Genomic DNA, 50,136 nt, shown 5'->3' with positions numbered 1-50,136 from the left:
AAAAAGGAAGGAAAGTATTAATATCGCGCATAAGAACGCCGGTTTGTTAGATGTGTTTGCTCGCACGAACATCATCAATCAAATCGGCGTTCTTGTTTCTGTGTTTCCCAGGATTCCGTGATGAACCAAAAAAAAGGGGAGCACATGCCCCCCCGAGGTTTAAAGCGTTGTATCGCGGCTGTTAACTCAGCCTTCGATCTCGATCAGGATCTCGCCCGGGTTCACCCGGTCGCCCTTGGCCACGTGGATGGCGGTGACTTTGCCGGCGATGGCCGCCTGGACTTCGGTCTCCATCTTCATCGCTTCGGTGATCAGCACAGCCTGGCCAGCCTTGACGGTGTCGCCCTCCTTGACCAGCACATCGACGATGTTGCCTGGCATGGTGGTGCTGACGTGGCCCGGGGCCGACGCCTGCTTGCGCTTGCTGCTGCCACCACTGACGAACTCGTTGAGCGGTTCGAACACCACTTCTTCCGGCATGCCGTCGATGGACAGGTAGAAGTGACGCTTGCCTTCGGCCTTGACGCCGACACCGGTGATGTCGACGCGGTAGGTTTCGCCGTGGACGTCGATGACGAACTCGGTCGGCACGCCCTCACCGCCGGCCGAGGCGACGCCACCGGCTTCAGGAATCGGCAGCAGCACTTCAGGGGTCAGGGTGCCCGCCGCACGCTCTTCGAGGAACTTGCGCCCGATGTCCGGGAACATGGCGTAGGTCAACACGTCTTCTTCAGATTTGGCCAGGGCACCGATGTCGGCGCGCAGCTTGGCCATTTCCGGCTTGAGCAGGTCCGCCGGACGAACGTCGATCACTTCTTCGCTGCCGATGGCCTGGCGACGCAGTTGCTCGTTCACCGGGGCCGGCGCCTTGCCGTAGCCGCCTTGCAGGTACAGCTTCACTTCGTTGGTGATGGTCTTGTAGCGCTCGCCGGCCAGCACGTTGAAGAACGCCTGGGTGCCGACGATCTGCGAAGTCGGGGTCACCAGCGGCGGGAAGCCGAGGTCTTCACGAACCCGCGGGATCTCTGCCAGCACTTCGCCCATGCGGTTCAGGGCGCCCTGCTCTTTCAACTGGTTGGCCAGGTTGGAAATCATCCCGCCCGGAACCTGGTTGACTTGCACGCGGGTGTCGACGGCGGTGAATTCGCTTTCGAACTGGTGGTATTTCTTGCGTACGGCGTAGAAGTACAGGCCGATCTCTTGCAGCAGTTCCAGGTTCAGGCCGGTGTCGAACTCGGTGCCCTTGAGCGCAGCCACCATCGACTCGGTGCCTGGGTGGCTGGTGCCCGAAGCGAAGCTGGAGATCGCGGTGTCGATGTGGTCGGCGCCGTTTTCGATGGCCTTGAGCTGGCACATGGTCGCCAGACCGGCGGTGTCATGGGAGTGAATGAACACGGGCAGCGACTGTTCGGCTTTCAACGCCCGAACCAGTTCGCCGGTGGCGTACGGGGTCAGCAGGCCAGCCATGTCCTTGATTGCTACCGAGTCGCAACCCATGGCTTCCATTTGCTTGGCTTGCGCCACGAACGCGTCAATGGTGTGCACCGGGCTGGTGGTGTAGGCGATGGTGCCTTGGGCGTGCTTGCCGGCGGCTTTCACCGCTTCGATGGCCACGCGCAGGTTACGCACGTCGTTCATGGCGTCGAAGATGCGGAACACGTCGATGCCGTTGACCGCTGCCTTGGCGACGAAGGCCTTGACCACGTCGTCGCTGTAGTGACGGTAGCCCAGCAGGTTCTGGCCACGCAGGAGCATTTGCAGGCGCGTGTTAGGCAACGCTGCGCGCAGCTGGCGCAGACGCTCCCACGGATCTTCCTTGAGGAAACGTACGCAGGCGTCGAACGTCGCGCCGCCCCAGCATTCCAGCGACCAGTAGCCAACCTTGTCGAGCTTGTCGCAGATAGGCAGCATGTCTTCGGTGCGCATGCGGGTCGCGAGCAGCGATTGGTGGGCGTCGCGCAGGATGGTATCGGTTACATGAATCTTCTTGGACATTGTTCTATTCCTCACAGGCCTGCGTGGGCGGCGATGGCGGCGGCGATGGCCAGGGCCAGCTCTTCGGGTTTGCGCTTGATCGAGTAGTTGGTCAGTTCAGGATGGCTTTCGACGAAGCTGGTGTTGAACTGGCCGCTACGGAATTCCGGGTTACGCAGGATTTCCTGGTAGTACGCTGCGGTGGTCTTGACCCCTTGCACACGCATGTCGTCCAGCGCGCGCAGGCCACGGTCCATCGCTTCTTCCCAGGTCAACGCCCAGACCACCAGTTTCAGGCACATGGAGTCGTAGAACGGTGGAATGGTGTACCCGGTGTAGATCGCCGTGTCGGTCCGTACGCCCGGACCGCCGGGTGCGTAGTAACGGGTGATCTTGCCGAAGCTGGGCAGGAAGTTGTTTTTCGGGTCTTCGGCGTTGATCCGGAACTGCAGCGCGAAACCGCGGTGCTGGATGTCTTCCTGTTTCACCGAGAGCGGCAGGCCGGAGGCAATGCGGATCTGCTCGCGAACGATGTCGATACCGGTGATTTCTTCGGTGATGGTGTGTTCCACCTGCACCCGGGTGTTCATTTCCATGAAGTACACCTCGCCCTCGGCGAGCAGGAACTCCACGGTACCGGCGTTCTCGTAACCCACGGCCTTGGCTGCACGCACCGACAGGTCGCCGATGTAGGCACGCTGTTCCGGGGTCAGTTGCGGGCTCGGGGCGATTTCGATGAGCTTCTGGTTGCGGCGCTGGATCGAGCAATCACGCTCGAACAGGTGCACCACGTTGCCAAAGCTGTCGCCGAGGATCTGCGCTTCGATGTGCTTGGGGTTGACGATGCACTTTTCCAGGAACACTTCCGCGGAACCGAACGCCTTGGTGGCTTCGGAAATGACGCGCGGGAACGCCTGTTCGAGCTCTTCACGGCTGTTGCAGCGACGGATACCGCGACCGCCACCACCGGAAGTGGCCTTGAGCATCACCGGGTAACCGATGCGGTCGCCTTCGGTCAGGGCTTCTTCAATGCCCGCGACGTTGCCTTCGGTACCCGGCGTGACTGGTACACCTGCCTTGATCATGCTGCGGCGGGCTTCGGTCTTGTCACCCATGCGGCGAATGACTTCAGCCGATGGACCGATGAATTTGATCCCTCGTTCGGCGCAGATGTCTGCCAGCTCGGCGTTTTCCGAAAGGAAACCGTAGCCGGGGTGCAAGGCATCGCAACCGGTTTCCACGGCCAGGTTCACCAGCTTGCGCGGGTTCAGGTAACCGGCCAGTGGCTCGGCACCAATACTGTGGGCCTCATCCGCACGTTTGACATGCAGGGCATGACGATCGGCGTCGGAATAGATCGCGACCGAGCGAATGCCCATTTCGGCACAAGCGCGTACGATTCGTACGGCAATCTCACCACGGTTGGCGATCAGGATCTTTTTTATCACTTGGAGTTTCCCTTGATCCGGTGTGACCCACGACCTGCTAGACCAGGTCGACGAGTGACCAAATGTTTCAAATTGGTCGCAACGCCACACTAGCGCTCACAAGGGATTAACAAAAATGAATAATTATTGGGTCGTGCATAAGTAAAGACTTATAGTTGACACATCAGCCCGTGGCCAGAGTGTCCAGATTATGCGTAAGTCCTTGATGCGTATGACATTGCGTCAATTGCAAATCTTCAACGAGGTCTGTGACCTGAGGTCCTACAGCCGCGCAGCCGACGAAATGTCCCTCACGCAACCGGCCGTCAGCCTGCAGATTCGTCAACTTGAGGAGCTGGTGGGCCAGCCACTGTTCGATTATGTCGGCAAAAAACTCTACATGACCGAAGCGGCGGAAGCCTTGCAGCGCGCGAGCCGGGACATCTTCGGGCGCCTGGAAAACCTCGACATGCAACTGTCGGACATGCAGGGCTCGCTGCAAGGGCAACTGAAACTGGCGGTGGAGTCCAGCGCCAAGTATTTCGTACCGCACCTGTTTGCCGCCTTCAAGCGCCAGCACCCGGAGGTTAACCTGCAACTGACGGTGGTCAATCGCGCCCAGGTCATTCGCCGACTGTCGGACAACCGTGACGACCTGGTGATCATGTCCATGGTGCCGCAGGACATGGGGCTGGAGTTCCTGCCGTTCCTGAACAATCCGATCGTTGCGGTCGCACCGCCGGACCATCCGCTGTGCCACTTGGGGCCGTTACGCCTGCAGGACCTTGAGCCTTATACCTTGCTGATGCGCGAGGTGGGATCGGGGACGCGAATGGCTTGCGAGGAATACTTCAAGGAAAAGCGCGTGCACTTCAACCAGACCCAGGAGGTCTCTTCGGCCGAAGCCCAACGTGAATGCGTGCTGGCGGGTCTGGGCGTGGCACTGTTGACGCGCCACGCCCTGAACCTTGAATTGGCCACGGGCGGCTTGATCGAGTTGCCGATCGAGGAACTGCCGCTCTACCGCAGCTGGTGCCTGGTACAGGCCAAGGCCAAACGCCTGTCACCGGTGGCTCACGCATTCCTTGCGTTCATTCGCAGCGAAAGAATCCAGATCAGCGCGCTGGTTGAGCGCTTCGACGGGAAGTTGTCGGCGCCGCCTGCCAGTAATTGAGTTCCAAGCCTCCAGTAAAATCGGCGATCTCTGCCTGAAGTTGACGCTGCTCGCAGCGATCTTCGATCGCGCGGCGAAATGCCATGCGGCGCTGGTCTTCCTGTTGACGACGGGTTTTGACGGCGCTGTTGCGTTCTTCGTAGATCTGGGCCATTTCGAGTCTCCCAAGTCGAGTACGGGAGTTTCAAGATAGGCGCGGGGGATGACGGTTTGGCGGCGGGTCGGTTACAGACAGATGAACCCTGTAGGAGCTGGCTTGTCGGGACGCCGCATCGCAGCGAAGAGGCCCGAAAGACAAACACACACCTCAAGAACGCCTTCGCCGGCAAGCCAAGCCCCTACAAGTCAGTCGTCCAGCGCTTTCACTGACTTGGGCGACAAACGCAAGCTGCGCAGGCTGCGCTTGACGCTCTTGAGGTGGTTGACCAGGCTTGGCCCGCGGGCCATCGCCACGCCCATGGCCAACACATCGATCACCACCAGGTGAGCGATACGCGAGGTCAGTGGCGTGTAGATTTCGGTGTCTTCGTGAACATCGATGGCCAGGTTGACAGTCGACAACTCGGCCAGAGGCGTCTGGCTCGGGCACAAGGTAATCAACGAGGCGCCGCTCTCACGCACCAGATTGGCGGTGATCAGCAAATCCTTGGAGCGGCCGGACTGCGAAATGCAGATCGCAACGTCACTTGGCTTGAGAGTGACCGCCGACATCGCCTGCATGTGCGGATCGGAATACGCCGCCGCGGTGAGCAGCAAACGGAAAAACTTGTGCTGCGCATCCGCCGCCACTGCTCCGGAGGCGCCAAAACCATAGAACTCGACGCGCTGGGCCTGGGACATGAGCGTCACTGCCCGCTGCAATTCCAGCGGATCGAGCTTTTCGCGAACCTCCATCAGCGTGTGCAGGGTGGTGTCGAAAATCTTCAGGCTATAGTCGGCGACCGAGTCGTCCTCATGGATCGCAAATTGCCCGAAGCTCGCCCCTGCCGCCAGGCTCTGGGCCAGCTTGAGTTTCAAGTCCTGGAAACCCGAGCAACCGATGGCGCGGCAAAAGCGCACGATGGTCGGTTCACTGATACCCACGCTGTGGGCCAGGTCGGCCATGGAACTGTGCATCACGGCCGCAGGATCAAGCAGAACGTGATCGGCGACCTTGAGTTCCGACTTGCGTAACAGGTGGCGAGACTGGGCGATGTGTTGCAGCAGATTCAAAGGGCTGGACTCTTTTTTATTTGGCAGGCGCCGGGGATGTAGCACGCTTGTAGTTATACTACATGAATCGTCTTTTTGCCTGCTGAATAAGTAACTGAATTGTCTTTGCCACACCCTGTTTTAGCGGCATGAGCCTTATGTAGCAGTAAATCCGGCCTTTGCCGCCAAGGATTTTTTGCGAAAAAAAAGCCCGCAGTGTGAGCGGGCGAAAGACCAAAGAAGCTATATGCGCAGTCGCTTCATTGATGAGGAAGCCGCTTGGGGGATCAGCTTCCTCGGTACGTTGAATAGCTGTAGGGCGAAATGAGCAGCGGCACATGGTAGTGATCCTGCTCGGCAGAGATGCCAAAACGCAGCACCACCACATCCAGGAAAGCAGGCGTAGGCAACTGGACGCCACGGGCGCGGTAGTAGTCGCCTGCATGGAATTGCACCTGATAGACCCCGGTGCGGTAGTCATCGCCCTGCAGCAGCGGTGCATCGACACGGCCATCGCTGTTGGTTATCGCGCTGGCGACCAATTCCAGCTGCGAGCCTTCAACGCGGTACAACTCGACCTTGATCGAGCTGCCCGGGCACCCGTGTGCAGCGTCCAAAACGTGTGTAGTCAAACGTCCCATTGATTCTGCGCGTCTGCCTGCATGGAAGCAGCCAGACCTCGCGCCTCCCGAAGTCAGTTGAAAAGGAGACCGCACCGATTCGGAGCACGAAAAGCTGCGGCGAGCGATTGATTAAGACATTTTTCAAAAAAATTGTACACAATAAAAACGACATTTCGTCGCACACTACCGCCCTGCCCGGTTTTCCCGTCGATTTTCCAGCGTTCCTTACGCTGGCGCTGCCTTCGAGCCATTAGCTGACCAATCAGGCAAATTTCTTGCACAGGACTTGTGACAGCCTGGAAACCCCACGACAGATGACCGCTGATGAAAAATGCAAAAAATCAGGCTTACAAAATGATTATAAAGTTGTATACAATCATCCCATCGCTGTGACGCCACCCTGCCATTGCACCCTCAGGCGCGCCACACCACCTGTCAACACGAACAAGAAGGAAGACTGCAGTGAGCGCTGACTACCCTCGCGACCTGATCGGTTACGGCAGTAACCCTCCACACCCACACTGGCCGGGCAATGCCCGCATCGCCCTGTCGTTCGTACTCAACTACGAAGAAGGCGGCGAGCGCAACATCCTGCACGGCGATAAAGAGTCTGAAGCCTTCCTCTCGGAAATGGTCTCGGCGCAGCCGCTGCAAGGCGCGCGCAACATGAGCATGGAATCGCTTTACGAGTATGGCAGCCGCACCGGCGTCTGGCGGATCCTGAAATTGTTCAAGGAGTTCGACATTCCGCTGACCGTCTTCGCCGTGGCCATGGCCGCCCAGCGTCACCCGGATGTGATCCACGCCATGGTCGATGCCGGCCACGAGATCTGCAGCCACGGCTACCGCTGGATCGACTACCAGTACATGGACGAAGCCCAGGAACGCGAGCACATGCTCGAAGCGATCCGCATCCTCACCGAAATCACCGGCGAACGCCCACTGGGCTGGTACACCGGCCGCACCGGACCGAATACCCGCAAGCTGGTGATGGAGGAAGGCGGCTTTCTCTATGACAGCGACACGTACGACGACGACCTGCCGTACTGGGAACCGAACAACCCGACCGGCAAGCCGCACCTGGTGATCCCGTACACCCTGGACACCAACGACATGCGCTTCACCCAGGTCCAGGGTTTCAACAAGGGCGACGATTTCTTCGAATATCTCAAGGATGCATTCGACGTGCTCTACGCCGAAGGTGCCGAAGCTCCAAAAATGCTGTCGATCGGCCTGCACTGCCGCCTGATCGGCCGTCCGGCGCGTCTGGCTTCGCTCAAGCGCTTTATCGAATACGCTAAAAGTCATGAACAGGTGTGGTTCAGCCGTCGCGTCGACATCGCGCGCCACTGGCAGGAAACCCACCCGTACCAAGGGGCCGCGAAATGAGCGCCTTTCAAACATTGAAACCCTCGACCCTGAGCCGCGACACCTTCGTCAAAGCCTTCGCCGACATCTACGAACATTCGCCATGGGTGGCCGAAAAGGCCTTCGACCTGGGCCAGGACGCTTCGATCGACCAGATCGAAACCCTGCACCAGCGCATGAGCGACATCCTGTTGAGCGCCGATCACGCCAGCCAGCTGGCTTTGATCAACGCTCACCCGGACCTGGCCGGCAAAGCCGCCGTCCAGGGGCAACTCACCGAAGCCAGCACCAATGAACAGGCTGGCGCCGGTATCCACCAATGCACGGCCGAAGAGTTCCAGCGCTTCACCGAGCTGAACGACGCCTACAAGGCCAAGTTCAAGTTTCCCTTCATCATGGCGGTAAAAGGCAGCAACCGGCATCAGATCCTCGCGGCGTTCGAAACGCGCATCCACAACCCGCAAGACACCGAGTTCAAGTGCGCGCTGGCGGAGATCAACAAGATCGCCCTGTTCCGTTTACTGACCCTATAGCGATCTTGGCCCGAGCGTGACTGAACGCACAAATCGCCCAGGGCCCTGAGAGCATCCCAAGCCACTTATTTAAAGGCAGACAAGAAGAATGAAAGCTTACGCCGTACCTTTCGAGAAGTTCGTCAACCTGGCCGACGCCCGCCTGGGCACCAAAATCATCTCGGTCACCGATGACTGGTTCGCAGACGCCAACCGTCTGTTCCAACCGACCCCGGCCGTGTGGAAGGAGGGCGTGTTCGATGACAACGGCAAGTGGATGGACGGCTGGGAGTCACGCCGCAAGCGCTTTGAAGGCTACGACAGCGCGGTGATCCGCCTGGGCGTGCCTGGTTCGATCAAGGGCGTGGACATCGACACTTCATTCTTCACCGGCAACTTCCCGCCGTCGGCCTCTTTGGAAGCCTGCTTCCTGGCCTCGGGCGAACCAGACGCAAACACCCAGTGGACCGAAGTGCTGTCCGCCGTCGAGCTGCAAGGCAACAGCCACCACTACCACGAAATCAGCAACGACCAGGCCTTCAGCCACCTGCGCTTCAACATCTACCCGGACGGTGGTGTAGCCCGTCTGCGCGTATACGGAATTCCGTTCCGCGACTGGTCGGCTGTCGGTGACAACGAGCAAGTCGACCTGGCTGCTGCCCTCAACGGTGGCCGTGCCCTCGCCTGCTCCGATGAACACTTCGGCCGCATGAGCAACATCCTCAACCCGGGCCGCGGCATCAACATGGGCGACGGCTGGGAAACCGCACGTCGTCGCACGCCAGGCAATGACTGGGTGATCGTCGCCCTGGGCCACCCGGGCGAGATCGAGAAAATCATCGTCGATACCCTGCACTTCAAGGGCAACTACCCGGACAGCTGCTCGATCCAGGGCGCATTCGTGAAGGGCGGTACCGACAGCCAAATCGAAACCCAGTCGCTGTTCTGGCGCGAACTGCTGCCAAGCCAGAAGCTGGAAATGCACGCCGAACACACCTTCGCCGAGCAGATCAAGGCCCTGGGCCCGATCACCCACATCCGCCTGAACGTGTTCCCGGACGGTGGTGTGAGCCGCCTGCGCGTTTTGGGCAAAGTCGCTAAATAAGCGCTGACCCAATCGCCAGCAGGCTGGCTCCCACATTTGCAATGCGTTCCCCTGTGGGAGCCAGCCTGCTGGCGATAGCATTAGAACCAACAACACAGAATTCGGATAAGAACAGCATGCGCACACTGACGATTGAACCGCTGACCAAAGAAGCCTTCGCCCCTTTCGGTGACGTGATCGAAACCGACGGCAGCGATCACTTCATGATCAACAACGGTTCGACCATGCGCTTCCATAAACTGGCGACGGTCGAAACCGCAACGCCTGAGGACAACGCGATCATCAGCATCTTCCGCGCCGACGCGCAGGACATGCCGCTGACCGTGAGCATGCTGGAGCGTCATCCGCTGGGCAGCCAGGCTTTCATTCCGCTGCTCGGCAACCCCTTTCTGATCGTGGTCGCGCCACTTGGCGATGAACCTGTATCAGGCTTGGTCCGCGCCTTCGTCACCAACGGCAGGCAGGGCATCAATTACCATCGCGGCGTCTGGCACCACCCGGTGCTGACGATCGAAAAGCGGGATGACTTCCTGGTGGTTGATCGCAGTGGCACAGGCAATAACTGCGATGAGCATTTTTTCAAAGAGGATGAGCGTTTGATCCTCGCCCCCCACCAATAAGAGAAGGTCCGATCACTCGACAACAAGAGTGACGGGCGAGAGGTAAAGACTGTGGAAGCACATCTGTTGGAATGGCTGAACCTGAGCGTGCGCTGGGTTCACATGATTACTGGCGTGGCCTGGATCGGCGCATCGTTCTACTTCGTCTGGCTGGAAAACAACCTCAATCGGGTCAACCCGAAAAGCGGTCTGGCCGGTGATTTGTGGGCGATCCACGGCGGCGGTATCTACCACCTGGAAAAATACAAACTGGCTCCACCGACCATGCCGGACAACCTGCACTGGTTCAAATGGGAAGCCTACTTCACCTGGATGTCGGGTATCGCGCTGCTGTGCGTGGTGTTCTACTCCAATCCGACGCTCTACCTGCTGGCTCCGGGCAGCACCCTGAGCGGCCCTGAAGGCGTGGCCATCGGTATCGGCTCGCTGTTCATCGGCTGGTTCATCTACTCCTTCCTCTGCGACTCGGCCCTGGGCAAACGCCCTGCACTGCTGGGTTTCATCCTGTTCGTGCTGATCATCGGTGCCGCCTACGGCTTCAGCAAAGTGTTCAGCGGTCGTGGCGCGTACCTGCACGTCGGCGCGATCATCGGCACCATCATGGTCGGCAACGTGTTCCGCATCATCATGCCGGCGCAACGTGCACTGGTCGCGGCCATCGCCGAGAACCGCACGCCGGATCCGGCACTGCCGGCCAAAGGCCTGCTGCGTTCGCGTCACAACAACTACTTCACCTTGCCGGTGCTGTTCATCATGATCAGCAACCACTTCCCGAGCACCTACGGCAGCCAGTACAACTGGTTGATCCTGGCCGGGATCGCGGTATTTGCGGTGCTGGTGCGTCACTACTTCAACACCCGTCACGACAGCCACAAGTTTGCCTGGACCCTGCCAGTGGCAGCCGTCGGCATGATTTGCCTGGCTTATGTAACCGGTCCGAAGCCGATGTCCAGCGCCCCTGAAGTGGCCAAGGCCCCTGCTGCAATCGAGTACCAGCCATTGCCGGAAACGGCAGTGGGCGGCGGCTTGAAACCGGCGGAAGCCAAACCTGCGCAAGCGCCTGCTGCTGCACCCGCGCAAGCGTCCAACGCAGGCCCGGGCTTCGACAAGGTGCACAGCGTGATTCAGGAACGTTGCGCGGTTTGCCATTCGGCCAAACCAACCAGCCCACTGTTCAGTGCCGCCCCGGCCGGTGTGATGTTCGACACCCCCGAGCAGATCCGCCAGAACGCGGCGCGCATCCAGGCTCAAGCCGTCGCCAGCCAGATCATGCCACTGGGCAACATCACCCAGATGACCCAGCAGGAACGTGACCTGATCGGCGCCTGGATTGTGCAGGGTGCCCCGACCAATTAAACGTTGAAAAGCTTCGCGGGCAAGCCGGCTCCTACAGGAGCTGGCTTGCCCGCGATTGGCCGCGACGCGGTCTACCTGATGCACAAAATCACAAGAATAAAAATGATCCGAGGTGTTGCATGTCCGAGCTCTCCCAAGCGCGCATCCCCGACGCACCCGCCATTCAGCGTTTGCCCCTCTTGCAACTGATCCTGGTCGGTTTGCAACATGTTCTGCTGATGTACGGTGGCGCCATCGCGGTGCCGCTGATCATCGGACAGGCCGCTGGCCTGAGTCGTGAAGAAATCGCCTTCCTGATCAACGCCGACCTGCTGGTCGCCGGCATCGCCACCATCGTCCAGTCTCTCGGTATCGGTCCCATGGGCATTCGCATGCCGGTGATGATGGGTGCCAGTTTTGCCGCCGTCGGCAGCATGGTCGCCATGGCCGGCATGCCGGGCATCGGCCTGCAGGGGATCTTCGGCGCCACCATCGCTGCCGGGTTCTTCGGCATGCTCATCGCGCCGTTCATGTCCAAGGTCGTGCGCTTCTTCCCCCCTCTGGTGACCGGCACGGTCATCACCTCGATCGGTCTGTCGCTGTTCCCCGTGGCCGTGAACTGGGCCGGCGGCGGTGCCAGCGCCGCTCAATTCGGCTCACCGATCTACCTGATCATCGCCGCGCTGGTGCTGGGCACCATCCTGCTGGTGCACCGTTTCATGCGCGGTTTCTGGGTCAATATTTCCGTGTTGATCGGCATGTGCCTGGGCTACGTGCTCTGTGGCGTGCTCGGCATGGTCGACCTGAGCGGCATGGCCCAGGCACCATGGCTGCAATTCGTCACCCCGCTGCACTTCGGCATGCCGAAATTCGAGCTCGCGCCGATCCTGTCGATGTGCCTGGTGGTGGTGATCATTTTCGTCGAATCCACCGGGATGTTCCTCGCCCTGGGCAAGATCACCGGCCAGGAAGTCTGCCCACGCATGCTGCGCCGCGGCTTGCTGTGTGACGCCGGCGCCTCGTTTTTCGCCGGTTTCTTCAACACCTTCACCCACTCCTCCTTCGCGCAGAACATCGGCCTGGTGCAGATGACCGGCGTACGTTGCCGTTCGGTGACCATTGTCGCCGGCGGTTTGCTGATCGTCCTGAGCCTGCTGCCCAAGGCTGCGTTCCTGGTGGCCTCGATTCCACCGGCGGTGCTGGGCGGCGCGGCGATCGCGATGTTCGGCATGGTCGCTGCCACCGGGATCAAGATCCTGCAGGAAGCCGACATCGGTGACCGGCGCAATCAGTTGCTGGTGGCGGTGAGCATCGGCATGGGCCTGATCCCGGTGGTGCGTCCGGAGTTTTTTGCCCACTTGCCGCTGTGGATGAGCCCGATCACCCACAGCGGTATCGCCATGGCCACGCTCAGTGCCCTGACGCTGAACCTGCTGTTCAACATCCTTGGCGGCGCCGAACGCGCGGCCATCAACGACTGCCACGCCCACACCCATTAATCAAGAAACGCATACCCACCCTGTAGGAGCGAGCTTGCTCGCGATGGTCGCTAACGATAACGCGTGATTGCTGAAACAACGCGGCGCTCTCAAGTCCTTCGCGAGCAAGCTCGCTCCTACAGGGGGTAGGGGTTTCCTGCGCCTTGAAAATAAAAACAAGAGGGAGCAACAGATGATTCGTACCCAGACAAACCTGTTGTTGGCGGGCGGTCTTTTGGCCGCCACTCAAGCCATGGCCGGCGATTTGCTGCTGTGGCAAACCAACAGCCTGAGCTATCTGTACGGCAAGGATTTCGCGGTCAACCCGTCGATCCAGCAGACGGTGACCTTCGAGCACGCCGACCGCTGGAAGTACGGCGACAACTTCATGTTCATCGACAGCACCTACTACAACGGTGAGAAAGACCGCAACAAAGGCGTTCACGCTTATTACGGCGAGTTCAGTCCGCGCCTTTCCCTGGGCAAGATCCTTGACCGCCGTTTCGAATTCGGCCCGATCAAGGACGTGCTGCTGGCCCTGACCTACGAGAACGGCGAAGACGACAGCGAGGCCTACCTGATCGGCCCTGGCTTCGACCTCGCGATACCAGGCTTCAACTATTTCACCTTGAACTTCTATAACCGCCAGACCGAAGGCTCGCGCCCCGGCGACAATGTCTGGCAGGTCAGCCCGGCCTGGTCCTACACCCTTCCACTAGGCAACTCGAGCGTACTGATCGACGGCTACCTGGACTGGGTGGTGGACAACGACCAGAACTCCCATGGCACTTATCACGCCAACGTGCACTTCAACCCGCAGATCAAATACGACTTGGGCAAAACCCTTGGCTGGCGTGAAAAACAGGTGTACGTCGGCGTCGAGTACAGCTACTGGAAAGACAAGTACGGCATCGAAAACAACGGCAACCTCGACACCAATGAAAACACCACCAGCCTGCTGGTGAAGGTGCATTTCTAAGATGACCCGCAACCGTGCCCCACACCTGTCGTCGGTGCGCTGTTGCGGGGCACTTGAGACCTGGCCGAGGAGTCAGTATTCTCCGCGGCCGCCTGAATCCGCTTTAAAAAAAAGCCCGGATTTAATTCCTGACCAGAAAGCCAACTTATCCCGGCTCTGGTCGGTACCAAGGCATCCCCAAACCCCTCTCAATCGACTGTTTTTGAGCAGCCGAGCGGGAGTTTTTTTGTTTTCTGAAAGCCTTGGCGCAGCTCTTGCTAACAGCACTAAAGCTGACCGATTGGATGATATTTTGCAGCTACGGAAAAAGGCGCCACACCAGAGCGTCGACCTTAAAAAAATAACGTGAAACCACTACTTTTTGGGAGCAACCGAATGAAACGTACGTGCACTAGCCTGATGCTGGCGGGATCGTTGCTGGCGGGGGGCCAGGCCATGGCCGGCGACTTGCTGCAATGGCAGAACAACAGCCTGACCTACCTGTATGGCAAGGACTTCCAGGTCAACCCGCGCATCCAGCAGACCGTGACCTTCGAACACGCCGACGGCTGGAAGTACGGCGACAACTTCTTCTTCATCGACAAGATTTTCTACAACGGCAAGGAGGACTCTTTCGCGGGTGAGAACACCCACTACGGCGAATTCAGCCCGCGCCTGTCGTTCAACAAGATCTTCGACCAGAAGCTGGAGTTCGGCCCGATCAAGGACGTGCTTTTGGCCATGACCTATGAGTTCGGCGAAGACGACACCGAGTCGTACCTGATCGGTCCGGGTTTCGACCTGGCCATCCCCGGCTTCGACTACTTCCAGTTGAACTTCTACAACCGTCACACCGAAGGTGACCGCCCGGGTGACGATGTCTGGCAGATCACTCCGGCCTGGTCCTACACCATCCCTGTGGGTGACTCGGATGTGCTGATCGACGGTTTCATGGACTGGGTTGTCGACAACGACGTGAACGACAAAGGCGAATACCACGCCAACCTGCACTTCAATCCGCAGATCAAATACGACTTGGGCAAGGCGCTGAACCTGGGCGCCAAGCAGCTGTACGTGGGTGTCGAATATGACTACTGGAAAAACAAGTACGGTATCGAAGACAGCCAGGGCTTCAAGACGGATCAGAGCGTGACCAGCTTCCTGGTCAAGGTTCACTTCTGATTTAAAATCAAAAGATCGCAGGCTTCGCCAGCTCCTACATTGGAACGTTCCCTGTAGGAACTGCCGCAGGCTGCGATCTTTGTTTTATGCCAACCCCAGAAACCGGCTCAACTCATCGCGCTTGGCCAACGCATCCCGCCGCCCCAGATCAATCAACTCGCTGCAATACCCCGCCTCGAACAACAGATAACTCAACACCCCTGCCCCACTGGTCTTGGTCGCCCCCGGCCCACGCAAGAACAGGCGCAGTGCCGCCGGCAATTCCTGGCGATGGCGTGCGGCAATCTCGTCGATCGGTTGACTCGGTGAAATCACCAACACCTCCACCGGCGCCACGCCAAGCACGCGGGTCGGTGTGCCCTCGGGCATCAGGTGGCTGAACTGATTCAAACGCCGCAGCAATTCGATGTCACTTTCCAGGCTGTCGATGAACGTACTGTTGAGCATGTGCCCGCCAATCTGCGCCAGCGTCGGTTGTTGCCCGGAATAGGCGCGCTGCAGCGGTTGCTCGGGATCGATGCCGCGCGGGTTGCCGCTGACCCCCACCACCAGCACTCGACTGGCGCCCAGGTGCAACGCCGGGCTGATGGGTGCCGATTGGCGCACCGCGCCGTCACCAAAATATTCCTCGCCGATTTTCACTGGGGCGAACAGCAGCGGAATGGCCGAACTGGCGAGCAAATGGTCAATGGATAATTGGGTGGGAATGCCGATCCGGCGATGGCGCAACCAGGCGTCGATAGTGCCGCCGCCCTGATAGAAGGTGACGGCCTGGCCAGACTCATAGCCGAAGGCCGTGACGGCGACCGCGTGCAACTGCCTTTGGGCGATGGCTTCGGCTATACCGTTCATCGGCAATTTGTCGTCGAGCAATTCGCGCAACGGCGAGCTGTCGAGCAGCGCCACAGGCACCTGCGCGCCGAGGCCCAGCAAGCTGTGACTGACGAAGCGGGTGGCTTGGCTGATCACGCCCGGCCAGTCGCTGCGCAACACCAAGTGACTGCGAAAACCTTGCCAGAACGCGGTCAGCCGCTCGATGGCCGCGCGAAAGTCCAGCGCCCCGCTGGCCAGGCTGACCGCATTGATAGCCCCGGCGGACGTGCCGACAATCACCGGAAACGGATTATCCGCGCCCAATGGCAGCAACTCGGCAATCGCCGCCAGCACGCCCACCTGATACGCCGCCCGAGCCCCGCCGCCGGAAAGAATCAACCCTGTGACCGGTTCAGCAGGACTCATCGCAACGCTCCATGGTGCATGTCGGGATCGGCCGTTCAGCCGCGTTTTGCGTACAGCTTCGGCTCACCTGGCGGACGGCTCTTGAAGCGGCGATGGGCCCAGAGGTATTGCTCTGGACAGTCACGCAACACGCCTTCGATCCACTGGTTGATGCGCAGGCAGTCGGCTTCCTCGGTTTCACCGGGGAAGCCTTCGAGCGGCGCGTGGATCACCAGGCGATAACCACTGCCATCCGCCAGGCGTTCCTGGGTGAACGGCACCACCAGCGCCTTGCCCAGCCGCGCGAATTTGCTCGTGGCGGTGACTGTGGCGGCCTGGATGCCGAACAACGGCACGAAAATGCTTTGCTTGGCGCCATAATCCTGGTCCGGTGCGTACCAGATCGCCCGGCCGGCCCGCAGCAACTTGAGCATGCCGCGCACGTCCTCGCGCTCCACCGCCAACGAATCCAGGTTGTGCCGCTCGCGACCGCGACGTTGCACGTAGTCGAATAACGGGTTCTTGTGTTCGCGGTACATGCCGTCGATGGTGTGCTGCTGGCCGAGCAGCGCGGCACCGATTTCCAGCGTGGTGAAGTGCACGGCCATCAGGATCACGCCCTTGCCGTCGCGCTGGGCATTCTTCAGGTGCTCCAGGCCCTCGACATGGGCCAGTTTCGCCAGCCGCTCGCGCGACCACCACCAGCTCATCGCCATCTCGAAAAAGGCTATACCGGTGGAAGCGAAGTTTTCCTTGAGCAGACGCTTGCGCTCGGCCGCGGATTTTTCCGGGAAGCACAGCTCGAGATTGCGCTTGGCAATGCGCCGCCGGTCGGCCGCTGCTCGATACATGAGGGCACCCAGGACTCGACCGATCCACAGCAATGCAGGGTACGGCAGCTGGACAATCAGCCATAACAGCCCCAGACCGCACCAGAGCGGCCAGAAACGCGGCATCAGAAAGGTTGTTCGAAAACGCGGGCGATCCATTAAAGGTTCCGAAAAGACGATGGCCGCGCATTCTACATCGTTCGACCCGGCTTGCGGCTCGCGGGCGATCTCGTTATAAGTCTGGGCACTTTTAGTGACAAGTCGTTGTATGCCGAACATGAGCCAAACCGAACCGCTAGACCAAGATCCCGTGTTCCAGCTGAAGGGCAGCATGCTCGCCATAACGGTGCTGGAACTGGCCCGTAATGACCTTGAAGGCCTCGATCGGCAACTGGCCGCGAAGGTCGCACAGGCGCCGAATTTCTTCAGCAACGCGCCGTTGGTACTGGCCCTGGACAAACTCCCGACCAATGGTGGCGCCGTCGATCTGCCCGGCCTGATGCGCGTTTGCCGCCAGCATGGCCTGCGTACCCTGGCTATCCGCGCCAGCCGCATCGAAGACATCGCGGCCGCCATCGCAGTCGACCTGCCGGTGCTGCCACCGTCCGGTGCCCGTGAACGGGCGCTGGACCTGAACGAAGGCGTCGTGGCGAAAAAGCCGGAAAAGCCGGAAAAACCAGCGGAACCGAGCATCAAGCCGACGAAAATCATCACTTCACCAGTACGTGGTGGCCAGCAGATTTATGCCCAGGGCAGCGACCTGGTGGTGATCTCCTCAGTCAGTCCGGGGGCGGAACTTCTCGCCGATGGGAACATCCATGTATACGGCCCGATGCGTGGTCGCGTGCTGGCCGGCGTCAAGGGTGACACCAAGGCACGGATTTTCTGCCAGCAAATGAGCGCTGAACTGATCTCCATCGCCGGCCACTACAAGGTTTCCGAAGATCTGCGCCGCGACCCGTTGTGGGGTTCGGGCGTGCAGGTCAGCCTGTCAGGCGACGTGTTGAACATCATTCGGCTTTAACGGATACTGCCGCATTTTCCAAGCATCTCTAAAACGTAGCGAAAACGGCTCAAACGAAGTAGGAAAACGGCTACAAACAGTGTTTACCGGGTGTAAATGCCATTTGCGGCCCATTCCAGCCAAGGCTGTCCAACTGCTGTAGTTTTCAAGAGATGTTTTTCAGGGGCTAAAAAGTCCTTTTTCCTTAGGGGTGAAACACCTTGGCCAAGATTCTCGTGGTTACATCCGGCAAGGGTGGTGTGGGTAAGACCACCACCAGCGCCGCTATCGGTACCGGCCTCGCTTTGCGCGGTCACAAAACAGTCATCGTCGACTTCGACGTCGGTTTGCGTAACCTCGACCTGATCATGGGTTGCGAGCGCCGCGTGGTGTATGACTTCGTCAACGTGGTCAATGGCGAAGCCAACCTGCAACAGGCCCTGATCAAAGACAAGCGCCTGGAAAACCTCTACGTGCTGGCGGCCAGCCAGACCCGCGACAAAGACGCGCTGACCGTCGAAGGCGTGGAAAAAGTCCTGATGCAACTCAAGGAAGACTTCGAGTTCGTGGTCTGCGACTCCCCGGCCGGTATCGAAAAAGGCGCCCACCTGGCCATGTACTTCGCTGACGAAGCGATCGTCGTGACCAACCCGGAAGTATCTTCGGTGCGTGACTCCGACCGCATGCTCGGCCTGCTGGCCAGCAAGTCGCGCCGCGCCGAACGCGGCGAAGACCCGATCAAGGAACACCTGCTGATTACCCGTTACCATCCAGAGCGCGTGAGCAAGGGTGAAATGCTCGGCGTCGAAGACGTCAAGGAGATCCTCTCGGTGGCCCTGCTCGGCGTGATCCCTGAATCCCAGGCGGTGCTCAAGGCATCCAACCAGGGCGTTCCGGTGATTCTCGACGACCAGAGCGATGCCGGCCAGGCCTACAGCGACACCGTAGATCGCCTGTTGGGCAAAACCGTGGAACATCGTTTCCTCGATGTACAGAAGAAGGGATTCTTCGAGCGCCTGTTTGGAGGCAATTAAGCAATGAACCTTTTTGACTTCTTTCGTGCCAACAAAAAGCAAAGCACCGCGTCGGTAGCGAAAGAGCGTCTACAGATCATCGTGGCGCACGAACGCGGCCAACGCAGTACCCCGGACTACCTGCCAGCCTTGCAGAAGGAACTGGTCGAGGTGATTCGCAAGTACGTCAATATCGGGTCCGATGACGTGCATGTCGCACTGGAAAGCCAGGGCAGCTGCTCGATTCTGGAACTCAATATCACCCTGCCAGATCGCTGAGTCGATCCGGCTGGAGCCACGGCGGCTCAGGCCCTTCAGCCCCCCGTGCAGGAGCGAGCTTGCTCGCGATGGAGTGTCAGTCACATCGTTGTCGACTGGCACACCATCGCGAGCAAGCTCGCTCCTACACAAGGGGAGAATGGAGGCCTGAGCCGCCGTTGGCGTTTGTTACGAGGCTGTTTGATGCCGTTGTCCAATATCCACATCATCCATGAGGATGCCGCTGTCCTGGTGGTCAATAAACCCACCCTGTTGCTCTCCGTGCCCGGTCGGGCCGACGACAACAAGGACTGCCTGATTACCCGGCTGCAGGAAAACGGCTACCCGGAAGCGCGAATCGTCCACCGCCTGGACTGGGAAACATCCGGCATCATCCTGCTGGCGCGTGATCCCGACACGCACCGTGAACTGTCCCGACAATTTCACGACCGCGAAACCGAAAAGGCCTACACCGCATTGTGCTGGGGTCAGCCGGAGCTCGACAGTGGCAGCATCGACCTGCCGCTGCGCTACGACCCGCCGACCAAGCCACGGCAAGTGGTGGACCATGAATTCGGCAAACACGCCCTGACCTTCTGGCGCGTGCTGGAGCGCTGTGGCGACTGGTGCCGCGTCGAACTCACGCCGATCACCGGACGTTCCCACCAATTGCGCGTGCACATGCTGTCGATCGGTCACCCGCTGCTGGGTGACGGCCTCTACGCCCACGAGCAAGCCCTGGCCGCCTGGCCACGACTCTGCCTGCACGCGAGCATGCTCAGCTTCACTCACCCACAAAGCGGTGAGCGACTGCGCTTTGAGTGCCCTGCGCCTTTTTGAGTCAATGAACTCGTGAAACTCATTGAAAAAGCCCTTACTTCGAAGGGCTTTTTTCATTTTTCGTTACAGATACCGAGAAATGAAAATCTGGTGAAATCATTGTCATAAATTTGTAATAAATCGTAAAATGATGGCACTTAGACAGCAGGCAGGAAGCCCCCGTGCTTAGCAGTAAAAAGCTTCAATGCGACTACCCCATCACTTTTGTATCCGGCAACACCACCTTGCACCTGAGCCAGCCGCCGAGCATCGAAGCGCAACAGGCGCTTGAGCAACTCATAAAAAAACGAAAAAACAATAAACTCACCCGTGCCAGTGCGCCGTTGGCCTCTGGTCCCACGCCTTTGTTTGCCAAGGTCCAGCCATTGGATACATTCAAGGCAAAAGTACGCGTCACCCTGGGTAAACCGCAGCGCAATGGTCGATTCGACTGGCCACTGGAGGAGTTGGTGAACACCCGGGAAGCCCAACGCCGCGGCGTTTCAATGCCCGCGCTGGAGGGTTATGGCTATACACGGGATCGTCTGGGCCTGACCCGCGAATACTTCATCCTCACGCACCTGCTCGATAAGCACATCGACGGCTTGCAGTGGCTTAGACGCAACCCGGACCAGGTCGAAACCTTCATTTTGAACGCGTTCGAACTGCTCGGCTCGCTGTCGCAAAAGAACATCACGCATATGGATTTCTGGGCCGGCAATATCATGGTCCCCGAAACGTCGCAAAAACCGCTGAAAGCCATAGACTTCGAAAACTGTTTTGCCGACCACTCCCCTCACTTCAGTGCGACACTCGGCTTTCAGCTGGGGTTCTTCTATCACCGCGAGATCTACAAGCTGATTACCGAAGCTGACTATGACAACTTGGTGGATGAATACATCCAGGCGCTCCCCGGCCTTTCGCGAGAACAGTTCAATGAGGCTTATCACCCGAGCAAACATGAGCATGTCGGGCGTAAACAGCGACGTGAAGTCTTCCTCAGCGGCAGACTGATCACCGGCTGACAGCCGCACCAAGGCCATACGCCGCGCAAATACTTCCAGTCAACAGTGCACCTGCATTGCCCCAGGCCAATACGGTAAACTTGCGTTTCTGTTGCCTGGAGCTACTTATGCGCGAAGCGCTGTCACCCCTAGAGAAAACACCGCACCAGTTGCTCTACCTCATCTATGGCAACCAGGATGTTTACCGGCGCGAAGCCAAGTTCAGCATGCTTACCGCCCTGGCACAGCTCAAACGGGGTGAGTCGCTGTGCATCAGGGTCATGACCGATCGCCCCCAGGACTATGCTGGCTGGCCGGTCGACACCATCGCCCTGGACGAGCAGACCATGGCCCAATGGCAGGGCGAAAACGGCTATCACCACCGGCGCAAGGCCTGTGCCATCGCCCAGGGGTTGAAGCTTGCGCACAAGACCCTGTTCGTCGACACCGATACGCTGTTCCTGGAGTCGCCCCATCGCGTCTTCGAACGGATCGGGCCGGGGCGCTATGTCATGGACCGTTTCGAATACGACTGGAGCTACGTCTGCGACCGCCCGGACTACGTCAAGCTCGGCCGTTGCCTGCAAGCCCATGGCATCTCGTCCCACAACAGTTTCAAGCTGTATAACAGCGGGCTGTGCGGTGTTACCGACGGCGATATGCCCCTGCTCGAAGCATCGATCCGCCTGATCGATGAATGGACCCGGGGCTCGTTCGATATCCATACCATCGAGCAGATCGCCCTGTCGTTCGCGATGCGCAACCAGCCCGTCCAGGAAGCGAAGAAATTCATTTATCACTACTTCGCTGAAAAACGCTTCTTCCACGCCATGCAGAAGCATTTTTTCACTCGCCATGGCGAGCAGTTCCGCCCGGAACTACCGGCCCTGTGCACAGAAGTCCCGCGCTGCAAACCCGTGCCGTCGCCCTGGCAGCGCCTGCGCATCAAGTGGAAACTGCGCAACAAGCACAAGAGCATGAAAAAGGTCGGTCGTGACCTGCTGTATGGCAGCGCGGCGCCTGATCATCCGTATTACGAAGTGTGCCGCCACGAGTGGTGGGAGTCCGCTTCCCGGGAAATCCTGCGCTGGGAAGAAGACAAACAGAAAAAATTCTTCGGCACGGAAAAGGGTCGCTGGCCAAAACACCTGCCCCGCCCGGCAAAGTCCTCGGACGAGCAAACCATCATTGCCTACCTGCGCGAGCGGATGACTCATTGACCGCCAGGCAGGCCCGTCGCTGAAAGCTCTTGCCCAATGCGCCGGGCCAATACGTTAAACTGGCGCCATTGCTGTCTGGAGCTACTTATGCGCGAAGAGTTGAACCAAGGCCTGATCGACTTCCTGAAGGCCTCCCCTACCCCGTTCCATGCCACCGCCAGCCTTGTTCAACGACTGGAAGCGGCGGGTTTCCAACGCCTGGACGAACGCGAGCCATGGAACACTGAAGCCAATGGTCGCTACTACGTCACCCGCAATGACTCGTCGATCGTCGCGATCAAGATGGGCCGGCACTCGCCGCTGCACGGCGGCATTCGCCTGGTCGGCGCCCATACCGACAGCCCGTGCCTGCGGGTCAAGCCCCAGCCGGAACTGCAACGCCAGGGTTTCTGGCAATTGGGCGTCGAAGTCTACGGCGGCGCCCTGCTGGCGCCCTGGTTCGACCGCGACCTGTCCCTGGCCGGCCGCGTGACCTTCCGCCGTGACGGCAAGGTCGAGAGCCAGTTGATCGACTTCAAGGCGCCGATCGCAATCATCCCCAACCTGGCCATTCACCTCAATCGTGAAGCCAACATGGGCTGGGCGATCAACGCCCAGACCGAGCTGCCACCGGTACTGGCGCAATTCGCCGGTGACGAGCGCGTGGATTTTCGCGCCGTGCTCACCGACCAGCTGGCCCGTGAACACGGCCTGAACGCCGATGTCGTGCTGGATTACGAACTGAGCTTCTACGACACCCAAAGCGCGGCCGTCATCGGCCTGCATGGTGATTTCATCGCCGGCGCGCGCCTGGACAACCTGCTGTCCTGTTATGCCGGCCTGCAAGCGCTATTGACCACCGACACCGACGAAACCTGCGTCCTGGTCTGCAATGACCATGAGGAAGTCGGTTCGTGCTCGGCCTGTGGCGCCGACGGTCCGATGCTGGAGCAGACGTTGCGCCGCCTGCTACCCGAAGGTGACGAGTTCGTGCGCACCATCCAGAAATCCCTGCTGGTCTCGGCCGACAACGCCCACGGCGTGCACCCCAACTACGCCGACAAGCACGATGCCAATCACGGCCCGAAACTCAACGCCGGCCCCGTGATCAAGGTCAACAGCAACCAGCGCTACGCCACCAACAGTGAAACCGCCGGGTTCTTCCGTCATCTATGCATGGCCGAAGAAGTGCCCGTACAGAGCTTCGTGGTGCGCAGCGACATGGGTTGCGGCTCGACCATCGGCCCGATCACCGCCAGCCACCTGGGTGTACGCACCGTGGACATCGGCCTGCCGACCTTCGCCATGCATTCGATCCGCGAACTGTGCGGCAGTCATGACCTGGCGCATCTGGTCAAGGTGCTCAGCGCGTTCTACGCCTGCCGCGAGCTACCATAGCCCCACCTGTAGGAGCTGCCGCAGGCTGCGATCTTTTGACTTTAAAGATCAAAAGATCGTCCGAACGCGGCCCGAGCCTGCGGCAGCTCCTACACAGGTCGCGGGAAAGCCACCTAGACTTTAATCATCCCTTTTGACAAGGCAGTCGCCATGATCACGATGTCCTCCTTCCACGGCATGCTCATCCCTATTCTCATCGGGATGCTCATGCTGGCAGTCGGTTTCAATTTTCGCGACAAGAATGCAGGCGTGCTCGCCATGTGGCTGGGCATGCTGCTGATCCTGGCCACGGTGATCTTCAAGATCCTCGCCAAACTCAACGAATAAATCCCCACCCCGGCTCGCATTGGTTTAGAGGGGCTCGTACACTCGGTCGATCTGCCCATTTCGAGGTTGACCGCCTAGTGTTCGCTCGTCTCTTCGCCCTGCCGTGCCTTTTCCTTATCTGCCTGATGACGCTGATGCCGTCAGCGCCCGCCCAGGCCGTCGGGCTGCCGAGCCTGCTTGGCAGCCAGGCAAAAACCCAGCCCGAGGCACAGGAACCCCTCGGGCAATCCCTGGATGAAGTCATCAAGTCGCTGGAGAACGATCAGCAGCGCAGCAAGCTGCTGGCGGATCTGAAGAAGCTGCGCGACGCCACCAAAAAAGCCCAACCGGTCGCCGAGGAAGGTGTGCTAGGCCTGATTGGCGGCACCCTGGCCAGTTTCGAAAAGCAATTTTCCGGTGCCGACAGCCCGATCACTCGCTGGTCCAGCGAGTTCGACCTGGCCAAGGATGAATTGACCGCGCTGGTGCTGCCGGCCAGTGAGTGGCTGCCGATCATCTTCGCGTTTGCCATGATCCTGATGGTCTGGAGCCTGCTGGCGGCGGCGCTGATCTGGGTCAGTCATCGGGTGCGCATGCGCTTCGGCCTGACCGAAGAACTGCCGCAACACCCCAGGGCCCTGGACATGCTGCGTTTCGCCCTGCGCAAGCTGGGGCCGTGGCTGATTGCCCTGGTCATCACCGTCTACATGAGCTACGCCCTGCCGTCGTCACTGGGTAAAAGCCTGGCCATGGTGCTGGCGTATGCGCTGGTGGTCGGCACCTGTTTCTCCGCGATCTGCGTGATTGCCTTTTCCCTGCTCGACGGACCACACCGCCACCGCGCCCTGTACATCCTGCGGCACCAGGCCTTCCGGCCGTTGTGGCTGATCGGTAGCTTTGCCGCCTTCGGTGAAGCCCTGAACGACCCGCGCCTGATTGAAAGCCTTGGCGTGCACCTGGCGCACACTGCGGCGACAGTGGCCAATGTGTTGGCAGCGTTATCCACGGGATTGTTCATCCTGCGTTTCCGCCGCCCGATTGCCCACTTGATCCGCAACCAGCCGCTGTCCCGGCGGCTGACCCGCCGCGCACTCAGCGACACCATCGATATTCTCGGCACCTTCTGGTATGTACCGGCGCTGGTTCTGGTGGGGATTTCCCTGTTCGCCACCTTCGTCTCGGCGGGCGACACCAGCACCGCGCTGCGCCAATCGCTGATCTGCACCGTGCTGCTGGTGTTGTGCATGGTCATCAATGGCCTGGTGCGCCGTCACGCCCTCAAGCCGCAACGCGGGGCGAAGCGTCACGCACTGTATTCCGAACGCCTGAAAAACTTCTTCTATACACTGGCCCATCTGCTGGTCTGGCTGGCATTCATCGAGCTGGGCCTGCGGGTCTGGGGCATGTCGCTGATCAGCTTCACCGAAGGCGAAGGCCATGAGGTCAGCGTCAAACTGTTCAGCCTGGTCGGCACGCTGATCTTTGCCTGGCTGATCTGGATCCTCAGCGACACCGCCGTGCATCACGCCCTCACCCGCTCGCGCAAAGGCCTGGCCAACGCCCGTGCACAGACAATGATGCCGCTGATCCGCAACGTACTGTTCGTGGCGATTTTCATCGTTGCGTTGATCGTCGCCCTGGCGAACATGGGCATGAACGTCACGCCACTGCTGGCCGGTGCCGGCGTGATCGGCCTGGCCATCGGTTTTGGCGCGCAATCGCTGGTGGCCGACCTGATCACCGGGCTGTTCATCATCATCGAAGACTCCCTGGCCATCGACGACTACGTGGACGTCGGCGGCCACCTGGGCACCGTCGAGGGCCTGACCATTCGTACCGTGCGCCTGCGGGACATCGACGGCATCGTCCATACCATTCCGTTCAGCGAAATCAAGAGCATCAAGAATTACTCGCGGGAATTTGGCTACGCGATCTTCCGGGTCGCGGTGCCGGCCAACATGGACATCGACAACGCGATCAAGCTGATGCGCGACGTCGGCCAGAAAATGCGCACCGACCCGCTGCAACGGCGCAACATCTGGTCGCCCCTGGAGTTTCAGGGCGTGGAAAGTTTCGAGTCCGGCAATGCGATTCTGCGGGCCCGGTTCAAGACCGCCCCGATCAAGCAGTGGGAAGTTTCACGGGCGTTCAACCTGTCGCTCAAACGGCATCTGGATGAAGCCGGGCTGGATCTGGCGACACCACGCATGAGCATCCAGGTGGTGACGGCGGGCGGCGGCGAAGAAAAGGGCTAAACCGTTAAATGCAGGACAAAAAAATCCCCGAACCAGTCGGGGATTTTTTATCTTCGATCAATCAGCCCGGGGGCGGATCAATCTTCGCGGTAGCGACGCAGCTTCAACTGCTTGCCGGCAACGCGAGTGTCCTTCAGCTTGGTCAGCAACTTCTCCAGACCATCTTCCGGCAGCTCGACGAGGCTGAAGCTGTCACGCACCTGAATGCGACCGATGGCTTCACGCGCCAGGCCACCTTCATTGAGGATGGCGCCCAGCAGGTTCTTGGCAGCGATGCCATCACGCGCACCCAGCGCGGTACGGCAACGAGCACGGCCTTCACCCAGTGGCATCGGAGCGCGACGCTCGCGGTCACCACGCTCAGGACGATCACCGGAACGCTCTGGACGATCGCCACGCGGTGCGTTGTTCGGCACCAGTGGACGCTCTTTCTCGATAGCGGCCAGGTTCAGCGCTTGACCGTTGGTAGCCTTGCGCAGCAGGGCTGCGGCCAGGGCACGCGGGCTGCAACCGATGTCGGCGGTCAGGCGATCGAGCAGATCACCGTGGGTCGATTCGGCTTCAGCCACCAGCGGCGACAGGCTGTTGGTCAGCTTCTTGATGCGCGCATCCAGAACGGCTTGAGCGTCCGGCAGGCGAACTTCGGCAACCTTCTGACCGGTTACACGCTCGATCACTTGCAGCATGCGGCGCTCACGTGGAGTCACCAGCAGCAGCGCACGACCTTCGCGACCGGCACGGCCGGTACGGCCGATACGGTGAACGTAGGATTCCGGATCGTACGGCATGTCAACGTTGAACACGTGAGTGATGCGCGGAACGTCCAGGCCACGAGCAGCAACGTCGGTCGCCACAACGATGTCCAGACGGCCATCCTTGAGGGAATCGATCACGCGTTCACGCTGGTTCTGGGCGATGTCACCGTTCAGCGCAGCGGCTTTGTAGCCTTTGGCTTCCAGGGCACTGGCCAGGTCCAGGGTCGCTTGCTTGGTGCGCACGAACATGATCAGGGCGTCGAAGTCTTCCACTTCCAGCAAGCTGAGAACGGCAGAAGTCTTCTGGTCAGCGTGAACCAGCAGGTGAGCCTGCTCGATCGCGGTAACGGTCTGAGTCTTGGTCTGGATCTTCACGTGTTGCGGATCGCGCAGATGACGTTCGGCAATGGCACGGATCGACTGCGGCAGGGTAGCCGAGAACAATACGGTCTGACGGGTTGCAGGCAGGGCCTTGAAGATGACTTCGAGGTCGTCCATGAAGCCCAGTTTGAGCATTTCGTCAGCTTCGTCGAGAACCAGGTGGTTCACGGTCGCCAGTACTTTTTCGTCGCGACGCAGGTGGTCGCACAGACGGCCCGGAGTAGCGACAACGATCTGTGCGCCATTACGGATTGCTTTCAGTTGCGGGCCCATAGGCGCGCCGCCGTAAACGGCCACAACGGTAACGCCGGGCATTTGCTTGGAGTAAGTTTCAAAAGCGGTTGCTACTTGCAGCGCCAACTCACGAGTTGGCGCCAGGATCAGGGCTTGCGGTTCGCGCTTTGCAGGATCGATGCGATGCAGGATCGGCAGGGCGAACGCTGCGGTTTTACCCGTACCGGTTTGCGCCTGACCAATCATGTCGTGTCCGGCCATGATGATCGGGATCGATTGCTGCTGAATAGCCGATGGCTCTTCGTAGCCAGTCGCGGTGACGGCTGCAAGAATATTCGGATTAAGATTAAAAGCGGCGAATCCGCCGGATTCCTGGGTCATGGGTCTGCCTCTAAGTGCATCCGCAAAGACCCATGCTCCAAAGCTGCGCGTGCCGTGTTGAGACTCAAGAGTCGCCCTGGCAGCTTTGTCGGCGGGGATTTGCGAAAACGAATGAATGAAAAAGAATCGCTTAGGAAGAGTTCGCTGGGCGAACGTGCAACCGAATCTGACTTCGGGGAATTGCGCCACCTAAACGCGGCCCGGCTAAAGGCCGGCGCGCACTATACCGGAATTTGCCGAAAAAGGGAGCTTTTTTTATCGCAAAACTCCCGTGAACGGCGTTCTGTCACAGGCTTTGCGGATAATCGCGTCAGCGTCTACTTTTCAAAGGCCCGGCGCAGCGGGCGATGGCGCTAAAACGGTTCACCCACCCGCAGCAGACCTTGGGACTGCACCTCCCTCTCACGCTCGAGGAAATGCTGCATGAAAGAGCTCAATACCAGCCGCGTGAGCCGTGAAAAGCGCGGTCATGTCCTGATGATCGGACTGGACCGGGTCGCCAAGCGCAACGCCTTCGATCTCGAACTGCTCAACGAATTGAGCCTGGCCTACGGCGAGTTCGAAGCTGACAGCGAAGCACGGGTGGCCGTGGTCTTTGGTCACGGTGAACATTTTACCGCCGGCCTGGACCTGGTCAGTGCCAGCGCGGCACTGACCGAAGGCTGGCAAGCCCCGCCCGGCGGCTGCGACCCGTGGGGGGTGTTCGCCGGGCCCCGGGTCAGCAAACCGGTAATCGTCGCCGCCCAGGGCTACTGCCTGACCATCGGTATCGAGTTGATGCTGGCCGCCGATATCAACCTGTGCGCCAGCAACACCCGCTTCGCGCAAATGGAAGTGCAGCGCGGGATCTTCCCCTTCGGCGGCGCCACGTTGCGCCTGCATCAAGTGGCCGGCTGGGGCAACGCCATGCGCTGGATGCTCACCGGTGACGAGTTCGATGCCCACGATGCCCTGCACCTGGGGTTGGTCCAGGAAGTCATGGCCAGCGAGGACTTGCTGCCGCGGGCGATTGAACTGGCCGAACGTATTGCCCGGCAGGCGCCTTTGGGGGTCCAGGCAACGTTGCTGTCGGCCCGGCAGGCCCGCTACGAGGGCGAAACCGCCGCTGCGCAAGGGTTGCCGCCGCTGGTGAAGAAGCTGCTGAGCAGCGAGGATGCGCAGGAAGGTGTGCGCTCTCTGGTGGAGAGGCGACCCGGGGTTTTCAAAGGGGCCTAGTTTTGCATTGGTTTTGAGGGCCCCATCGCGGGCAAGCCCGCTCCCACAGGTATTGAGTCTGAACACAAAATTTGTGCGCAGCACCAGTCACTGTGGGAGCGGGCTTGCCCGCGATAGGGCCCGCCCAGACAACCAACGGATCAGGTGGCCGGGCGAATCGCCTTGATCAACGACTGCAACGAATAGCCCAACCGCGGCGCCAGCGCTTCGGCCCGGGCGGTCAGCGCCTCCATGTCCAGTGCCTGATCCAGTTCCGACGGCACGATCAGGATCACGTTGCCCTCCTTCACCGGCAGCTCCCAGTAATGCCGGTGATAAAGTCCGCGCAGCAACGCGGCACCCAGGGGTTTGCCATCGTCGGTGGCCCATTGATTGATCACCAGCCAGCCCCCCGGATTCAGGCGTTTCTGGCAGTTTTCCAGGAACGACCAGGCCAGGTGCCCGACACCCGGGCCGACGTCGGTGTACAGGTCGACGAAAATCAGGTCCGCCGGCTCGGCGCTGTCGAGCAGCTCCAGTGCATCACCCACCCGTATGTACAGGCGTGGATCATCGTCCAGCCCCAGGTATTCGATGGCCAGGCGCGGCACATCCGGGCGCAGCTCGATGGCTTCGACATCTTCCAGCGGCAGGAACTTGAGGCAGGCCTGGGTCAGCGTGCCGGCACCAAGCCCCAGGAACAGTGCGCTTTCCGGCTGTTCATGGCACAGCGCGCCAATCAGCATCGCCCGGGTATAGTCGTACTCGAGCCAGCTCGGATCGGCGGTGAACACGCAACTTTGCTCGATGGCATCGCCGAATTCTAGAAAACGGTAATCGGCCACTTCAAGCACGCGGATCACGCCAAATTCGTCCTGCACCTCGGCGAGCAGATGCTCGACGCGCTCCTCAGTCATTTCGTCTCCTGATCGTCACCGGGCCTTCTTGGGCAAGCAGCAACGCGATAAACCGCAGCGGAAGCGGCAAAGGCGCGATTGTCGGCGAAGCGACGGGAACAGGTCACGCACTAATTTGCTGATAACATGGACGTCCGAGCGAAAAACACTAGAGATCAAGATGAGCCAACCCTGGAGCCCTGACAGCTGGCGCGCCCTGCCGATCCAGCAACAACCTCAATACCCCGACGCCGCGCATCTGCAGCACGTCGAGCAAACCCTGGCCAGCTACCCGCCGCTGGTGTTTGCCGGGGAAGCCCGGGAGTTGCGCCGTCAGTTTGCCGAAGTGACCCAGGGACGAGCGTTCTTGTTGCAGGGCGGCGACTGCGCCGAAAGTTTCGCCGAATTTTCTGCAGCGAAAATCCGCGACACCTTCAAGGTGCTGCTGCAAATGGCCATTGTCATGACGTTTGCGGCCGGTTGCCCGGTGGTCAAGGTCGGACGCATGGCCGGACAGTTCGCCAAGCCTCGCTCGGCCAACGACGAGACCATCGACGGCGTGACACTGCCGGCCTACCGTGGCGATATCGTCAACGGCATCGGTTTCGATGAAAAAAGCCGCGTGCCGGACCCGGAACGCCTGCTGCAGTCGTACCACCAGTCCACCGCCACCCTGAACCTGCTGCGCGCTTTCGCCCAAGGCGGGTTTGCCGATTTGCACCAGGTACACAAGTGGAACCTCGATTTCATCGCCAACTCGGCGCTGGCGGAAAAGTACAGCCACCTGGCCGACCGCATCGATGAAACCCTGGCGTTCATGCGCGCCTGTGGAATGGACAGCTCGCCACAACTGCGCGAGACCAGCTTTTTCACTGCCCACGAGGCGCTGTTGCTCAATTACGAGGAAGCTTTCGTCCGGCGCGACAGCCTGACCAACGACTATTACGACTGTTCGGCGCATATGCTGTGGATCGGCGATCGCACCCGGCAGCTCGACGGCGCGCACGTCGAATTCCTGCGCGGGGTGAACAATCCGATCGGGGTCAAGGTCGGCCCGAGCATGAACCCTGAAGACCTGATCCGCCTGATCGACGTGCTCAACCCCGACAACGATCCGGGTCGCCTGAACCTGATCGCACGGATGGGCGCGACCAAGGTCGGCGACCATTTGCCACAGCTGATCCGCGCCGTGCAGCGTGAAGGCAGGCAGGTGCTGTGGAGTTCCGACCCGATGCACGGCAACACCATCAAGGCCAGCAGCGGCTACAAGACCCGCGACTTCGCGCAGATTCTTGGCGAAGTGAAGCAGTTCTTCCAGGTCCACGAAGCCGAAGGCAGTTACGCCGGCGGCATCCATATCGAGATGACCGGGCAGAACGTCACCGAGTGCATTGGCGGTGCGCGGCCGATCACCGAGGACGGTTTATCGGATCGTTACCATACCCATTGCGACCCGCGGATGAATGCCGATCAGTCGCTGGAGTTGGCGTTTTTGATTGCTGAAACTTTGAAGCAAGTTCGGCGGTAGTTTTTGATCACCTGATGTACCGCTATCGCCAGCAGGCCGGCTCCCACATGGGTTTTGTGTACGACACAGGTCCAATGTGGGAGCCAGCCTGCTGGCGATTGGGCCAGATCATTCATCCCTCTATCTGTGCCAATGCCACCCGCAACCTGTACGCGCTCGCCCTAGGGCAATTCAACTGCACCCGCTCCAGCCCCAACCAATCCGCCATCCGTCGCAGATTCATCGCCAGCGCCAGCATCCCCTCATCGTCCAGCCCCGCCTCTTCCTCATGCACGGCATGTACCGCCAACCGCCCAGCGGCCCGTTCGGCACGCAAGTCGACCCGCGCGGCAATCCGTTCGTTGTGCAGGAACGGCAGCACGTAATAGCCGTAGACCCGCTTGTCCTGCGGCGTATAAATCTCCAACCGATAGCGAAAATCGAACAGACGCTCGGTACGGCTGCGCTCCCAGATCAGCGAATCAAAAGGTGAAAGCAACGCGCTGGCCTCAACCTTGCGCGGCACCTTGGGCTCGGGCAGGCAATAGGCCGGTTGCTTCCAGCCCTGGACTTCGCAGATGTGCAACTCGCCCGCCTCGACCAACTCCGCCAGACGCGGACGACTGTCAGCAGGATTCAGGCGGAAGTAGTCACGCAAGTCCTTCTCGGTACCCACGCCCAAGGCTGTCGCTGCATGAAGTAGCAATCCACGCTGGGCCTCGGCTTCATTGAGAAGTGGCTGTGCCAGAATCTGCGAAGGAATGACCCGCTCCGGCAGATCATAGAGCCGTTCGAATCCACGCCTGCCCGCCACTGTCACTTCGCCGGCGGCGAACAGCCATTCCAGCGCATGCTTTTCCGCGCTCCAGTCCCACCAGGGCCCTGCCCGTTCCTGGCGAGTCGACAGGCTGCCGGCGCCCAACGCGCCTCGCTCTTCAACGCAGGCCAGCACCCGGCGAACGGTGTCCTGCTGTTCACGACCGAAACGCGCCAGTTGTTGATAAATGTCTTCGCCTCGACTGGCTCGACCCATGCGCCAGCGCATCAACGGATAAAGCGATAAAGGCAGCAAGGACGCTTCATGCCCCCAGTACTCGAACAAGGTGCGGTGTCGTCCTTGGCTCCAGGCCGCCCGGTCGAGCAAGTCGGCGCAATAATGGCCAAGCCGGGAAAACAGCGGCAGGTAGTGCGAACGTACCAGTGCATTGACCGAGTCGATCTGCAAAACGCCCAAGCGCTCGATCAAGCGGTTGATCGCGGCAGGCTTGACCGACGCTGGCGCCTGGCGCCCGGCAAAACCCTGGGCGGTCAGCGCCAGGCGCCGGGCTTGTTTCAAGGAAAAACACCGGGAAGCAGGCATCTGAAGGCTCATCGACAAGGCTCTCCCCACCTTAGCGGCAGGCGGAAAAAACGCCAATGGCCACGCCTCATCGCTTGAGTGGATCATCCCAGAACGGGCGAATTGACTCCCGGTGGACATCGGCTCGACTCAAGCCAATATCGCGCAGGCAGTCATCGCTCAATCGCGCCAGCTCGCTGCGATCCCTGCTCAACTGGCGCCAGCGCTGCAGTTGCGTGAGCGCCGCCCAGACTGGCTGTCGGAGCCTGTGCAGTGCCGTGCGCCTCGCGCCCCTTCCTTCAATGCTTCGTCGTTCCATGACACCACTCCTCGATCTTGGGGGGTGGATCTTCGGCCAGTGCAGAATCAGGCTCCACTAATGCACTATGACCATCTGTTTCGGGCTCACGCCAAACCGTCAACCCGGGCTTTTGCCGGGATGACGGGGTAGTGACGGGACATTTCATGGGGGTGTCGAGCCTACTTTCCATTGCCCATCGGGTCTTGCCAGAAGTGCAGCTCGGATTCGTGGGCGACGTCGGCACGACTCAAGCCGATGTCCTTCAACGCCTCATCACTCATGCTCGCCAGCATTTCGCGCTCACGGTGCAGCTCGTACCAGCGGCCGACCTTGTGCAACAGATCGGAAATCAGATGAACCGAATGTTTTTCAGCGCCATGGATTTCATATTGACCTTTCATCTTGTTGCCCTCCGTTTGGATGGCTCAAGTCTCTGCCCAGGACTAAGATCAATCCAACGAATGTTTCTGATGGTAACCATCTCGGAGATTGATGCATGTCGGCCTACCCGAGTATCGATACCGAAGTGCTGCGCACCTTCGTCGCCATCGCCGACCAGGGGGGATTCACCCGCGCCGGTGAATTGGTCCATCGCACCCAGTCAGCTGTCAGCATGCAAATGAAGCGGCTGGAAGAAGACGTGCTGCAGCGCCAGTTGTTCCAGCGTGACGGACGCCAGGTGCGGCTCACGGCCGAAGGCCAGGTGCTGCTGGGTTATGCGCGGCGAATCCTCAAGCTGCACAGTGAGGTGTTCAACACCCTGCGCGAGCCGCACATGGTCGGCACGGTGCGCATCGGCACCCCGGACGACTACGTGATGCGTTTTCTACCGGGAATCCTGCGCCAGTTTGCCCAGTCCTACCCCCTGATCCAGATCGAAGTGCATTGTGAGTCATCCAAACAACTGCTGATGCGCCAGGACCTCGACCTGTCCATCGTCACCCGCGAGCCGGGCAGCGAAATCGGCCAGTTGTTGCGCAAGGAACGTTTTGTCTGGGCCGAGGCGCAATGCTATAGCGCCCACGAGCAGACGCCGTTGCCCCTGGCGATGTTCAACAGTGATTGCTTCTGCCGGATGTGGGCCTGCAACGCCCTTGATGCCCAAGGGCGCGATTATCGCGTGGCGTACAACAGCGACAGCCTGTCGGCGATCATGGCGGTGGTCAGCGCCGGGCTGGCTGTCACCGCGCAACTTGAAAGCCTGATCACTGCGGACATGCGCATCCTCGGTGAAGCCGAGGATCTGCCGGTGCTACCCGAGGCGAGCATCATGCTGGTGCGCAACCTGCATAATCCATCACCGATCACCGAGTGCCTGGCCGAACATATCGTCGAAGGCTTCAAGCTTTAAAAGCGAGCATGACCGCACAGCACAGCAGAAAGCCGCAAAACAAGGCGCGCAGCAGGCGCTCAGGCAGGCTGTGGGCGATCTTCACGCCCCAACTGATGCTCATCAACCCGCCGATGGCCAGGGGCACACCGATCATCCAGTTCACCTGGTGATGCACCCCATAAGTGACCAGCGTGACGCCGGTGCTCGGCAGTGCCAGTGCCAAGGACAGGCCCTGAGCAACCACCTGGGTGGTGCCGAACACGCTGGTCAACACCGGTGTCGCCACCACGGCCCCGCCCACGCCAAACAAACCGCCCATGGTGCCGGATGCGGCGCCGAGTACGCCCAGCCATGGCCATGAATGGTTCATCTGCGCCGAAGGCGCTGTACTAGCCATGAACATCCGCGCCAGGTTGTAGGCGCAAAGCGCGACCAGGAATGCGACAAAACCGATACGCATGGATTGCGCATCGACCCCCACTGCCCAGATAGATCCAAGCCAGGCGAAGCAGAATCCCATCGAGGCCAGCGGCAGCGCGTAGCGCAACTCGATCTTGTTGCGCTGGTGGTAACGCCACAGCGCCAACATCACGTTCGGCACCACCATCACCAACGCCGTACCCTGGGCAATCTGCTGATCGAGACCGCACAACACCCCCAGCAACGGAATCGCGATCAATCCCCCGCCAATGCCAAACAAGCCGCCGAGGGTTCCCAGGGCTGCGCCGAATACCAAATACAACACAAATTCAATCACAGCGTATTTCTCCACACGTCAGGCGAGTCATCCTACGCAACTGGTTCTAGCGCGCAAACGCACAGCAACGCACAATGGCTATGCCAAATTCGCACAAGCATCGAGCCACCCCCATGAATCCCAATCAACTGACCGAGCAACTGGGCCTGTTTCTTGACGTACTGGAAACCGGCAGCTTCTCCGCAGCGTCACGCCGTCATCCACTGACGCCCTCGGCAGTGGCGCGGCGCATCGACAGCCTGGAAGGCGCCGTCGGCAGCCAGTTGTTCATTCGCAGTACCCATGCGGTGCGCGCGACGCCGGCGGGACTGGCGTTTGCCGAACGGGCCCGGAGGATCGTCGCCGAATTGCGCCTGGCCCGGGCCGAAGCGGTGTCCCTGAGCAGTGCTCCGGAAGGCTTGATACGTATCGATGCACCCGCCGCGTTCGGGCGGCGCCATCTGGCACCGGTGATTGCCGATTTCCTGCTGCTCTATCCCGGCCTCGATGTGCAGTTGCAGCTGATCGATAGTTTTGTCGACATGCAGGGCTTGAACCTGGGCAAAGTCGACCTGGTGTTGCGCGCCGGGCAATTGGCCGATACCCGGTTGGTGGCCACGCCGCTGGCGAGCATGGTGCGCATCGCCTGCGCCAGCCCCGACTATTTGCAACGCCGCGGCGTGCCGAATGATCCGGCGCAGCTGGTCGAACACGACGGTCTCGACTGGGCCGGCCTGGCTCCGCCCTTCGCCTGGCGCTTCGAACGGGACGGCCAGATGCAGCTGCATCGGCCGTCCCGCGTGCGCATGAGCGCCAACAATGCCGAAGCGCTGATCTCCAGCGCATTGGCCGGTCTGGGCATCGCCCACCTGCCGACCTGGCTCGTCAGCGAATACCTGTTGCGCGGCGAACTGCTGCCGTTGTTCTGCGCCAACGGCCTGCCGAAAGCGGAAAGCTCCGGGATCTACGCCTTGCGGCTGCAGCAGCAACCCAACTCCCGCAGTCGCCTGCTGCTGGAATACCTGAAAACCCGTTTCAGCCCCATTCCGCCATGGGACCTGGCGTTGCAAACCAAGTTGGGCCGGCACTAGTCGAGAATTGCCTGGCGCGTTAAAGATTTGCCCGCTAGATTCATCAGGACCACTGATCAAGGCTTCCACATGACCTCCAAGCGCGACACCCCGGATAACTGCGACGACCTGCTGCTGGACAATCAGGCCTGCTTCGCCCTGCATTCCACTTCGCTGATGATGACCAAGGTCTACAAGCCCTTGCTGCAGGCGCTGGGTCTGACCTACCCGCAATACCTGGCGATGATGGTGCTGTGGGAACAGGACGGATTGACCGTAGGTGAAATCAGCGCGCGCCTGCTGACCGATCCCGGCTCGCTGACGCCGCTGCTCAAGCGCCTGGAGGCCGAAGGCGTGCTCAGCCGCACCCGCAGCCGTGAGGACGAGCGCGTGGTGATCGTCGAACTCACCGACCAGGGCCGCGCCTTGCGCGACAAGGCCCGGGGCATTCCCCAATGCATCCTCGGCGCCAGCGGAATGACCCTGGAACGACTGCAAAAGCTTCAAGCGGAACTGCAGGAACTGCGTCGGCATCTCCAAGACAGCCTCTGATCCCCTGTGAGAGCGGGCTTGCTCGCTCCCACATTTGCCTTGTGGTGTTGCCAAATTCGCGCGTGCGCTCACTTCCTGAAAAAAATCTGCTACATGACAAGCCTACCCCTAAAGCTCTAGCTCTAAGCTCTCAAGCCAATTTACCCAGCCACCAATCAGTCTTTCGCAAACTTTTTCAGAAATTTATCTTACGCACTAAACATTAGCGCGATACATTTATCTCGCACTTACTTAGCGCGCAAACATTTAGCGCAAAACTCCAAACCCGAACGAGGCTTTCGCCATGCAAACTCTCTACACCGCAATCGCAACTTCCACCGGTGGCCGTGACGGTCGTGCAATCTCCAGCGACAACATTCTCGACGTCAAGCTCGCCACCCCGAAAGAACTCGGCGGTGCTGGCGGCGCGGCGACCAACCCGGAACAACTGTTCGCCGCCGGCTACTCCGCCTGCTTCATCGGCGCACTGAAATTCGTCGCCAGCCAGACCAAGCGCAAGATCCCCGACGACGCCTCGATCACCGCCCACGTCGGCATCGGCCAGATCCCAGGCGGCTTCGGTCTGGACATCGACCTGCACATCAACCTGCCAGGACTTGAACAAACCGACGCACAAACCCTGGTCGACGCGGCCCACCAGGTCTGCCCGTACTCCAACGCCACCCGCGGCAATGTCGAAGTGCGTCTGCACGTGACCGTCTAACTACTGACCAAACAGGCCCGAACAGGAAATCAACATGAACACTTTCAGCAAAGTCTTGACCGGTACCCTTCTCGCCCTGTCCGTGCACAGCGCATTTGCCGGCGACGTTGAACACAACACCCAGGCGTTCCTCGACGTGCTGAATGCCGGTACCGGCAAGCCGCTTGAACAACTCAGCCCGAAAGACGCCCGCGCCGTACTGACGGGCGCACAGGCCGGGGTGAAACTGACGCTGCCAAAAGCCGATGTCAGCCAGAAGACCATTCAAGTCGACGGCCAACCGCTGAACCTGACCATTGTCAGGCCGGCCGGGGCCAAGGGTGAGCTGCCTGTGTTCATGTTCTTCCACGGCGGTGGCTGGGTGCTGGGGGACTTCCCGACCCACGAGCGGCTGGTGCGTGACCTGGTGACGGGTTCGGGTGCGGCGGCCGTGTTCGTGAACTACACGCCGTCTCCGGAAGCCCATTACCCGGTGGCGATCAACCAGGCATACGCCGCGACAAAATGGGTGGCCGAGCACGGTAAGGAGATCAACGTCGACGGCAAGCGCCTGGCGGTAGCCGGCAACAGTGTCGGCGGCAACATGGCAGCCGTGGTTGCGCTGATGGCCAAGGACAAGGGTACCCCGGCGATCAAGTTCCAGGTGTTGCTGTGGCCGGTGACGGATGCCAACTTCGAAACCGCGTCCTACAACCAGTTTGCCGAAGGACACTTCCTCACCAAAAACGCGATGAAATGGTTCTGGGATAACTACACCACCGACGCCAACCAGCGTAACGAAATCTACGCTTCACCTCTGCGCGCAACCACTGCCCAGTTGAAAGGGTTACCGCCAGCGCTGGTGCAGACCGCCAGTGCCGACGTACTGCGCGATGAAGGTGAAGCCTACGCCCGCAAACTCGACGAGGCCGGTGTGGCGGTGACTTCGGTACGCTACAACGGCATGATCCATGACTACGGTTTGCTCAACGTGGTGAGCCAGGTGCCGGCGGTGCGTTCGGCGATGTTGCAGGCGTCGCAAGAGCTCAAGCAACACCTGAAATAACACGCTTTAACTGTAGGAGCCGGCTTGCCGGCGATAGCGACCTTGAAGACGCCGTCGCCCGTAGGAGCCCGGCTTGCCGGCGAAAGCGATCTCAAATACGCCTTCGCCGACAAGCCGGGCTCCTACAAACAGGCACAAAAAAGCCCGACTCGATGGTCGGGCTTTTTCATTCCTCAAGCTGTGCTTATTTGGCACGGCCTTTGTAGGAACCGCCTTCGCGGGTATCGATCTCGATCATGTCGCCGATTTCGATGAAGTCAGCAACCGACAGCTCGGTACCGTTCTTCAGTTTGGCAGGCTTCATCACCTTGCCGGAAGTGTCGCCGCGAGCGGAACCTTCGGTGTAGTCAACCTGACGCACGATAGTGGTCGGCAGCTCTACGGAAACCAGACGATCTTCGAAGAACACGGCTTCGCAAACATCGGTCATGCCTTCTTCAACGAAAGGCAGAACGGCTTCGATGTCTTCAGCGTTCAGTTCGTACATGGTGTAGTCGGTGGTGTCCATGAACGTGTAGCTGTCACCGCTGATGAAGGACAGGGTCGCTTCTTTGCGGTCAAGGATCACGTCGTCCAGCTTGTCGTCGGCGCTGTAGACGGTCTCGGTCTTGTAACCGGTCAGCAGGTTTTTCAGCTTGGTCTTCATGATCGCGCTGTTACGGCCCGACTTGGTGAATTCAGCTTTCTGAACCAGCCAAGGATCGTTGTCGATACGGATCACGGTACCGGGTTTGAGTTCTTTACCAGTTTTCATTGCGAATATCCGAATTTGGATGGGATTTACAAAAATCTAGGCCGCGTATCATATCCAATTTACATAAAACTGTACCAGCGCCGCGGCAAGATCGGTGTGCAAGGCCTGTTCCAGACACCACGCCTCGGCGTGTTTTTGTAGCGGCGGCCAGTGTTTGCGGGTCGACTGCCAGTGGTCGGTCATTGTCTCACCGGCATTCCAGGCCCGCCAGAGACCGCTGATCGCCTCGCCAGTCTCCGGCGGCAGGTCCTTGACGTAGAGCGCGAGGAAGGCTTCGAGCTTGTCCAGGTGGACATCCTCCTCTTGCTGGTAGATGTGCCACAGCATTGGCCGGCCCGCCCACTGCGCCCGGACAAAGGAATCTTCGCCGCGTACGGCGTTGAAATCACAGCACCACAGCAACTGGTCGTACTGGTCCTGTCGGACGAACGGCAATACCTGCACGGTCAAGGCATCGCGCACATGCAGCGCCCCGGCCTGCAGATCCTGCGTACCCAGCCAACGCTCGACATCGCCCAGGATCCGCCCTTGCGGCACCAGCAGATGAGTGGGCGTCGAATCGCTGGCCAATGTGTCCAGCCAGCTGGCCAGGCCGGCATTTTCATAGGCAAACAGCGAAATCAGCAGCGCATCGGGTGCGCGGTCGACCCCCAGGTCTTGCAGGAAGGCCTGTTGAGCCTCGGCACTCTGCTGAAACTGCCGACGCCGTTCGAGCAGTCCGCCTTCACGCAGCAGGCCGCCCGTCCCTTTTTGGAACCCCGGGAAAAAAAAGTGCTTCTGAACGTGTTTGTATTTGACCGACGGCAAGCCGTGGCAGCCGATCACCCAGTCTTCGGCGCTCAAATAGTCGAGGTTCATCCACAGCGGCGTTTTTTCCCGCTGGGCCATGGCGTCCATGTAGGCGCCTGGCAACTGACAGGCGAACGCGGCGATTACCACATCGGCCGCTTCGACCGGCTGCCAGTCCGCCGACCATTGGCACACCTCGACACCCTGTTGCCATTGCCGGCCTGCGTGAATGTCGATCTCTGGGCACAGGCGCTCGAAGGCACGCAGATCGTCGACCCACAAGCGCACCGCCACCCGATGCTCGTCCACCAGTTGCCGCGACAGCCGCCAGGTCACGCCGATGTCGCCATAGTTGTCGACCACGGTGCAAAAAATATCCCAGCGGGTTTTCAAATCAGGCATTCCAGGCTCCCGTTGGAAAAGGCAGCGATTGTCCGCATAAATCAGCCCGCGCAGAAGAGCCGACGACAATTAATCTTCGTGCGACAATCGTCACTCGCCCGCGACCCCTCGCCAGGAGGCAACAATGCCCTACCGCCCTACTCCGCGCCGATCCTTTTCGATTCAACTCAATGCCCTGCAACTGACCGGCAGTATCGCCCTTGGCATGTGGCTGGGTTTCATCGCCATTGTGTTGACCGTCTGGCTGGTGTCCCGGCTGTTTTTCAGCGAACAACTGGCACCCGTCGCAGCGGCGGTGGAGCAACTGGCCAAACCGCCGGTGGTAACACGAGCAGTGCCGGATATTCCGGCACAGAGCCCAGTGTTCGAGCAGTATGAAGAAAACCTGCGCAAGAACGAGCAAGCCCAGCGACTCGATCAGGCGCGCGCCAGCAATCGCAACCTCTCGAACCCCAAATGCCAGTTCTGGTTGCAACAGGACCAGACGGCACCCAGCGAAAAAAGCCGCGCCAATGTCCTGCAATTCTGCGATTGATCATGAATAAGCATACCGTGCACCAACTGATTCTCGACAAGCTGCGGGTCGATCTCGACATTGCCGAGCGTGCCGCGCAAACCGCGTACGAAACCGCGACCCACGAAGAAAACATCGCCGAAAACAAGTACGACACGCTGGGCCTGGAGGCGTCTTATCTCGCTGCCGGGCAGGCCAGGCGGGTCGAAGAGATTCGTCTGTCACTAACACTTTGCCAGAACCTGGCACTGCGTGCGTATGACGATCAACGGGGCATCGAGATCGGTGCCCTGCTCGGCCTGGAAGACGAAAAGGGTCGCGAACAATGGCTGTTCCTGGCGCCGGATGCGGCGGGCCTGAAGGTTGACCTGGTAGGGCAATTGATTACCGTCATCACCCCGCGCTCACCGCTGGGCAAAAGCCTGCTGGGCAAGTTCGAAGGCGATGAGGTGGAGATTCTGGTGGCGGGTGCTCGGCAACAGTTCGCTGTCACCGAGGTAGTTTGACCGGCTGTCCTGCCGACGCGGCAGGACGTGCTATCAGTGAACGGGCAACTCGACGCCGTCGAACAGCTCTTCCAGCTCCTGCTTGTTGTGGCACTGGATGGCCTTGGCCATGACTTCGCGGGTCAGGTGCGGGGCAAACTTCTCGATGAAGTCGCACATGAAGCCCCGCAGGAAGGTACCGCGGCGGAAGCCGATCTTGGTCACGCTGGACTCGAACAGTTCGCTGGCATCGAGCACCACCAGGTCGCTGTCGAGCTTTGTGTCGACCGCCATTTTCGCCACGATCCCCACACCCAGGCCCAGGCGCACGTAGGTCTTGATCACGTCGGCATCAGCGGCGGTGAACACCACCTTGGGCGTCAGGCCGCGGTGGCTGAAGGCTTCGTCGAGCTTGGAACGGCCGGTGAAACCGAACACATAGGTCACGATCGGGTATTCGGCCAGGGCTTCGAGGGTCAGTTTCGAGAGCTTGGTCAGCGGGTGTCCCTGGGGCACGACCACACAGCGATTCCAGCGGTAGCAAGGCATCATCACCAAGTCGCCGAACAGCTCGAGGGCTTCGGTGGCAATGGCGAAATCCACGGTGCCATCAGCGGCCATTTCGGCGATCTGCATGGGCGAACCCTGGTGCATGTGCAGGGCAACATCCGGGTACTGCTTGATGAAATTACTGATCACCGGCGGCAAGGCGTAGCGCGCCTGGGTGTGGGTGGTGGCGATCGACAGAGTGCCTTTCTTCTCGTTGGAGAACTCCTGGGCGATCTGCTTGATGCTTTCGACCTTGCGCAGGATCTCGCCAGCGGTGGTGATGATGCGCTCACCGGCCGGAGTAACGCGAGTCAGGTGCTTGCCGCTGCGGGCGAACACTTCGACGCCCAGTTCGTCTTCCAGCAAGCGGATCTGTTTACTGATGCCCGGCTGAGAGGTGTAGAGACTTTGGGCTGTAGCGGAAACGTTGAGGTCGTGGTGCGCCACTTCCCAGATGTAGCGCAGTTGTTGGAGCTTCATATCAATCCCTCAAAGCAGGTAGACGCCACGGGCATCAGCGACGGTATATAACTATATTAATGGTTTGAAGAATAAATCTAGAACTTTTTATCAAAACGCCATTATTCGTGTTCTAGCGATCCCCTTGTCGACGACGTTGCACCAGCGGCACCAGGTAGACCGGTACCGTCGACAGTTGCAACACCCGTGCGGCGGTCCGGCCCAAGGGTGTTTCCGCACCTGCACCATGGCTGTGGCTGCCTACGATCAGCAAATCCACCGAGAGCTTCTGCGCCTGGTCGAGGATCACCTGCGACGGATCGCCCTGCAGCACTCGTACCGCTTTGATCCGCTCAAGGTCCTGCTCGCCCTCGTCGCCCAGCTCCTCGCGGAAATTGTCGAGCACCCGCTGCTCGATGCTGGCGATCACGGTGTTAAGACCCTGGCTATGGAATTCGTTCAACGCCTGCTCGTCGAGATAGCTCTGCAGCACCGATTCGGCAAACAGCCCCATGGGTTCGACGGCGTGCACCACATACAGGTCGGCATTGAATGTTCGCGCCAATTCCAGGGCATGCTGCATCACCACAGGTGCGTACAGCCCGAGGTCAGTGGCATACAGCATCGAGCGAATCATATGACCTCCTCGCGTGCCAACATGGCGGAGATTGATTCAGCTTAGCAGTGCCTTGGCGAGTACGACGTCCGGCGTAACACCTTGAACGGCGGGCTTAAACCTTTTGCTCGTTGCTTATGCCATGTGGCACATGGCCGGTGGCGACCACTTCACGGGCCAACTCGCAATGGCCGGCCTGGTCGTCGAAAAACACGTCAGCGGCAAAGGCTTCAAGGAAGGCCGACTTGGTCAGGCCACCGAGGAACAGCGATTCATCCAGGCGAATATCCCACTCGCGCAACGTGCGGATCACCCGCTCATGGGCTGGCGCCGAGCGCGCCGTGACCAGTGCCGTGCGAATCGGACAGGCGTCATCCGGGAATTCACGCTGCAGCAGATTGAGAGCGGCGAGGAAGCCCTTGAATGGCCCACCACGCAAGGGTTCGCGGGCCGCTTCGCGCTCGCTGGCCTGGAACGCTTCCAGGCCACCGGCCTGATAGACGCGTTCGGACTCATCGGAAAACAGCACGGCATCGCCGTCAAAGGCAATGCGCAGTTCATCACTGGCCGCACGGCTGGCGCCACCGGACAGAATGGTCGCCGCGGCGAACCCGGCATCCAGCGCACTGCGCACGTCTTCGGCATGGGTCGAAAGAAACAGATCGCAGCCAAAGGCCTTGAGGTACGGATACGGACTGCGCCCGCCGACGAACGCCGCACGGGAAATCGCCAGGCCATAGTGGTGGATCGAGTTGAATACGCGCAGGCCGGTGTCGGCGCTGTTGCGCGACACCAGGATCACCTCGACCCGGGCGCGGCCGAGGTGGGCATTGAGGGCGAGGAGTTTCTGCACCAGCGGGAAGGCGTCACCGGGCTCGAGGATTTCGTCTTCGTGCTCGATCTGATATTGCCGGTAGGCCTCGACACCACTCGACAGATAGACCTTGTGGCTTTCGCTCAGGTCGAACAACGCTCGCGAAGAAATCGCCAGCACCAGTTTGTCGTCTATGGACTTTGGCATCCCCCTTCCCCCTCTGATTGATCGACTCAGGTATTACGTCGTTCGATGAAGCTCAAGCTGCGATACATCGCCTCGATGCGTGGCATGTCACAACCGGCGGCTTTCGCCGCAGCCAGTGGGCGGGCGTATATGGCCTCGAGTTCCAGCGGCCGCTTGTGCAGGAAATCGTGGTACATGCTGGGCCAGTAGTCGGGCATTCGCTGCGTCACCTGCAAAAGCTGATCGGCATAACTGGCTGGCACCTCGTGACCGCAGGCGTTTGCGCCCTGGATCACCTCGGCCATCAGCGACCTGATCAACTCATGACTGTCAGCATCGGCCATCAGCGGCGTAGTGCTCGCACCGAGCAGCACCGACAGGCCGTTGTAGGGGATATTCCAGACCAGTTTCTGCCAACGCGCCTGGTGCAGGTTCGCCATGGCCTGGGCGTCGATGCCGGCTGCATGGAACAGCCCGACGCCCTCTTCGACAATGGCTGCACGGTCATGCTGACCGGACGCCGACCCGCTGTGATAGCCGACATGCACCGCCCCCAGCGCCTGATGGGTAATGACACCAGGCCCCTGGCGATGGACGCAGATATAGCAGAGCCCGCCCAGCACATGCAGCGCGTCGGGCAGCAGTTCACGCAGGCTGTCTTCGACGTCCAGGCCATTTTGCAACAGCAGCACCCTGGCATTCGGCGCGCAGGCTTGCACAATGGCCGGCGCGAGGTCGCGGTTACTGGTGGTTTTGGCGCCGACCAGCAACCAGTCGCAGGGTGGCATGTCTTCGGCCGCCGAATAGGCCTGCACCGGATTCAGCGTCAGCGCGCCATGCACGGCGCTGTGCAGTTGCAACCCGCGCTCGGCCACCGCGGCAAACTCGCTACGCAACAGAAAATGCACATCGAAGCCGGCCTGCGCCAGCATCATCCCGTAGAACCCGCCGATGGCACCGGTCCCGATTATGCCGATTCTCGGCTTGGCAACTGCTCCGGTCATGGCAACTCCTCTGCTGTTCTACTGAGCGCCTGCCCCAAGGCCGTGTTCAGCTCGGTGCGGGTCAGGCGCGACTTTAGTGCCCCGAAGAATTCGCCGTCGCGTACGACAAACAGCGCCGGCAAGTGAAAGACCTGATATCGCTCGACCACCCCGCCATTGTTGCCGGCGTCGATCCAGCACAATCGATCGACATCCAGATCGAGCGCGGGCAACTGCCCGCGGGCAAAACGGCAACTGGCGCAGCCGACACTGGTGAAAATCACCAGCGATACGCCGCTCATTGCCAGCAGCCGTTGGTCGGCGTCGAAATCGGTCAGTTCCAATTCGACCACTATACTGGGGGAAACAATGTCAGATGGCCGACACATGGAGTCCGTGCTCATGGGACGTTTTCTTCCTCATCCTGACGATATACCTGTCGAGTTGACGTTGCTCAAACCGGAGTGCATTTCCCGGCAACAGCTGCACACTATCAGCCTCGGGGGCATGGCTTGCAATTATCACCGCGCCTGGCGCCACGGTACGGCGCTGGAGGTGCGCATGCCGAGCCTGAACCCGGACATGTGCTTTCTGGGCTACGTGGCCTGGTGCCTGCGACGTAAGCGCGGCTACCTGGTTGGCATTGCCTTCGTCGACGAACAGACGCTTTTCAGTGCCCGCATGGGCGAGCAGGTGTGCCAGATCGAGCGCTACTGCCGCCAGCATGATGCTCATAACGATCTGCAGGATATCCAGGCCCTGGCCCTCGAGTGGGTCCAGCAACATGCCGACGAGTTCTCCCACGACACAGTTCGCAGGGCTTTTGCGCAGGCTGTGCTGGATTAAACCGGGCCAGCCCATTGTCGAGCCACGGTGTAACGCGCTAAGGTTCCGTTCCCCGACGCGCTTAATTTGCTGTGCTCCGCCGCGCGGGTTCGCTGGCGGCCGGCACCCGTGACCTGACGAGTAAACGATGGCTGATTTACCGATCAACGACCTAAACGTCGCTTCCAACGAGACGCTGATCACTCCCGACCAGCTCAAGCGTGATATCCCCCTGAGCGATGCCGCCCTGCGCACCGTCACCAAGGGCCGCGAAGTCATTCGCAACATTCTGGATGGCACCGACCATCGCCTGTTCGTGGTCATCGGGCCCTGCTCGATCCACGACATCAAGGCGGCCCACGAGTACGCCGAGCGCCTGAAGGTTCTCGCGGCGGAAGTGTCCGATACCCTGTATCTGGTCATGCGCGTGTATTTCGAGAAGCCACGCACCACCGTTGGCTGGAAAGGCTTGATCAACGACCCGTACCTGGACGACTCGTTCAAGATCCAGGATGGCCTGCATATCGGTCGCCAGCTGTTGCTGGACCTGGCCGAAATGGGCCTGCCGACCGCCACCGAGGCGCTCGACCCGATCTCCCCGCAATACCTGCAGGACCTGATCAGCTGGTCGGCCATCGGCGCGCGCACCACCGAATCCCAGACTCACCGGGAAATGGCCTCCGGCCTGTCCTCGGCCGTCGGCTTCAAGAACGGCACCGATGGCGGCCTGACCGTGGCGATCAACGCCCTGCAATCGGTTTCCAGCCCGCACCGCTTCCTGGGTATCAACCAGGAAGGTGGCGTGTCGATCGTCACCACCAAGGGCAATGCCTACGGTCACGTCGTATTGCGCGGCGGCAACGGCAAGCCGAACTACGATTCGGTCAGCGTCGCCCTCTGCGAGCAGGCGCTGAACAAGGCGAAGATCAAGCCCAATATCATGGTCGATTGCAGCCACGCCAACTCCAACAAGGACCCGGCCCTGCAACCGCTGGTGATGGAGAACGTCGCCAACCAGATCCTCGAAGGCAACCAGTCGATTATCGGCCTGATGGTCGAAAGCCACCTGAACTGGGGCTGCCAGGCCATCCCGAAAGACCTCGCCGATCTGCAATACGGCGTGTCGATCACCGATGCCTGCATCGACTGGACGGCCACTGAGAACACCTTGCGCAGCATGCATGCAAAACTCAAGGATGTGCTGCCAAAACGCGAGCGCACCTGATCGGCGTTTGCCGCAGACAAAAAAACGCCGGGCTAAGCCCGGCGTTTTTTTATGCATCCGTTTCGTTGCAGGTCACTGGCTCAGCTTGGCAGCATGACGCTGGTGACGCTCCATGTAGCGCTCGACGTAGGAGCACGAGGGAATGACGGTATAGCCCATTTCCTCGGCGTACTGCAGCGCCTGCTCGGTCAGGGCCGCGGCGATGCCGCGACCGCGCAATGCGTTGGGCACGAACGTGCGATAGATATCCAGGGTCTGTTTCCCCAGATCCATATAGGTCAGGTAGGCACGATGACCGTCCACATTGGTCTCGAATTGATGACCAGCCTGGTCATGGTGGATGGACAACGCCTCGCTCATCACTACTCCTCGCGGGTCTGGATTTCTGACCCCTACCTTACCGATGTTTTTCCGGCGAAGGAACAACTACGCCACCCCGTGCCTGAATCGACACCGAGAAAAGCTACACCGATCTCGCGCAACCGAGCACGTACAAATAGTAGGCGCCATTGGCAGAAATGCTCAAGGTTCGCTCGTCATCATGCTGGTTGGCGGTACTGCCGTGTATAACGCAGGAACAGCTCGACCGAGGGTCTTGCGGCGGTCGGTAGCCTGAACATCGCCGGATGTTGAGACATAAGACGAACGCCCCTCGTTAAAGTCACCTGAAACATGGAGAAAGATATGAGAAGCGCCGCGCAAATTCCGAACAAAAGTGTAGACGAATCCATCTAGACGGACTTTAGCCAAGACCGGAAAAAGAGCTTTGAGCATGGGGAACTTTTCCTTGGCAGCTCGCTCATCTCGGGCCTTCTAGCTGGATATTTTTTATACAACGCAGTTAAAAGTTGCTCGAAAAAGAATCAACGCCTACAATTTTTTTTGCTTCTTGCTACACGTCAGTTTACTTACGACAAGTAATGGGTAGTATGTACGCCGGCTATTTCCTCAATCGGAGGAGACAGCCACTTAATAGAAAGTCCTTGAAGGGGAACACGATGAACAACGTTCTGAAATTCTCTGCTCTGGCTCTGGCCGCAGTTCTGGCTACCGGTTGCAGCAGCGCATCGAAAGAAACCGAAGCACGTCTGACCGCTACTGAAGACGCAGCTGCTCGCTCCCAGGCTCGTGCAGACGAAGCTTACCGTAAAGCTGATGAAGCTCTGGCTGCTGCTCAAAAAGCACAACAGACTGCTGACGAAGCTAACGAGCGTGCTCTGCGCATGCTGGACAAAGCTAGCCGCAAGTAATAATCCTTCGGGATTGTTATCAAGCCGACCCATTTTTTGGGTCGGCTTTTTTATTGCCTGCTGTTTCCTGAAGGCAATAAAAAACCCGCCGATGCGGCCTGCATCGGCGGGTTTTTTTCAAATGTTACTGCAGCGGGTCGATCGGTGCACTCGACACCATCGGCGAGGTCGTGTTCGGTACGCCGATTTCCACCGGCAGGCCATCTTCGGCCGCGACAACATCACGCACCACGTCCCAGTTCATGCGCAGGTTGTTGGTGATGTCTTCACGCTTGAGCATCGCATTGATCACGGCAGTGTGCTTGTCGACCACCGACGGGTTGCCCTTGTCGTCCAGCGGCGTGTGCGCTTCCAGGTAAACCTTGCCGCCACTCAAGCCGAACTTGTAGGAGTCGTTGATGATCCGCACCGACGTACCGACCGGCACCATGCCCGCCATTTCCAGCACGTTGTTGTTGAACATGCGGAAGCAGCCGTGGCTGGTGCGCATGCCGATGCCGAACTTCTTGTTCGAGCCGTGGATCAGGTAGCCCGGTGTCCCCAAGGTGAACTTGAACGGCCCCAGGGGGTTGTCTGGGCCGGCCGGCACCACATTGGGCAGCGGATCACCATCGGCGGCATGCTCGGCCTTGATCGACGCCGGAGGCGTCCAGGTCGGGTTCGGCGTCTTGGCGATGATGCTGGTGTGGGCAATCGGCGAGCCCCAGCCTTCACGACCGATACCCAGCGGGAAGGTGTACACCACGTTCTTGCCTTTCGGGAAGTAGTAGAGGCGGTACTCGGCCAGGTTGATGACAATGCCTTCACGCGGGCCGGGCGGCAGGATGAAGCGGGTCGGCAGCACGACTTCAGTGCCGGCGCCAGGCAGCCATGGATCGACGCCAGGGTTGGCCGCCACCATTTCCGAATAACCCAGGTCGTAGGTCGTGCCCAGGTCGGCGAAGGTATCTTCGTACTTGGCCTTGATCACCTGTACCTGACCGACGATGTCTTCACCAGGCGGTGGCAGGGGTAGCTCCAATGCTGCGACAGGGCCCGCCACACAGAGAGCGGCAAGTGTCAGGCAGCGGGTGACGGCGGGAAAGCGCGGCAACATCCGGAAAATCCTTTGCATGATCGACAGAGGGTATAAGAACGCGATTGTACACCGCCGGCCGTTATTTCGGGGAGGTCGGGGGCATCGTAGGCGATGCAAGGCATTTCCTGTGGGCCTATTGTTTGTTGATGGAGTACATATCCATTGCTGCGCAAACGGCCGTCTATGGCCTGCCCCTTACCTGTAGGAGCTGGCTTGCCAGCGATGGTCGTCAACGATGACGTGCGCTGCCTGAATGAATGCGGTGTCCAGACGTTTTTGCGAGCAAGCTCGCTCCTACAGGTAAGGGTGAAACCATAAGTGGCCGTTACCGAAGGGATGGATATGTACGCGGTCAACAAAACATAGGTCGGCTTCAAGGCCGTCATCGCCGGCAGGCCAGCTCCCACAGTTTGATCGGAGTACATCTACAGGAGATGGGTCGGCTATGAGGCCACCATCGCCAGCAAGCCGGCTCCTACAGTTTGAGCGGAGTACATCTGTGGGAGATTGGTCGGCCATGAGGCCGCCTT

General features: G+C 59.9%; 53 protein-coding genes. 30 read left to right on the top strand and 23 right to left on the bottom strand.

Features of this window, described 5'->3' with window-relative positions:
- Positions 1–186: 186 nt before the first annotated feature.
- Complete coding sequence (oadA, locus tag ACYP2Q_RS22600) at positions 187–1,995, bottom strand: sodium-extruding oxaloacetate decarboxylase subunit alpha (protein ID WP_459732539.1); 1,809 nt, start codon at positions 1,993–1,995, stop codon at positions 187–189.
- A gap of 11 nt (positions 1,996–2,006) precedes the next feature.
- Positions 2,007–3,422, bottom strand: coding sequence for an acetyl-CoA carboxylase biotin carboxylase subunit (locus tag ACYP2Q_RS22595; protein WP_046817975.1), 1,416 nt, complete (start codon positions 3,420–3,422; stop codon positions 2,007–2,009).
- 190 nt (positions 3,423–3,612) lie between these two features.
- Between ACYP2Q_RS22595 and ACYP2Q_RS22590 the strand changes: the two genes are divergently transcribed.
- A complete protein-coding gene (locus ACYP2Q_RS22590; protein WP_274074610.1) occupies positions 3,613–4,575 on the top strand; it encodes a LysR family transcriptional regulator in 963 nt (320 codons plus the stop codon).
- On the opposite strand, the gene ACYP2Q_RS22585 is transcribed toward ACYP2Q_RS22590, so the two are convergent.
- The 3 genes from ACYP2Q_RS22585 to uraH all read right to left on the bottom strand — a co-directional run bounded on the left by ACYP2Q_RS22585 (position 4,517) and on the right by uraH (position 6,407).
- Complete coding sequence (locus ACYP2Q_RS22585) at positions 4,517–4,729, bottom strand: PA3496 family putative envelope integrity protein (RefSeq protein ID WP_459732538.1); 213 nt, start codon at positions 4,727–4,729, stop codon at positions 4,517–4,519. The genes ACYP2Q_RS22590 and ACYP2Q_RS22585 overlap by 59 nt on opposite strands.
- A gap of 191 nt (positions 4,730–4,920) precedes the next feature.
- Positions 4,921–5,787 carry a transcriptional regulator HexR gene (hexR, locus tag ACYP2Q_RS22580; RefSeq protein WP_008056956.1) on the bottom strand — a complete coding sequence of 289 codons (867 nt, stop codon included), beginning with the start codon at positions 5,785–5,787 and terminating at the stop codon, positions 4,921–4,923.
- Positions 5,788–6,053: 266 nt separating this feature from the next.
- Positions 6,054–6,407 carry a hydroxyisourate hydrolase gene (gene uraH / locus ACYP2Q_RS22575; protein WP_017339772.1) on the bottom strand — a complete coding sequence of 118 codons (354 nt, stop codon included), beginning with the start codon at positions 6,405–6,407 and terminating at the stop codon, positions 6,054–6,056.
- Between the two features lie 444 nt (positions 6,408–6,851).
- On the opposite strand from uraH, the gene puuE reads away from it, so the two are divergent.
- The 8 genes from puuE (at position 6,852) to ACYP2Q_RS22535 (ending at position 14,947) form a co-directional block, all read left to right on the top strand.
- Positions 6,852–7,778 (top strand): allantoinase PuuE, encoded by a 927-nt coding sequence (gene puuE / locus ACYP2Q_RS22570; RefSeq protein ID WP_459732536.1) that lies wholly within the window; start codon positions 6,852–6,854, stop codon positions 7,776–7,778.
- A complete protein-coding gene (uraD, locus tag ACYP2Q_RS22565; RefSeq protein WP_459732535.1) occupies positions 7,775–8,290 on the top strand; it encodes a 2-oxo-4-hydroxy-4-carboxy-5-ureidoimidazoline decarboxylase in 516 nt (171 codons plus the stop codon). Before puuE ends, uraD begins: the two co-directional genes overlap by 4 nt.
- Before the next feature lie 88 nt (positions 8,291–8,378).
- The gene (gene alc / locus ACYP2Q_RS22560; RefSeq protein WP_046817970.1) at positions 8,379–9,374 is read left to right on the top strand and encodes an allantoicase; all 996 of its coding nucleotides are present in this window, start codon (positions 8,379–8,381) and stop codon (positions 9,372–9,374) included.
- Between the two features lie 116 nt (positions 9,375–9,490).
- Positions 9,491–9,994 (top strand): ureidoglycolate lyase, encoded by a 504-nt coding sequence (locus ACYP2Q_RS22555; protein WP_007960046.1) that lies wholly within the window; start codon positions 9,491–9,493, stop codon positions 9,992–9,994.
- Positions 9,995–10,045: 51 nt separating this feature from the next.
- On the top strand, positions 10,046–11,350 hold the full coding sequence (locus ACYP2Q_RS22550; RefSeq protein WP_459732534.1) for a urate hydroxylase PuuD: 1,305 nt from the start codon (positions 10,046–10,048) through the stop codon (positions 11,348–11,350).
- Between the two features lie 119 nt (positions 11,351–11,469).
- Positions 11,470–12,828, top strand: a complete 1,359-nt coding sequence (locus tag ACYP2Q_RS22545) for a nucleobase:cation symporter-2 family protein (RefSeq protein WP_459732533.1) — start codon at positions 11,470–11,472, stop codon at positions 12,826–12,828.
- Between the two features lie 172 nt (positions 12,829–13,000).
- Complete coding sequence (locus tag ACYP2Q_RS22540; protein ID WP_459732532.1) at positions 13,001–13,786, top strand: outer membrane protein OmpK; 786 nt, start codon at positions 13,001–13,003, stop codon at positions 13,784–13,786.
- Between the two features lie 375 nt (positions 13,787–14,161).
- Positions 14,162–14,947 carry an outer membrane protein OmpK gene (locus ACYP2Q_RS22535; protein WP_459732531.1) on the top strand — a complete coding sequence of 262 codons (786 nt, stop codon included), beginning with the start codon at positions 14,162–14,164 and terminating at the stop codon, positions 14,945–14,947.
- Positions 14,948–15,031: 84 nt separating this feature from the next.
- On the opposite strand, the gene ACYP2Q_RS22530 is transcribed toward ACYP2Q_RS22535, so the two are convergent.
- A complete protein-coding gene (locus tag ACYP2Q_RS22530) occupies positions 15,032–16,186 on the bottom strand; it encodes a patatin-like phospholipase family protein (protein ID WP_459732530.1) in 1,155 nt (384 codons plus the stop codon).
- A gap of 35 nt (positions 16,187–16,221) precedes the next feature.
- Entirely contained in the window at positions 16,222–17,154 is a 933-nt protein-coding gene (locus ACYP2Q_RS22525) for a lipid A biosynthesis lauroyl acyltransferase (protein WP_459732529.1), read from the bottom strand.
- 118 nt (positions 17,155–17,272) lie between these two features.
- Between ACYP2Q_RS22525 and minC the strand changes: the two genes are divergently transcribed.
- The 9 genes from minC to ACYP2Q_RS22480 all read left to right on the top strand — a co-directional run bounded on the left by minC (position 17,273) and on the right by ACYP2Q_RS22480 (position 26,250).
- Complete coding sequence (gene minC, locus ACYP2Q_RS22520; protein WP_459732528.1) at positions 17,273–18,019, top strand: septum site-determining protein MinC; 747 nt, start codon at positions 17,273–17,275, stop codon at positions 18,017–18,019.
- Positions 18,020–18,219: 200 nt separating this feature from the next.
- The gene (gene minD / locus ACYP2Q_RS22515) at positions 18,220–19,032 is read left to right on the top strand and encodes a septum site-determining protein MinD (protein WP_008056976.1); all 813 of its coding nucleotides are present in this window, start codon (positions 18,220–18,222) and stop codon (positions 19,030–19,032) included.
- Positions 19,033–19,035: 3 nt separating this feature from the next.
- Positions 19,036–19,290: a cell division topological specificity factor MinE gene (gene minE, locus ACYP2Q_RS22510; RefSeq protein ID WP_007974947.1), complete on the top strand. Its 255-nt coding sequence runs from the start codon at positions 19,036–19,038 to the stop codon at positions 19,288–19,290.
- Positions 19,291–19,473: 183 nt separating this feature from the next.
- Complete coding sequence (locus ACYP2Q_RS22505) at positions 19,474–20,109, top strand: RluA family pseudouridine synthase (protein ID WP_459732527.1); 636 nt, start codon at positions 19,474–19,476, stop codon at positions 20,107–20,109.
- A gap of 161 nt (positions 20,110–20,270) precedes the next feature.
- On the top strand, positions 20,271–21,113 hold the full coding sequence (locus ACYP2Q_RS22500) for a BUD32 family EKC/KEOPS complex subunit (RefSeq protein WP_459732526.1): 843 nt from the start codon (positions 20,271–20,273) through the stop codon (positions 21,111–21,113).
- A 107-nt stretch (positions 21,114–21,220) separates the two neighbouring features.
- Positions 21,221–22,312, top strand: a complete 1,092-nt coding sequence (locus ACYP2Q_RS22495; protein WP_459732524.1) for a hypothetical protein — start codon at positions 21,221–21,223, stop codon at positions 22,310–22,312.
- A gap of 87 nt (positions 22,313–22,399) precedes the next feature.
- Positions 22,400–23,689, top strand: a complete 1,290-nt coding sequence (locus ACYP2Q_RS22490; protein ID WP_046817960.1) for a M18 family aminopeptidase — start codon at positions 22,400–22,402, stop codon at positions 23,687–23,689.
- 150 nt (positions 23,690–23,839) lie between these two features.
- Positions 23,840–24,016, top strand: coding sequence for a hypothetical protein (locus tag ACYP2Q_RS22485; RefSeq protein ID WP_459732523.1), 177 nt, complete (start codon positions 23,840–23,842; stop codon positions 24,014–24,016).
- Positions 24,017–24,093: 77 nt separating this feature from the next.
- Positions 24,094–26,250: a mechanosensitive ion channel family protein gene (locus tag ACYP2Q_RS22480; protein ID WP_459732522.1), complete on the top strand. Its 2,157-nt coding sequence runs from the start codon at positions 24,094–24,096 to the stop codon at positions 26,248–26,250.
- 77 nt (positions 26,251–26,327) lie between these two features.
- On the opposite strand, the gene ACYP2Q_RS22475 is transcribed toward ACYP2Q_RS22480, so the two are convergent.
- A complete protein-coding gene (locus ACYP2Q_RS22475) occupies positions 26,328–28,001 on the bottom strand; it encodes a DEAD/DEAH box helicase (protein WP_459732521.1) in 1,674 nt (557 codons plus the stop codon).
- Positions 28,002–28,424: 423 nt separating this feature from the next.
- Between ACYP2Q_RS22475 and ACYP2Q_RS22470 the strand changes: the two genes are divergently transcribed.
- On the top strand, positions 28,425–29,216 hold the full coding sequence (locus ACYP2Q_RS22470; RefSeq protein ID WP_459732520.1) for a crotonase/enoyl-CoA hydratase family protein: 792 nt from the start codon (positions 28,425–28,427) through the stop codon (positions 29,214–29,216).
- Positions 29,217–29,356: 140 nt separating this feature from the next.
- Here ACYP2Q_RS22470 and ACYP2Q_RS22465 read toward each other — a convergent pair whose 3' ends face one another.
- Positions 29,357–30,112 (bottom strand): spermidine synthase, encoded by a 756-nt coding sequence (locus ACYP2Q_RS22465; protein ID WP_459732519.1) that lies wholly within the window; start codon positions 30,110–30,112, stop codon positions 29,357–29,359.
- 160 nt (positions 30,113–30,272) lie between these two features.
- Here ACYP2Q_RS22465 and ACYP2Q_RS22460 point away from each other — a divergent pair, with 160 nt between their 5' ends.
- Complete coding sequence (locus ACYP2Q_RS22460) at positions 30,273–31,619, top strand: class II 3-deoxy-7-phosphoheptulonate synthase (RefSeq protein ID WP_459732518.1); 1,347 nt, start codon at positions 30,273–30,275, stop codon at positions 31,617–31,619.
- A gap of 112 nt (positions 31,620–31,731) precedes the next feature.
- Here ACYP2Q_RS22460 and ACYP2Q_RS22455 read toward each other — a convergent pair whose 3' ends face one another.
- From ACYP2Q_RS22455 to ACYP2Q_RS22445, 3 genes are all read right to left on the bottom strand, one after another.
- Positions 31,732–32,958: a winged helix-turn-helix domain-containing protein gene (locus tag ACYP2Q_RS22455; RefSeq protein ID WP_459732517.1), complete on the bottom strand. Its 1,227-nt coding sequence runs from the start codon at positions 32,956–32,958 to the stop codon at positions 31,732–31,734.
- A gap of 67 nt (positions 32,959–33,025) precedes the next feature.
- Positions 33,026–33,256 (bottom strand): DUF1127 domain-containing protein, encoded by a 231-nt coding sequence (locus tag ACYP2Q_RS22450; protein WP_459732516.1) that lies wholly within the window; start codon positions 33,254–33,256, stop codon positions 33,026–33,028.
- Positions 33,257–33,417: 161 nt separating this feature from the next.
- Positions 33,418–33,639 (bottom strand): DUF1127 domain-containing protein, encoded by a 222-nt coding sequence (locus ACYP2Q_RS22445; RefSeq protein WP_459732515.1) that lies wholly within the window; start codon positions 33,637–33,639, stop codon positions 33,418–33,420.
- A gap of 95 nt (positions 33,640–33,734) precedes the next feature.
- Here ACYP2Q_RS22445 and ACYP2Q_RS22440 point away from each other — a divergent pair, with 95 nt between their 5' ends.
- Positions 33,735–34,589 (top strand): LysR substrate-binding domain-containing protein, encoded by an 855-nt coding sequence (locus tag ACYP2Q_RS22440; RefSeq protein ID WP_180203479.1) that lies wholly within the window; start codon positions 33,735–33,737, stop codon positions 34,587–34,589.
- On the opposite strand, the gene ACYP2Q_RS22435 is transcribed toward ACYP2Q_RS22440, so the two are convergent.
- Complete coding sequence (locus ACYP2Q_RS22435) at positions 34,579–35,313, bottom strand: sulfite exporter TauE/SafE family protein (RefSeq protein ID WP_459732542.1); 735 nt, start codon at positions 35,311–35,313, stop codon at positions 34,579–34,581. The two genes, ACYP2Q_RS22440 and ACYP2Q_RS22435, sit on opposite strands and share 11 nt — an antisense overlap.
- Before the next feature lie 128 nt (positions 35,314–35,441).
- Here ACYP2Q_RS22435 and ACYP2Q_RS22430 point away from each other — a divergent pair, with 128 nt between their 5' ends.
- From ACYP2Q_RS22430 to ACYP2Q_RS22415, 4 genes are all read left to right on the top strand, one after another.
- Entirely contained in the window at positions 35,442–36,398 is a 957-nt protein-coding gene (locus ACYP2Q_RS22430; RefSeq protein WP_459732514.1) for a LysR family transcriptional regulator, read from the top strand.
- A gap of 69 nt (positions 36,399–36,467) precedes the next feature.
- Complete coding sequence (locus ACYP2Q_RS22425; RefSeq protein ID WP_459732513.1) at positions 36,468–36,929, top strand: MarR family winged helix-turn-helix transcriptional regulator; 462 nt, start codon at positions 36,468–36,470, stop codon at positions 36,927–36,929.
- A gap of 283 nt (positions 36,930–37,212) precedes the next feature.
- Positions 37,213–37,632 (top strand): organic hydroperoxide resistance protein, encoded by a 420-nt coding sequence (locus tag ACYP2Q_RS22420; protein WP_459732512.1) that lies wholly within the window; start codon positions 37,213–37,215, stop codon positions 37,630–37,632.
- A 34-nt stretch (positions 37,633–37,666) separates the two neighbouring features.
- Positions 37,667–38,677, top strand: a complete 1,011-nt coding sequence (locus ACYP2Q_RS22415; protein WP_459732511.1) for an alpha/beta hydrolase — start codon at positions 37,667–37,669, stop codon at positions 38,675–38,677.
- 184 nt (positions 38,678–38,861) lie between these two features.
- Here the strand turns inward: ACYP2Q_RS22415 and ACYP2Q_RS22410 are convergent, their stop codons facing one another.
- Entirely contained in the window at positions 38,862–39,431 is a 570-nt protein-coding gene (locus ACYP2Q_RS22410; protein WP_017125860.1) for an elongation factor P, read from the bottom strand.
- Positions 39,432–39,479: 48 nt separating this feature from the next.
- Positions 39,480–40,622: an elongation factor P maturation arginine rhamnosyltransferase EarP gene (earP, locus tag ACYP2Q_RS22405; RefSeq protein WP_459732509.1), complete on the bottom strand. Its 1,143-nt coding sequence runs from the start codon at positions 40,620–40,622 to the stop codon at positions 39,480–39,482.
- Between the two features lie 124 nt (positions 40,623–40,746).
- Here earP and ACYP2Q_RS22400 point away from each other — a divergent pair, with 124 nt between their 5' ends.
- Together ACYP2Q_RS22400 and ACYP2Q_RS22395 are read left to right on the top strand one after the other, a co-directional pair.
- A complete protein-coding gene (locus tag ACYP2Q_RS22400) occupies positions 40,747–41,157 on the top strand; it encodes a hypothetical protein (RefSeq protein WP_459732508.1) in 411 nt (136 codons plus the stop codon).
- A 2-nt stretch (positions 41,158–41,159) separates the two neighbouring features.
- Positions 41,160–41,642, top strand: coding sequence for a GreA/GreB family elongation factor (locus ACYP2Q_RS22395; RefSeq protein ID WP_459732507.1), 483 nt, complete (start codon positions 41,160–41,162; stop codon positions 41,640–41,642).
- A gap of 33 nt (positions 41,643–41,675) precedes the next feature.
- Here ACYP2Q_RS22395 and cysB read toward each other — a convergent pair whose 3' ends face one another.
- From cysB to ACYP2Q_RS22370, 5 genes are all read right to left on the bottom strand, one after another.
- Entirely contained in the window at positions 41,676–42,650 is a 975-nt protein-coding gene (cysB, locus tag ACYP2Q_RS22390) for an HTH-type transcriptional regulator CysB (RefSeq protein ID WP_008049066.1), read from the bottom strand.
- A 112-nt stretch (positions 42,651–42,762) separates the two neighbouring features.
- On the bottom strand, positions 42,763–43,266 hold the full coding sequence (locus tag ACYP2Q_RS22385; RefSeq protein ID WP_459732506.1) for a universal stress protein: 504 nt from the start codon (positions 43,264–43,266) through the stop codon (positions 42,763–42,765).
- Between the two features lie 94 nt (positions 43,267–43,360).
- Entirely contained in the window at positions 43,361–44,266 is a 906-nt protein-coding gene (locus ACYP2Q_RS22380; RefSeq protein WP_323606806.1) for a 5'-nucleotidase, read from the bottom strand.
- Positions 44,267–44,292: 26 nt separating this feature from the next.
- The gene (locus ACYP2Q_RS22375; RefSeq protein WP_459732505.1) at positions 44,293–45,249 is read right to left on the bottom strand and encodes a putative 2-dehydropantoate 2-reductase; all 957 of its coding nucleotides are present in this window, start codon (positions 45,247–45,249) and stop codon (positions 44,293–44,295) included.
- On the bottom strand, positions 45,246–45,632 hold the full coding sequence (locus ACYP2Q_RS22370; RefSeq protein ID WP_459732504.1) for a thioredoxin family protein: 387 nt from the start codon (positions 45,630–45,632) through the stop codon (positions 45,246–45,248). The genes ACYP2Q_RS22375 and ACYP2Q_RS22370 overlap by 4 nt, the downstream gene beginning before the upstream one ends.
- Between ACYP2Q_RS22370 and ACYP2Q_RS22365 the strand changes: the two genes are divergently transcribed.
- Together ACYP2Q_RS22365 and ACYP2Q_RS22360 are read left to right on the top strand one after the other, a co-directional pair.
- Positions 45,631–46,074, top strand: coding sequence for a PilZ domain-containing protein (locus ACYP2Q_RS22365; RefSeq protein ID WP_459732503.1), 444 nt, complete (start codon positions 45,631–45,633; stop codon positions 46,072–46,074). The two genes, ACYP2Q_RS22370 and ACYP2Q_RS22365, sit on opposite strands and share 2 nt — an antisense overlap.
- A 127-nt stretch (positions 46,075–46,201) precedes the next feature.
- Positions 46,202–47,278, top strand: coding sequence for a 3-deoxy-7-phosphoheptulonate synthase (locus tag ACYP2Q_RS22360; protein ID WP_419709140.1), 1,077 nt, complete (start codon positions 46,202–46,204; stop codon positions 47,276–47,278).
- A gap of 72 nt (positions 47,279–47,350) precedes the next feature.
- Here ACYP2Q_RS22360 and ACYP2Q_RS22355 read toward each other — a convergent pair whose 3' ends face one another.
- Positions 47,351–47,638, bottom strand: a complete 288-nt coding sequence (locus tag ACYP2Q_RS22355; protein WP_020800382.1) for a GNAT family N-acetyltransferase — start codon at positions 47,636–47,638, stop codon at positions 47,351–47,353.
- A 162-nt stretch (positions 47,639–47,800) separates the two neighbouring features.
- Positions 47,801–48,052 carry a hypothetical protein gene (locus ACYP2Q_RS22350; protein WP_459732501.1) on the bottom strand — a complete coding sequence of 84 codons (252 nt, stop codon included), beginning with the start codon at positions 48,050–48,052 and terminating at the stop codon, positions 47,801–47,803.
- A gap of 224 nt (positions 48,053–48,276) precedes the next feature.
- On the opposite strand from ACYP2Q_RS22350, the gene oprI reads away from it, so the two are divergent.
- Positions 48,277–48,528: an outer membrane lipoprotei OprI gene (gene oprI / locus ACYP2Q_RS22345; protein WP_003199355.1), complete on the top strand. Its 252-nt coding sequence runs from the start codon at positions 48,277–48,279 to the stop codon at positions 48,526–48,528.
- Between the two features lie 124 nt (positions 48,529–48,652).
- Here oprI and ACYP2Q_RS22340 read toward each other — a convergent pair whose 3' ends face one another.
- The gene (locus ACYP2Q_RS22340) at positions 48,653–49,624 is read right to left on the bottom strand and encodes a L,D-transpeptidase family protein (RefSeq protein WP_459732499.1); all 972 of its coding nucleotides are present in this window, start codon (positions 49,622–49,624) and stop codon (positions 48,653–48,655) included.
- Positions 49,625–50,136: the final 512 nt, after the last annotated feature.

Source organism: Pseudomonas sp. MHK4 (assembly GCF_054600775.1).
The sequence above is the reverse complement of the archived record's forward strand: the minus strand, read 5'-3'. Positions and strand labels throughout refer to the sequence as shown.

Bases quoted from the DNA above. Each gene is read 5' to 3' on its own strand.
- oadA (WP_459732539.1), bottom strand. From the start codon at position 1,995: ATGTCCAAGAAGATTCATGTAACCGATACCATCCTGCGCGACGCCCAC.
- ACYP2Q_RS22590 (WP_274074610.1), top strand. From the start codon at position 3,613: ATGCGTAAGTCCTTGATGCGTATGACATTGCGTCAATTGCAAATCTTC.
- ACYP2Q_RS22585 (WP_459732538.1), bottom strand. From the start codon at position 4,729: ATGGCCCAGATCTACGAAGAACGCAACAGCGCCGTCAAAACCCGTCGT.
- uraH (WP_017339772.1), bottom strand. From the start codon at position 6,407: ATGGGACGTTTGACTACACACGTTTTGGACGCTGCACACGGGTGCCCG.
- uraD (WP_459732535.1), top strand. From the start codon at position 7,775: ATGAGCGCCTTTCAAACATTGAAACCCTCGACCCTGAGCCGCGACACC.
- alc (WP_046817970.1), top strand. From the start codon at position 8,379: ATGAAAGCTTACGCCGTACCTTTCGAGAAGTTCGTCAACCTGGCCGAC.
- ACYP2Q_RS22555 (WP_007960046.1), top strand. From the start codon at position 9,491: ATGCGCACACTGACGATTGAACCGCTGACCAAAGAAGCCTTCGCCCCT.
- ACYP2Q_RS22545 (WP_459732533.1), top strand. From the start codon at position 11,470: ATGTCCGAGCTCTCCCAAGCGCGCATCCCCGACGCACCCGCCATTCAG.
- ACYP2Q_RS22540 (WP_459732532.1), top strand. From the start codon at position 13,001: ATGATTCGTACCCAGACAAACCTGTTGTTGGCGGGCGGTCTTTTGGCC.
- ACYP2Q_RS22535 (WP_459732531.1), top strand. From the start codon at position 14,162: ATGAAACGTACGTGCACTAGCCTGATGCTGGCGGGATCGTTGCTGGCG.
- ACYP2Q_RS22530 (WP_459732530.1), bottom strand. From the start codon at position 16,186: ATGAGTCCTGCTGAACCGGTCACAGGGTTGATTCTTTCCGGCGGCGGG.
- ACYP2Q_RS22525 (WP_459732529.1), bottom strand. From the start codon at position 17,154: ATGGATCGCCCGCGTTTTCGAACAACCTTTCTGATGCCGCGTTTCTGG.
- minC (WP_459732528.1), top strand. From the start codon at position 17,273: ATGAGCCAAACCGAACCGCTAGACCAAGATCCCGTGTTCCAGCTGAAG.
- minE (WP_007974947.1), top strand. From the start codon at position 19,036: ATGAACCTTTTTGACTTCTTTCGTGCCAACAAAAAGCAAAGCACCGCG.
- ACYP2Q_RS22505 (WP_459732527.1), top strand. From the start codon at position 19,474: ATGCCGTTGTCCAATATCCACATCATCCATGAGGATGCCGCTGTCCTG.
- ACYP2Q_RS22495 (WP_459732524.1), top strand. From the start codon at position 21,221: ATGCGCGAAGCGCTGTCACCCCTAGAGAAAACACCGCACCAGTTGCTC.
- ACYP2Q_RS22490 (WP_046817960.1), top strand. From the start codon at position 22,400: ATGCGCGAAGAGTTGAACCAAGGCCTGATCGACTTCCTGAAGGCCTCC.
- ACYP2Q_RS22485 (WP_459732523.1), top strand. From the start codon at position 23,840: ATGATCACGATGTCCTCCTTCCACGGCATGCTCATCCCTATTCTCATC.
- ACYP2Q_RS22475 (WP_459732521.1), bottom strand. From the start codon at position 28,001: ATGACCCAGGAATCCGGCGGATTCGCCGCTTTTAATCTTAATCCGAAT.
- ACYP2Q_RS22470 (WP_459732520.1), top strand. From the start codon at position 28,425: ATGAAAGAGCTCAATACCAGCCGCGTGAGCCGTGAAAAGCGCGGTCAT.
- ACYP2Q_RS22465 (WP_459732519.1), bottom strand. From the start codon at position 30,112: ATGACTGAGGAGCGCGTCGAGCATCTGCTCGCCGAGGTGCAGGACGAA.
- ACYP2Q_RS22460 (WP_459732518.1), top strand. From the start codon at position 30,273: ATGAGCCAACCCTGGAGCCCTGACAGCTGGCGCGCCCTGCCGATCCAG.
- ACYP2Q_RS22455 (WP_459732517.1), bottom strand. From the start codon at position 32,958: ATGCCTGCTTCCCGGTGTTTTTCCTTGAAACAAGCCCGGCGCCTGGCG.
- ACYP2Q_RS22450 (WP_459732516.1), bottom strand. From the start codon at position 33,256: ATGGAACGACGAAGCATTGAAGGAAGGGGCGCGAGGCGCACGGCACTG.
- ACYP2Q_RS22445 (WP_459732515.1), bottom strand. From the start codon at position 33,639: ATGAAAGGTCAATATGAAATCCATGGCGCTGAAAAACATTCGGTTCAT.
- ACYP2Q_RS22440 (WP_180203479.1), top strand. From the start codon at position 33,735: ATGTCGGCCTACCCGAGTATCGATACCGAAGTGCTGCGCACCTTCGTC.
- ACYP2Q_RS22430 (WP_459732514.1), top strand. From the start codon at position 35,442: ATGAATCCCAATCAACTGACCGAGCAACTGGGCCTGTTTCTTGACGTA.
- ACYP2Q_RS22425 (WP_459732513.1), top strand. From the start codon at position 36,468: ATGACCTCCAAGCGCGACACCCCGGATAACTGCGACGACCTGCTGCTG.
- ACYP2Q_RS22420 (WP_459732512.1), top strand. From the start codon at position 37,213: ATGCAAACTCTCTACACCGCAATCGCAACTTCCACCGGTGGCCGTGAC.
- ACYP2Q_RS22415 (WP_459732511.1), top strand. From the start codon at position 37,667: ATGAACACTTTCAGCAAAGTCTTGACCGGTACCCTTCTCGCCCTGTCC.
- ACYP2Q_RS22410 (WP_017125860.1), bottom strand. From the start codon at position 39,431: ATGAAAACTGGTAAAGAACTCAAACCCGGTACCGTGATCCGTATCGAC.
- earP (WP_459732509.1), bottom strand. From the start codon at position 40,622: ATGCCTGATTTGAAAACCCGCTGGGATATTTTTTGCACCGTGGTCGAC.
- ACYP2Q_RS22400 (WP_459732508.1), top strand. From the start codon at position 40,747: ATGCCCTACCGCCCTACTCCGCGCCGATCCTTTTCGATTCAACTCAAT.
- ACYP2Q_RS22395 (WP_459732507.1), top strand. From the start codon at position 41,160: ATGAATAAGCATACCGTGCACCAACTGATTCTCGACAAGCTGCGGGTC.
- cysB (WP_008049066.1), bottom strand. From the start codon at position 42,650: ATGAAGCTCCAACAACTGCGCTACATCTGGGAAGTGGCGCACCACGAC.
- ACYP2Q_RS22385 (WP_459732506.1), bottom strand. From the start codon at position 43,266: ATGATTCGCTCGATGCTGTATGCCACTGACCTCGGGCTGTACGCACCT.
- ACYP2Q_RS22380 (WP_323606806.1), bottom strand. From the start codon at position 44,266: ATGCCAAAGTCCATAGACGACAAACTGGTGCTGGCGATTTCTTCGCGA.
- ACYP2Q_RS22375 (WP_459732505.1), bottom strand. From the start codon at position 45,249: ATGACCGGAGCAGTTGCCAAGCCGAGAATCGGCATAATCGGGACCGGT.
- ACYP2Q_RS22365 (WP_459732503.1), top strand. From the start codon at position 45,631: ATGGGACGTTTTCTTCCTCATCCTGACGATATACCTGTCGAGTTGACG.
- ACYP2Q_RS22370 (WP_459732504.1), bottom strand. From the start codon at position 45,632: ATGAGCACGGACTCCATGTGTCGGCCATCTGACATTGTTTCCCCCAGT.
- ACYP2Q_RS22360 (WP_419709140.1), top strand. From the start codon at position 46,202: ATGGCTGATTTACCGATCAACGACCTAAACGTCGCTTCCAACGAGACG.
- ACYP2Q_RS22355 (WP_020800382.1), bottom strand. From the start codon at position 47,638: ATGAGCGAGGCGTTGTCCATCCACCATGACCAGGCTGGTCATCAATTC.
- ACYP2Q_RS22350 (WP_459732501.1), bottom strand. From the start codon at position 48,052: ATGCTCAAAGCTCTTTTTCCGGTCTTGGCTAAAGTCCGTCTAGATGGA.
- oprI (WP_003199355.1), top strand. From the start codon at position 48,277: ATGAACAACGTTCTGAAATTCTCTGCTCTGGCTCTGGCCGCAGTTCTG.
- ACYP2Q_RS22340 (WP_459732499.1), bottom strand. From the start codon at position 49,624: ATGTTGCCGCGCTTTCCCGCCGTCACCCGCTGCCTGACACTTGCCGCT.